Origin of the sequence: Stenotrophomonas lacuserhaii, from assembly GCF_039674585.1 — a bacterium.
Lineage (GTDB): Bacteria > Pseudomonadota > Gammaproteobacteria > Xanthomonadales > Xanthomonadaceae > Stenotrophomonas > Stenotrophomonas pennii_A.
Genome location: NZ_JBDJNU010000033.1, coordinates 1 through 41,566 on the forward strand (window position 1 = coordinate 1; position 41,566 = coordinate 41,566).

Annotated in this window: 32 protein-coding genes; 16 read left to right on the forward strand and 16 right to left on the reverse strand. The window is 67.4% G+C overall.

Features of this window, described 5'->3' with window-relative positions; genetic code table 11:
* Positions 1–151: 151 nt before the first annotated feature.
* The 5 genes from ABE522_RS12765 to ABE522_RS12785 form a co-directional block, all read right to left on the reverse strand.
* A complete protein-coding gene (locus ABE522_RS12765) occupies positions 152–343 on the reverse strand; it encodes a hypothetical protein (protein ID WP_346592016.1) in 192 nt (63 codons plus the stop codon).
* 67 nt (positions 344–410) lie between these two features.
* Complete coding sequence (locus ABE522_RS12770) at positions 411–2,174, reverse strand: ABC transporter transmembrane domain-containing protein (RefSeq protein WP_346592017.1); 1,764 nt, start codon at positions 2,172–2,174, stop codon at positions 411–413.
* Positions 2,167–2,772, reverse strand: a complete 606-nt coding sequence (locus ABE522_RS12775) for an IMPACT family protein (RefSeq protein ID WP_346592018.1) — start codon at positions 2,770–2,772, stop codon at positions 2,167–2,169. The genes ABE522_RS12770 and ABE522_RS12775 overlap by 8 nt, the downstream gene beginning before the upstream one ends.
* 52 nt (positions 2,773–2,824) lie before the next feature.
* Entirely contained in the window at positions 2,825–3,793 is a 969-nt protein-coding gene (locus tag ABE522_RS12780) for a hypothetical protein (RefSeq protein WP_346592019.1), read from the reverse strand.
* Positions 3,790–4,308 carry an RNA polymerase sigma factor gene (locus ABE522_RS12785; protein WP_406846354.1) on the reverse strand — a complete coding sequence of 173 codons (519 nt, stop codon included), beginning with the start codon at positions 4,306–4,308 and terminating at the stop codon, positions 3,790–3,792. Before ABE522_RS12785 ends, ABE522_RS12780 begins: the two co-directional genes overlap by 4 nt.
* Positions 4,309–4,553: 245 nt before the next feature.
* Here ABE522_RS12785 and ABE522_RS12790 point away from each other — a divergent pair, with 245 nt between their 5' ends.
* On the forward strand, positions 4,554–7,382 hold the full coding sequence (locus tag ABE522_RS12790) for a bifunctional diguanylate cyclase/phosphodiesterase (protein WP_346592021.1): 2,829 nt from the start codon (positions 4,554–4,556) through the stop codon (positions 7,380–7,382).
* Here the strand turns inward: ABE522_RS12790 and ABE522_RS12795 are convergent.
* Together ABE522_RS12795 and ABE522_RS12800 are read right to left on the reverse strand one after the other, a co-directional pair.
* Complete coding sequence (locus tag ABE522_RS12795) at positions 7,379–7,972, reverse strand: LOG family protein (RefSeq protein ID WP_346592022.1); 594 nt, start codon at positions 7,970–7,972, stop codon at positions 7,379–7,381. The genes ABE522_RS12790 and ABE522_RS12795 overlap by 4 nt on opposite strands.
* A gap of 112 nt (positions 7,973–8,084) precedes the next feature.
* Positions 8,085–9,581 (reverse strand): aminotransferase class III-fold pyridoxal phosphate-dependent enzyme, encoded by a 1,497-nt coding sequence (locus ABE522_RS12800; RefSeq protein ID WP_346592023.1) that lies wholly within the window; start codon positions 9,579–9,581, stop codon positions 8,085–8,087.
* Between the two features lie 213 nt (positions 9,582–9,794).
* Here ABE522_RS12800 and queA point away from each other — a divergent pair, with 213 nt between their 5' ends.
* From queA to fabV, 6 genes are all read left to right on the forward strand, one after another.
* Entirely contained in the window at positions 9,795–10,859 is a 1,065-nt protein-coding gene (gene queA / locus ABE522_RS12805; RefSeq protein ID WP_346592024.1) for a tRNA preQ1(34) S-adenosylmethionine ribosyltransferase-isomerase QueA, read from the forward strand.
* Between the two features lie 443 nt (positions 10,860–11,302).
* On the forward strand, positions 11,303–12,433 hold the full coding sequence (gene tgt / locus ABE522_RS12810; RefSeq protein WP_346592025.1) for a tRNA guanosine(34) transglycosylase Tgt: 1,131 nt from the start codon (positions 11,303–11,305) through the stop codon (positions 12,431–12,433).
* A gap of 131 nt (positions 12,434–12,564) precedes the next feature.
* Entirely contained in the window at positions 12,565–12,909 is a 345-nt protein-coding gene (gene yajC / locus ABE522_RS12815; RefSeq protein WP_042615071.1) for a preprotein translocase subunit YajC, read from the forward strand.
* 62 nt (positions 12,910–12,971) lie between these two features.
* Positions 12,972–14,825, forward strand: a complete 1,854-nt coding sequence (gene secD, locus ABE522_RS12820; protein ID WP_346592026.1) for a protein translocase subunit SecD — start codon at positions 12,972–12,974, stop codon at positions 14,823–14,825.
* A 19-nt stretch (positions 14,826–14,844) separates the two neighbouring features.
* Positions 14,845–15,819: a protein translocase subunit SecF gene (secF, locus tag ABE522_RS12825; RefSeq protein ID WP_346592027.1), complete on the forward strand. Its 975-nt coding sequence runs from the start codon at positions 14,845–14,847 to the stop codon at positions 15,817–15,819.
* Positions 15,820–16,142: 323 nt separating this feature from the next.
* Positions 16,143–17,402, forward strand: coding sequence for an enoyl-ACP reductase FabV (gene fabV, locus ABE522_RS12830; RefSeq protein WP_346592028.1), 1,260 nt, complete (start codon positions 16,143–16,145; stop codon positions 17,400–17,402).
* Positions 17,403–17,513: 111 nt separating this feature from the next.
* Here the strand turns inward: fabV and ABE522_RS12835 are convergent, their stop codons facing one another.
* The 3 genes from ABE522_RS12835 to ABE522_RS12845 all read right to left on the reverse strand — a co-directional run bounded on the left by ABE522_RS12835 (position 17,514) and on the right by ABE522_RS12845 (position 21,386).
* A complete protein-coding gene (locus ABE522_RS12835) occupies positions 17,514–19,583 on the reverse strand; it encodes an EAL domain-containing response regulator (RefSeq protein ID WP_346592029.1) in 2,070 nt (689 codons plus the stop codon).
* A 64-nt stretch (positions 19,584–19,647) separates the two neighbouring features.
* Positions 19,648–20,832: a BaiN/RdsA family NAD(P)/FAD-dependent oxidoreductase gene (locus ABE522_RS12840; RefSeq protein WP_346592030.1), complete on the reverse strand. Its 1,185-nt coding sequence runs from the start codon at positions 20,830–20,832 to the stop codon at positions 19,648–19,650.
* A gap of 5 nt (positions 20,833–20,837) precedes the next feature.
* Entirely contained in the window at positions 20,838–21,386 is a 549-nt protein-coding gene (locus ABE522_RS12845; RefSeq protein WP_346592031.1) for a YaeQ family protein, read from the reverse strand.
* A gap of 42 nt (positions 21,387–21,428) precedes the next feature.
* Here ABE522_RS12845 and ABE522_RS12850 point away from each other — a divergent pair, with 42 nt between their 5' ends.
* The 5 genes from ABE522_RS12850 to ABE522_RS12870 all read left to right on the forward strand — a co-directional run bounded on the left by ABE522_RS12850 (position 21,429) and on the right by ABE522_RS12870 (position 25,948).
* Positions 21,429–22,343 (forward strand): pseudouridine synthase, encoded by a 915-nt coding sequence (locus tag ABE522_RS12850; RefSeq protein ID WP_346592032.1) that lies wholly within the window; start codon positions 21,429–21,431, stop codon positions 22,341–22,343.
* 272 nt (positions 22,344–22,615) lie between these two features.
* A complete protein-coding gene (locus ABE522_RS12855) occupies positions 22,616–22,825 on the forward strand; it encodes a cold-shock protein (RefSeq protein WP_042615064.1) in 210 nt (69 codons plus the stop codon).
* Between the two features lie 205 nt (positions 22,826–23,030).
* On the forward strand, positions 23,031–23,720 hold the full coding sequence (locus ABE522_RS12860) for a glutathione S-transferase (RefSeq protein WP_191768962.1): 690 nt from the start codon (positions 23,031–23,033) through the stop codon (positions 23,718–23,720).
* A 42-nt stretch (positions 23,721–23,762) separates the two neighbouring features.
* Positions 23,763–25,331: a protein adenylyltransferase SelO gene (locus ABE522_RS12865; RefSeq protein ID WP_346592033.1), complete on the forward strand. Its 1,569-nt coding sequence runs from the start codon at positions 23,763–23,765 to the stop codon at positions 25,329–25,331.
* Positions 25,332–25,411: 80 nt separating this feature from the next.
* The gene (locus ABE522_RS12870) at positions 25,412–25,948 is read left to right on the forward strand and encodes an adenine phosphoribosyltransferase (RefSeq protein WP_191768958.1); all 537 of its coding nucleotides are present in this window, start codon (positions 25,412–25,414) and stop codon (positions 25,946–25,948) included.
* Between the two features lie 80 nt (positions 25,949–26,028).
* Here the strand turns inward: ABE522_RS12870 and dbpA are convergent, their stop codons facing one another.
* Positions 26,029–27,405 carry an ATP-dependent RNA helicase DbpA gene (gene dbpA, locus ABE522_RS12875; protein WP_057687400.1) on the reverse strand — a complete coding sequence of 459 codons (1,377 nt, stop codon included), beginning with the start codon at positions 27,403–27,405 and terminating at the stop codon, positions 26,029–26,031.
* A gap of 37 nt (positions 27,406–27,442) precedes the next feature.
* Between dbpA and ABE522_RS12880 the strand changes: the two genes are divergently transcribed.
* Positions 27,443–29,332, forward strand: a complete 1,890-nt coding sequence (locus ABE522_RS12880) for an ATP-binding cassette domain-containing protein (RefSeq protein ID WP_346592034.1) — start codon at positions 27,443–27,445, stop codon at positions 29,330–29,332.
* A 149-nt stretch (positions 29,333–29,481) separates the two neighbouring features.
* On the opposite strand, the gene ABE522_RS12885 is transcribed toward ABE522_RS12880, so the two are convergent.
* Together ABE522_RS12885 and ABE522_RS12890 are read right to left on the reverse strand one after the other, a co-directional pair.
* The gene (locus tag ABE522_RS12885) at positions 29,482–29,946 is read right to left on the reverse strand and encodes a c-type cytochrome (protein ID WP_101099753.1); all 465 of its coding nucleotides are present in this window, start codon (positions 29,944–29,946) and stop codon (positions 29,482–29,484) included.
* Between the two features lie 11 nt (positions 29,947–29,957).
* Positions 29,958–30,365: a c-type cytochrome gene (locus ABE522_RS12890; protein WP_346592035.1), complete on the reverse strand. Its 408-nt coding sequence runs from the start codon at positions 30,363–30,365 to the stop codon at positions 29,958–29,960.
* Positions 30,366–30,568: 203 nt separating this feature from the next.
* On the opposite strand from ABE522_RS12890, the gene ABE522_RS12895 reads away from it, so the two are divergent.
* From ABE522_RS12895 to ABE522_RS12905, 3 genes are read left to right on the forward strand one after another with little or no spacing between them, the layout of a single operon-like run.
* Positions 30,569–31,723, forward strand: a complete 1,155-nt coding sequence (locus tag ABE522_RS12895; RefSeq protein ID WP_346592036.1) for an efflux RND transporter periplasmic adaptor subunit — start codon at positions 30,569–30,571, stop codon at positions 31,721–31,723.
* Positions 31,720–35,253 (forward strand): efflux RND transporter permease subunit, encoded by a 3,534-nt coding sequence (locus ABE522_RS12900; protein ID WP_346592037.1) that lies wholly within the window; start codon positions 31,720–31,722, stop codon positions 35,251–35,253. The genes ABE522_RS12895 and ABE522_RS12900 overlap by 4 nt, the downstream gene beginning before the upstream one ends.
* Positions 35,250–38,330: an efflux RND transporter permease subunit gene (locus ABE522_RS12905; RefSeq protein WP_346592038.1), complete on the forward strand. Its 3,081-nt coding sequence runs from the start codon at positions 35,250–35,252 to the stop codon at positions 38,328–38,330. The genes ABE522_RS12900 and ABE522_RS12905 overlap by 4 nt, the downstream gene beginning before the upstream one ends.
* A 280-nt stretch (positions 38,331–38,610) precedes the next feature.
* On the opposite strand, the gene ABE522_RS12910 is transcribed toward ABE522_RS12905, so the two are convergent.
* Genes ABE522_RS12910 through ABE522_RS12920 form a run of 3 tightly spaced genes read right to left on the reverse strand, consistent with a single transcriptional unit; the run spans position 38,611 to position 41,306 of the window.
* Complete coding sequence (locus ABE522_RS12910; protein WP_346592039.1) at positions 38,611–39,861, reverse strand: TraB/GumN family protein; 1,251 nt, start codon at positions 39,859–39,861, stop codon at positions 38,611–38,613.
* Between the two features lie 4 nt (positions 39,862–39,865).
* Positions 39,866–40,396 (reverse strand): GNAT family N-acetyltransferase, encoded by a 531-nt coding sequence (locus tag ABE522_RS12915; protein ID WP_101099758.1) that lies wholly within the window; start codon positions 40,394–40,396, stop codon positions 39,866–39,868.
* Between the two features lie 22 nt (positions 40,397–40,418).
* Positions 40,419–41,306: a carbon-nitrogen hydrolase gene (locus tag ABE522_RS12920; protein WP_346592040.1), complete on the reverse strand. Its 888-nt coding sequence runs from the start codon at positions 41,304–41,306 to the stop codon at positions 40,419–40,421.
* Between the last annotated feature and the right edge of the window lie 260 nt (positions 41,307–41,566).

Consider the following 41,566-nt stretch of genomic DNA (forward strand, 5'->3'; position numbering starts at 1 on the left):
GGGCTGGGCGGGGGCGTTGAGCGCCATGGATGGCGCGAAACGAGGCCCGCATGGACGCAGTTTTTGCCGTCCCCCGCTCAGCCCCACCGCCCGGCCCAGACCGGTAGCTCGACAACAGCACACCGCGAGGGGGTCGCACCCGTTCGACCACTCAGATGCTCAACCGGACATCGCCGCCGGGCGTCACGAACTCCCGCCCACTGCGTACCAGCACACGCCCATCCTCCAGTTCGTACCGTGGCTCGGCGCGCGGGTCCTGCGCGGATGCATCTTCCGGCTTGAACTCGATGATGATGCGGCTTTCGCCATTGGAATCGGTCGCGGGAAACTGACGGAACGACATCGTCTACCTCCTTCACTCCACGGGTCTGCGGGGCAAGCGTGCGCCGTCCGTTGTTAGCCGCGCGTGGTCAGTCGATGAACTGCAGGCGAGCCAGTTCCGCGTACAGGCCGCCTTCGGCCAGCAGCTGTTCGTGCGTGCCCTGGGCGATGATGCGGCCGTGGTCCATCACCACGATGCGGTCGGCCTTGAGGATGGTCGCCAGGCGATGCGCGATCACCAGCGTGGTGCGTCCCGCCATCAGGCGTTCAAGCGCCTGCTGCACGGCGCGTTCGCTCTGCGCGTCCAGCGCGCTGGTCGCTTCGTCCAGCAACAGGATCGGGGCGTCCTTCAACAAGGCGCGGGCGATGGCGATGCGCTGCTGCTGGCCACCGGAAAGCCGTGCGCCACGCTCGCCCAGCTCGCTGTCATACCCTTCCGGCAGGGCACGCAGGAACTCATCGGCTTCGGCGGCGCGGGCAGCGGCTTCCACCTCGGCATCGCTGGCTTCCAGCCGCCCGTAGCGGATGTTGTCGCGCGCGCTGGCGGCGAACAGGGTGGGCTGCTGCGGCACCAGCGCCAGCTGGGCGCGCAGCGCCGCCGGATCCATCGCGCGCAGGTCGATGCCGTCCACGCTCAACGTACCCGAGCGCGGATCGTGGAAACGCAGCAGCAGCTGCAGCACCGTGCTTTTGCCGGCACCAGAGGGGCCGACCAGCGCCACCGTTTCGCCCGGCCGCACGTGCAGGCTGAAATGCTCCAGCGCGGCCGTATCCGGACGCTGCGGATAATGGAACACCACGTCGTCGAAACGGATCTCGCCCCGCAGCGGCACCGGCAACACCGCCGGCGAGGCCGGGGCGCGGATCTCGACGTCTTCCTGCAGCAGTTCGCTGATCCTGCCCATGCCGCCGGACGCGCGCTGCAGCTCGTTCCACACTTCCGCCAGCGCGCCCACCGAGCCGCCGCCGATCAGCGCATACAGCACGAACTGTCCCAGCGTACCGGCCGACAGGCGCCCCGCGATGACGTCGTGCGCGCCCAGCCAGAGCACCCCGACGATCGCGCCGAACACCAGCAGGATGGCACTGGCGGTGACCAGCGACTGTGCGCGGATGCGCCGCCGGGCAGCGCGGATCGAGTCTTTCAGCGCGTGGTCGAAACGGCCGCGTTCGTAGGGCTCGCGCGCGTGCGACTGCACCGTGCGCACTGCGCCCAGGGTTTCGGCGGCCAGGCTGTTGGCATCGGCGATGCGATCCTGGCTGTCGCGGGAGATGCCGCGCAGGCGACGCGCGCCGAGCACGATCGGCAGCACCGCCAGCGGAATGCCGAGCAGGGCCCAGGCGGCCAGCCGCGGGCTGGTCACGAACAGCATCACCAGGCTGCCGACCACGGTGACACTGCTGCGCAGGGCCACCGACATGGTGGAGCCGATCACGCTGCGCAGCAGTTCGCTGTCGGCGGTCAGTCGCGATACCAGTTCGCCACTGCGGTTGCGGTCATGGAAGCCGGCGCCGAGGGTGATCAGGTGCCCGTACAGCTGGGCGCGCAGGTCGGCGACCACCTTTTCACCAAGCAGCGAGACGAAGAAGAAACGTGCCGCCGTGGCCAGCGCCATCACCACCGCCACGACCATCAGCAAGGCAAACGCGCGGTTGATCTGGCCGCCGCCGGTGAAGCCGTGGTCGATCATCTGCTTGACCGCCGGCGGCAGGCTGAGCGTAGCCGCCGACGACACTGCCAGCGCCACCAGCCAGGCACTGAACAACCCTGCGTGGCGGCGCACGAAAGGCCACAACGTGCCCAGGCTGCCAAGGCGCTTGAGAGCGGGGCGGGACGCGTCGGGGTCAGTCATCAGTGCGGGACTCGGAAGGAAAGTACAGGCGTACCCGGTTACGGGTGGCGTCGCGCAGGCGCGTTTTCAATGCATCGCACTGGTCGGCAGGCAGTTCGACCTGCATGACGGCGCCATCGGCGGTGAAGGTTTCTTCCTGCTTTACCGCCAGGTGCGCGGCCAGTGCGGCATGCAGGGTGCCGAGGTCCTCGAACGGGGCGAGGATCTGCAGGTGTGCCAGCGCCACCAGCGGCTCACGTGGGGCGATCCGCAGGCATTCGGCGGCGGTACCACCGTACGCGCGCACCAGCCCGCCGGCGCCCAGCTTGATGCCGCCGTACCAGCGGGTGACCACCACCATGACCCGGTCGAACCCCTGGCCGTCGATGGCCGCCAGGATCGGCCGGCCGGCCGTGCCCGATGGTTCGCCGTCATCACTGGACCGGTATTCATTGCCATGCCGGTAAGCCCAGCAGTTGTGGGTGGCGTCGGCAACGGCGACCTGCTGAAGGAACTCCAGCGCGTGGCCGGCGTCGCGGATCGGCGCGGCGTGCGCCAGGAATCGGCTGTGCTTGATGTCCAGGCAGTGGTCGACAGCAGCGGCGAGGGTATCGAGCATCCCTGCGATCTTACCGCGCGCACGCCAGGCAGGTGCCGACGCCGGGACGGCGTCAGTCGGCGAGCAGGGGCTGCAGGTCACGCGGCAGGCGGGTTTCCGGATACTGCGCCAGATAGCGCTCCAGGCTGGCCCGCGCCAGGTCAACGTCACCGGCATCGCGACGCTGGCGGATCCTCTGCAGCCATTTCCGCCGCGTCAGTCGTGCATCGGCCTCCACTTCCCGCTGCACGCTTGCGGCACTCGGCGAGGGCGATGCCGTCGCGCTGGCCGGGTCCGTGCTGCGCTGCGCGCGGAAAGCCGGGTCGGCAGGGGCGAACTTGCCGAGCGCTTCCGTGGCAGGCGCTGGCGCGGGCATCACCGCAGGCGCAGGCGCAGCGGGTGGCGGCGTCGGCGAAGCGGCAGGCTGCGGCGGCATGCGCGCAGCGTCCGCCGTGCGAGCGCGGAAGGCCTGCGGGGCGGGCGCATCCATTGTTGCGGGGCTGGCGGATGGCACTGCCGGTGCCTGCGCGGGCGGGGGGGCAGGTGGCTGCACCGGCGCGACCGGCGCGGCCGGCTTCGGCGCGCTGATGACCGCGGGTGCGGGTGCCGCCTCGGCGGTCGGCGGGTGGCGGGCGGGCGCGGGGGATCGCGCGGCTTCATGTCCGGCCGCCGCGGCGGGGGACGGCGCAGCCGCGTCCACTGGCCCAGCCGATGCGCGGCTGTCCATCTCCTGCAACGCAGGCGCCTGCGGCGGTTCCGGACGCATCTGCCAGGCCAGCCCCACCGCGAAGATCACCGAGGCGGCAACACCGGCCGCAGCCTGCCAGCGCGGGCGACGCCGCTGCCGGCGCGGCGCCTGCAGGGGGGCGTCGGCCGCTGCATCGGATCCGGCATCGTGCGTCGGCTGCGCCTGCCCCAGCGACGCGCGTGCCGCGCCCAGCACGGCGGCATCCACGGCGGCCGGTGGGGCCTTGTCCAGCCGGCCGCCAAGCAGCCGGGCCAGTTCGCGTTCTTCGGGGGTCAAGGGATCGCGACCGTTCATGGGGTCAATCCTGCACGCAGTTTGTCCATCGCATAGCGCAGGCGCGACTTCACCGTTTCCCGGCCGACGCCGGTGACCTGGGCGATCTCTTCCAGGCTGAGTTCCTGCTCCAGCCGCAGCAGCACCACTTCGCGCTGGTCCGGGGGAAGGGCATCCAGGGCCTGCTGCACGCGGCGCCGCTGTTCAAAGCCGTTCAGTTCGGTTTCCGGGGTATGGCCGTCGACCACTGCTTCCACCCGCGCTTCGGCGTCTGCCGGCGCGGGCGGGCGGTGGCGTGCCGCGCGCCAGTGATCGTTCAGCCTGTTGTGCGCGATCCGGAACAGCCAGGTGCTGAAGGCGGCGTCGGGTTGCCAGCCGGCGCGGGCGGCGATCACCCGCTGCCACACGTCCTGGAACATCTCCTCGGCCAGGCCGGGGTCGCGCAGCTGGCGCAGCAGGAAACCGTGCAGGCGCCGGCGTTGGCGCTCGTACAGCGCCTGGAAGGCGGGCAGGTCGCCGCCGGCCCAGGCCAGCATCAAGGCTTCATCGGTTGGCAATGCGGCGGTATCCACGGCGGACAGGGTAAGGCTTGCCTGCGACGGCGCATAGCCGGTCACGAGAGGGGGAAGGGCAGCGGCCGGGGAAGCGGAAATGGACATGTCCCGAGCGTCAACGCACGGGGGGCTGGAACGGGGTTGCAGGGCGGCAAATTCAGGCGGCGGAAAGCGCTATGCTCCGCGCACAGGGGAGGTGTCGGGAGTTCCCGCACCATGGGGTCGTCATGTTGTCCAGTCAGATCGTTGCACCCACGATGGAAGCACCGCGCCAGGCGGTGGTGACCGCCGGATTGCTGGAGGCCCTGTGTGGCCTGTTGCCCGACCGTGCCTGCCTGTGGGTGGACTGGGACGATCCGTTGCTGGGGCAGGGCAGCCAGTGCCATCCGCCGCAGGCGATGCCGTCATTGCGCGCGGCCGGTCCGCAGCAGGCGCAGCACGCGCAATGGCAGCACGACGGCGCGCGCATCGGCCTGCGTGTCGAAGGCGCAGCGGTGCCCGCGGGCTGGTGGTCGGTCGCCCGCGAAGCGCTTCAACTGGGGCTGCAGCAGGCCCGCCAGGCCGGCCAGATCCATGCGCTGGAAGATGCCAAGCGGCTGCAGCAGGCGTTGTACGAGATCGCCGACCTGTCCGGTGCGGAGTTGGAAATGGCCGAGATGCTGCGGCACGTCCATCGCGTCCTGAACACCCTGATGTACGCGCACAACTGCTTCATCGTCGAGTACGACGATGTGCGGCAGATCGTCCGTTTCCTGTACTTCGCCGACCAGATCGATGATTTCATCGCCGATCCTTCGCGCGCCTATGCCGAAAGCGAGCTGCCCGGCAGCCTGACCTTCGCCCTGCTGCAGCACGGGCAACCGCTCAGTGGTCCCTCGCGCCAACTGCTGGCCAGCGTGGGCCAGGATGGGCAGCATTGGCGAGGGCCGGAAAGCCTGGACTGGCTGGGTGTGCCGATGCTGCGCGAGGGCCGGGTGTGCGGGGCGATCGTGGTGCAGAGCTACGACCAGCACGACCGCTACGGCGAGGCGGACCGCGCACTGCTCGGCTTCGTTGCCCAGCACGTGCGCACCGCGATGGACCGGCGCCAGGCCCAGGTGCAGCTGGAGCGGCAGGTGGAGCGACGCACCCTGGAACTGCAGCGTGCCAACCGCAGCCTGCAGGATGAAGTCTTCGAACGCCGCCGCGCCGAAAAGCTGCAGGCCGCGCTGTATGGCATCGCCGAACTGGCGATGCAGGCCGAAAGCCTGTCGCAGTTCCACGCGCAGGTGCACGGCATCGTCGGCACATTGCTGGACGCGCGGAACTTCTACATCGCCCTGGTCAACGAGACGGGCGACGGGCTGGAGTTCGTCTATTCGGTCGACGAGTACACCGTCGAGCGCGCACCGCGTCCCTTCAGCCAGGGGCTGACCGAGCACGTGGTGCGCGAGCGCCGGCCGCTGCTTGCCGCGCGTGCCGACATCGACGCGATGATCGAAGCCGGACACGTGCGCGAATCCGGGGTGCGCTCGCAGTGCTGGCTCGGCGTTCCGCTGCTGCGCGATGACGACGTGGTCGGGGTGATCGTGGTGCAGAGCTACAGCCCGGACGTGGCGTTCACCGCGCACGACCAGCGCCTGTTGACCTTCGTGGCGCAGAACATCGGCGCGGGACTGGCGCGGCAGCGCGACCAGGAGCGGTTGCGACGGGCACATGCAGGACTGGAACAGCGTGTCGAGGAACGCACCCGCGAGCTGGGCGAGGTGAACGAGAAGCTGCTGGGACAGATCGCCGAACGGCTGCGCGCCGAACAGCGGCTGACCCACCAGGCCATGCACGATGGCCTGACCGGCCTGCCCAACCGCATCCACCTGCTGGACCGGCTGGAGGACGCGCTGCTGCGCGCGCGCAAGGGAGAGGGCGGTGAGTTTGCCGTGCTGTTCCTGGACCTGGACCGCTTCAAACTGGTCAACGACAGCATCGGCCATGCGGCCGGTGACCAGATGCTGGTCGAGGTGGCCAAGCGCATCGTCTCGATGCTCGGCCCGGGCAACGTGGTGGCGCGGCTGGGCGGGGACGAGTTCGCCATCCTGCTGCAATGCCCGCAGGGCCTTGCGCAGGCGTTGGACTTCTCACAGCGCATGCTGCTGGCGCTGCAGGAGTCGATGTGGGTGGCGGGGCGCGAGCTGTTCCCTTCCGGCAGCCTGGGCATCGCGCTGTGGAATGCGCGCTACCAGCGCGGCGAAGAGCTGCTGCGGGATGCCGATGCGGCGATGTACCGCGCCAAGGCGCAGGGCCACGACCGCTGCGCGATCTTCGACGAGGACATGCGCGAACAGGCGATGCGCAGCCTGGACCTGGAATCCGACCTGCGCCGGGCGATCATCAACCACGACTTCCTGCCGTACTACCAGCCCATCGTGCGGCTGGCAGACGGGGTGGTGGTCGGCCACGAGGCCCTCCTTCGCTGGCAGCACGAGACCCGCGGAATGCTGTTGCCGGGCGCATTCCTGGACCTGGGCGAAGGCAGCGGGCTGATCGAACAGGTCGACTGGCTGATCTACGAGCAGGTGATCGCCGGGCTGTCACGCGGCGGCAGCGGCTATGTGTCGGTCAATGTGTCGCCGCGTCATTTCCGTTCCGCCGAGTTCAGCAAACGGCTGTTCGGGTTGATCGAAGCCTTCGACGCCGATCCGCACCGGCTGCGGCTGGAGATAACCGAAGTCGCCCTGCTCGACGAAGGCCCACGCACCCTGCGCGTGCTGCAGGCGTTGCGCGAGCGCGGCATCCTGGTGCAGCTGGATGATTTCGGCACGGGCTTCTCCGCGCTCTCCTACCTGCACCGGTTCCCGATTTCCACGCTGAAGATCGACCAGAGCTTCATCGCCGGACTCAACGGCCCGGACGCGCAGAGCACCCTGGCGTTGGTGGAAGGGGTGGTGTCGCTGGCGCGGACCATGGGTATCAACACCATCGCCGAAGGCATCGAGACCGAAAGCCAGCGCCAGATCCTGCTGGGCCTGGGCTGCGACTACGGCCAAGGCTACCTGCTGGGCCGCCCGGCCCCGCGTTAGACGAGCGCGTTGCGGCGCTTTTCGTCGATCCACTTGGAGGCTTGGGCGGGCTCATAGCTGCGCATCCAGTCCAGCATCGCGTCGATGTCCTGGCCGTACCAGAGGTCCGCGCGCTGCGCCGGGTGCAGGAAGCGCTCTTCGACCATGCGGTCGATCATCCCGATCAGCGGGGCGTAGAAGCCGTCCACGTCCAGGAAGGCGCATGGCTTGTTGCCGATGCCGAGCTGGCGCCAGGTCAGCATCTCGAAGATTTCTTCCATCGTGCCGAAGCCGCCGGGCAGGGCGACGAAAGCGTCGGACAGCTCGAACATGCGCAACTTGCGTTCGTGCATGGAGCCGACCACTTCCAGCGTGGTCAGGCCGCGATGGGCCACTTCCCAGTCCGCCAGCTGCTGCGGGATCACGCCGGTGACTTCGCCGCCGGCTTCCAGTGCGGCATTGGCCACCGTGCCCATCAGGCCGACGTTGCCGCCACCGTAGACCAGGCGCAGGCCGTCACGGGCGATGCGGTCACCCAGCGCGATCGCGCGTTCGGTATAGATCGGCTTGCTGCCTGCGTTGGAGCCGCAATAGACACAGAGGGACTTCATGGGGGATTCCTTGAAACGAAAGCGCCCCGCCGGGGGCGGGGTGCGGGTTGGGCGTTCAACCGCATTTTACCTGCTGGCACCGGACGCTGCCCGGTGCCAGTGGCGGCGGGGTTCAGGCGGCCTGGGCCTGCTCGCGCCGCGGGCCTTCGCGCAAGGCGCGGCCGACCATGCCGACCAGCAGTTCCAGCTCGCTGCTGTCCATGCCGAAGTGCGGGGTGAAGCGCAGCGAGCGTTCCCCGCCGTGGATGACATTGACGCCCTGGCGACGCAGCCATTCTTCGGTGGAACCGGCGCCATAGCATTTGAACTGCGGAGCCAGTTCGCAGGAGAACAGCAAGCCGGTGCCCTGCACCTTGGTGATCAGTCCGCCCAGTTCGTCCTTCAGCTTTTCCAGCCTGCGCAGGGCTTCGGCACCGCGCTCGGCGATGTTGCCGCGCACTTCCGGGGTGAGCTGGGCCAGCGTGGCGCAGGCCACGTCCAGCGCGCGCGGGTTGCTGGTCATGGTGTTGCCATAGATGCCCTTGCGGTACAGCTGCGCGGCACGTTCGTTCACTGCCAGCACCGACAGTGGGTACTGGGCGGCATTCAGCGCCTTTGAATAGGTTTCCATGTCCGGCGCATCCAGGCCTTCGAAGCCGGGGTAATCCACCACCGATAGCACGCCGTGGGCGCGCAGGCCGGCCTGGATGGAATCGATCAGCAGCAGGCTGCCGTGGGTGCGGGTCAGTTCGCGGGCCAGCGCATAGAACGCCGGCGGTACCGAGCGGCCCGGATCACCTTCGCCCATCACCGGCTCCAGGAACACCGCTTCGATGAACCAGTTGCTGCGCGCTGCCTCGTCGAACACCGCGCGCAGGGCGGCTTCGTCATACGGGGCGATGGCGATCACCGAGTCTTCGTCGCGGTAGCTGGCGAGGTACTGCTGGTAGGTGCGCCGGCTGGAATCGGAATACAGCGCAGGGCGATCGGTGCGGCCATGGAAGCTGCCCTTGATCACCACCCGCTTGACCGCGGCACCGGCATGCGGGGCGCCTGGATCGGTCTGCAGTTTGCTGTTCACATCGGCGATGCGCGCGGCCAGGCCGACCGCTTCCGAACCGGAATTGAGGCACATGAAACGGGTGAACGGACAACCGCCACGGCGATGGCCGATCTCCGCACGCAGCGCCTTGACGAAGCGCTGCTGGGACAGGCTCGGGGTCATGATGTTGGCCATCACCTGTGGCTGGGCCATCGCCTCCATCACCGCGTCCGGGGTGTGGCCGAAGCCGAGCATGCCGTAGCCGCCGGCGTCGTACAGCACCGCGCCCTTGAGGGTCACCACCCACGGTCCGCGTGCGGTCAAGGCGACATACGGCGTCACCGCATCGTCGGCGTAGAAGTTGATGAAGCCGTCCTGCATGGCGTCGATCTGGGCCTGTTCGTCCAGCGCAAGCACCTCGCCCAGCTCACCTCGCACACGGGAGAATTCGGCTGCGGCGGCATCCACGGCGGCCACCAGCGCGGGGTGGGACGCTGCAAGGCGCTCCAGCGTGGCGTCATCCAGGCCGGTGGTCAGGCGGGTGCCGGGCTGGGTACGAAGGGGGGCGAGGCGTTCGATGAAGCTCATTGCAGATCTCCTGAAACGATAGGTCGCACGGCCCCGTAAAAGCACAACGCGCGGCAAGCGCGCGCGTCGGGTCATGGCTCGTGCATTCGGACTTCCGTTTCGATGCTAGCACGCGGTTTTTTGCGCGATAACCCCGCGCGTTCGCTGCTGCATGGCAGCATTTTCGCGGGTGTTTGCCGCCAACTACGTTGTCCATCGGTGGCCGGTCGTACAATGCGCGCCATTGCCGACCTGTTGCTGCGTGTTCCCTTGAAGAAGTCCGATTTCCATTACGACCTTCCCGCTGGACTGATTGCCCAGTCGCCGCTGCCGGAGCGCTCGGCCAGCCGCCTGCTGCTGGTGCCGCCGGCGCCAGGCACGCTGCAGGATGCGCATGTGCGCGACCTGTCCGCGCTGCTGCGCGAAGGTGATCTGCTGGTGTTCAACGATACCCGGGTGATCCCGGCGCGGCTGTTCGGCCAGAAGGCGAGCGGCGGCCGGGTGGAGATCCTGATCGAACGTCTGCTCGGCGCGCAGCAGGCGAGGGCGCAGGTGGGGGCCAGCAAGACCCCCAAGCCGGGCAGCCGCATTGCCCTGGATGCCGGTGGCGAGGTGGAAGTGCTGGGTCGCGATGGCGAGTTCTACGTGCTGCAGTTCCATGTGCCCGAACCGCTGGAGCAGTGGCTGCTGCATGCCGGCCGGCTGCCGTTGCCGCCGTACATCCAGCGTGAGCCGGGCCTGGACGACCGCGAGCGCTACCAGACGGTGTTTGCCCGCGAGATCGGTGCGGTGGCCGCGCCGACGGCCGGCCTGCACTTCGATGAAGCGCTGCTGGCGGCGTTGCAGGCCAGGGGCGTGGGCTTCGGCCACGTCACCCTGCACGTCGGCGCGGGTACCTTCCAGCCGGTCCGCGCGGACGACCTGAAAGACCATGTGATGCACCGCGAATGGCTGAATGTCGGCGCGGAACTGGTGCAGCAGGTGCGGCGCACGCGTGAGGCTGGTGGCCGGGTGATCGGGGTGGGGACTACGGTGGTGCGGGCGCTGGAAAGCGCGATGCGCGATGGCGAGTTGCTGCCGTTTGCCGGGGAAACCCAGATCTTCATCACCCCGGGCTACCGGATCCGCAGCGTGGACGCGATGGTGACCAATTTCCATCTCCCGGAGAGCACGCTGTTGATGATGATTTCCGCGTTTGCCGGGAAGGAGCGGGTGTTCGAGGCTTACCGGCATGCGATCGAGCAGCGCTACCGCTTCTTCAGCTACGGCGATGCGATGTTGTTGTTCCCGCAGGGGTGATCGGTTTTCTGTTGGTCTGCGTGACTCCGTGTCCCCGTGTGCGAGCCGGGAACAGGCCCCACGGGACACGCCGTGAATCCATCCATGGAGTCTCGTTTCCGCCCGTCCGGGGCTCCAACGGTCCCGTGGGGCCTGTTCCCGGCTCGCCGGACAGGTTCATGCGTGCGGCAGGCGAAGAGCGCCCGTGCGGTGGGTGGGAGTGAAAAGCAGCCGGCCTGTGGCCAGCCACCGCGGCGGGCGCGGAATCCGGAAGGCGCGGGTGGGGCAGGTTGCACGGGACCCTGTGAGGCAGGAGCCGAACTGGAGCCCCCATGGACGGGTTCACGGCGTGTCCGGTGCAGCCTGCCCCGCCCGCGCCAGCTGGGAGCAAGCAGGCGCTGCCTTTCGCGGTAAACCGAAAAGTACGAGACAATACAAAACTATCTGTCCCGAACAACCGCACCATGTCCCGACTGCAGTTCCAGCTCCAGACCACTGATGGCCGTGCCCGCCGTGGCCGCCTGACCTTCCCGCGCGGAACCGTGGAAACCCCCGCGTTCATGCCGGTCGGCACCTATGGCTCGGTCAAGGGCATCTTTCCCGACCAGGTGCGTGCCCTGGGCGCGGAAATCATCCTCGGCAATACCTTCCACCTGTACCTGCGCCCGGGCCTGGACGTCATCGCCGACCACGGCGGCCTGCACGGCTTCGCGCGCTGGGATGGCCCGATCCTGACCGACTCCGGCGGCTTCCAGGTGTTCTCGCTGGCGCATCGCCGCAAGATCACCGAACAGGGCGTGACCTTCGCTTCGCCCACCGACGGCGCCCGGGTTTTCCTCGGTCCCGAGGAAAGCATGAAGATCCAGAAGGTGCTGGATTCGGACGTGGTGATGATCTTCGACGAGTGCACGCCGTACCCCGCCACCGAAGACGTCGCCCGGCGTTCCATGGAACTCAGCCTGCGCTGGGCCCAGCGTTCGCGCGACGCCCACGATGGCCTGGGCAATGATGCCGCGCTGTTCGGCATCGTCCAGGGCGGGGTGCACACCGACCTGCGCAGCCGCTCGGCCGAGGCCCTGCAGCAGATCGGGTTCGACGGCTACGCCATCGGCGGGCTGGCCGTGGGCGAACCCGAGCATGAACGCAACGCCATGCTGGACCACCTGCATCCGGCGCTGCCGTCGGACCATCCGCGCTACCTGATGGGCGTGGGCCGGCCGGAAGACCTGGTGGAAGGCGTGGCCCGCGGCGTGGACATGTTCGACTGCGTGATGCCGACCCGCAACGCGCGCAACGGCCACTATTTCACCTCCTTCGGCACGGTGCGCATCCGCAACGCGCGCTATGAGCGCGACATGGACCCGATCGAACCGGGCTGCGGCTGCTTCGCCTGCAGCGGGGGCTATACCCGCTCCTACCTGCGCCACCTGGACCGCTGCAATGAAATGCTGGCGCCGATGCTGGGCACGATCCACAACCTGTTCTATTACGAGAAACTGATGGCCGACATGCGCGCGGCCATCGGCGCGGGAACCTTCGAGGCGTTCCGCGGGTCTTTCTACGCAGCCCGGGGGGCTGCCGTCCCGCCGCTTTGAGCGGCCGCCCCCTGCCGAAGGGCCCAAGGACGAATCCCTGGGCCCGTGGCATACTTCACGGCTGACACCGATCTGCGGTCGCGCCCGGCCACTCGTGGCACCGGAGCGCCGCCCAACCAAAGGACTCCACGATGAACCTGCTTGCTTTCCTGATTCCCGCCGCCCACGCCCAGGCTGCCGGCGGCCAACCGCAGGGCTTCACCATGACCACCCTGCTGTTCCCGGTCATCCTGATCGCCATCATGTACTTCCTGATGATCCGCCCGCAGATGAAGCGGCAGAAGGAGCACAAGGCCATGCTGGAGAAGATCAAGCGCGGCGACGAAGTGCTGACCAACGGTGGCATCGCCGGCGTGGTCACCGACATCGGTGACAACTTCGTCACCCTGGAAGTGGCCGACAACGTGCGCATCCGCGTGCAGAAGGGCGCTGTCGGCAACGTGCTGCCGGCCGGCACCCTGAAGTCGGCCGTCTGATCCATTCCCTTTTCTGAAGCACAACCGCGGCGCCGGGGATGGCGCCGCGCGGGAACCTCGCAATGCTCGAATTTCCACGCTGGAAGTACGTCGTCATCCTGATCGTCCTTGCGATCAGCACGCTGTATGCGCTGCCCAACATCTACCAGAAGGATCCGGCCATCCAGATCACCGCCAACCGCGGCGGCCTGGTGGATTCAGCGCTGCGTGACCGCGTGCTGGCCGATCTGAAGCAGACCGGCGTCACGCCCATGGCGGCCGAAGTGGAAGGTGACAGCCTGATCGTCCGCCTGCCGGACCTGCAGGCGCAGACCGCCGCCAACGACGTGCTCAAGCAGAGCGTCGGCGAGGACTACGTGGTGGCGCTGAACCTGGCCTCCACCGTGCCGGACTGGCTGTCCAACCTGGGCGCGCGGCCGATGACGCTGGGCCTGGATCTGCAGGGCGGCGTGCATTTCGTGCTGCAGGTCGACCAGAAGGCCGCGCTGGACAAGCGCCTGGACAGCTACACCGAAGACGTGCGTACCACCCTGCGTGACGCGCGCATTCCGTACCAGTCGGTCGAACGCCGCGCGGACAACAGCATCGTCGCCAACCTGAGCCCCAGCGCGGGCGAGGGCGCTGGCCTGCGTGCCCGTGATGCGCTGTTCAAGTCGCAGCCGACGCTGGGCTTCGAAGTCACCGGCAACCGGGTGACCGTCAGCCTGCCGGATGCCGAGCTGGCCGCCATCGCCAACGGGGCCATCGAGCAGAACGTCAACACGCTGCGCAACCGCGTCAACCAGCTCGGCGTGGCCGAACCGATCATCCAGCGCCAGGGTGCCGACCGCGTGGTCGTGCAGCTGCCCGGCGTGCAGGACACCGCCGAAGCCAAGCGCATGATCGGCGCCACCGCCACCCTGGAATACCGCGCGGTGATCGAAGGCAATGCGCAGGACGCCGTCGCCACCGGTCGCATTCCGCCCGAAGCCAAGGTCTACCAGCTGCGCGACAACCGCGGCCCGGTGCTGCTGGCCAAGCGCGTGATCGTCACCGGTGACCAGATGGTCGCCGCCCAGGCCACCACCGACCAGAACGGTTCGGCGGCGGTCAGCGTGACGCTGAACAATGTCGGCGGACAGCGCATGTTCGACTTCACCAGCGCCAACGTGAACAAGCCGATGGCGGTGGTGTACACCGAGCGCATCCCCAGCGTTGAAACCGTGGATGGCAAGGAAGTGCGCAGCTTCCGGGTCAAGGAGGAGGTCATTTCGGTGGCCAACATCAACGGCGTGTTCGGCAAGAATTTCCAGACCACCGGTCTGGAGAAGCGAGAGTCCGAAGACCTGGCCAAGCTGCTGAAGTCCGGCTCGCTGGCCGCGCCGATGGACTTCGTGGAAGAGAAGATCGTCGGCCCCAGCCTGGGTGCGGAGAACGTGCAGCGCGGTGTTACCGCGGTGGGCTTCGCCTTCCTGTTCACGCTGGTGTTCTTCAGCGTGTACTACCGCATGTTCGGCGTCATCACCTCGGTGGCGATGCTGTTCAACCTGCTGATCGTGGTCGCGGTGATGTCCTTGTTCGGTGCCACCATGACCCTGCCGGGCTTTGCCGGCCTGGCGTTGTCGATCGGCCTGTCGGTGGATGCGAACGTGCTGATCAACGAGCGTATCCGCGAAGAGCTGCGTGCGGGCATGCCCGCCAAGGCGGCCATCGTGGCCGGTTACGAGAAGGCCTCCGGGACCATCCTCGACGCCAACCTGACCGGCATGCTGGCGGGTGTGGCGCTGTACGCCTTCGGTACCGGTCCGTTGAAGGGTTTCGCGGTGACCATGATCGTCGGCATCCTCGCCTCGATGTTCACCGCCATTACCGTTTCCCGCGCCCTTGCGGTGCTGTTGTACGGCAGCCGCAAGAAGCTCAAGACCCTGGCCATCTGACGGGAAAAGGATCGATACCATGAAATTGTTTCCGCTCCACCTGATCCCGAACGACACCAAGTTCGATTTCATGCGCACCCGGTGGATCGCCATCGGCATCGCCGCGCTGGTGTTCATCGCCGCGCTGGGCAGCATCATCGGCAAGGGCTTCAACTACGCGCTGGATTTCACCGGCGGCACCGTGGTGGAAGTGCGATTCGATCGTCCGGCTGACGTTGACGCCGTGCGCGGGCACCTGGAAAACGCCGGGTATGACGGCGCCCAGGTGCAGAGCTTCGGCAGCGGCAGCGACCTGCTGATCCGCCTGCAGCCGCAGGCCCAGGCCGAAGGCGAGAGCGCCGGCGATGCCAACAACCGCACGGCCGAAGCGGTGCGTTCGGCCGTGTCGCTGGAAGGCAATCCCGCGACCGTGCTGTCTTCGGAGTTCGTCGGTCCGCAGGTCGGCAAGGAGCTGGCACTGAACGGCCTGTACGCCGCGCTGTTCGTGCTGGTCGGCTTCCTGATCTACATCGGTTTCCGCTTCGAATGGAAGTTCGCGGTGGTGGCCATCATCACCACCCTGTTCGACGTGCTGGTGGTCGCCGGCTACTTCTCCTTCAGCGGCCGCGAGTTCGATCTGACCGTGCTGGCCGGCCTGCTGTCGGTGATGGGTTTCTCCATCAACGACACCATCGTGGTGTTCGACCGTGTCCGCGAGAACTTCCGCAGCCTGCGCGTGGAGCCGCTGGAAGTGATGAACCGCTCGATCAACCAGACCCTGTCGCGCACCATCATCACCTCGCTGGTGTTCTTCCTGTCGGTGCTGGCGCTGTATCTCTACGGCGGCGGTTCGCTGGAAGGGTTGGCCCTGAGCCAGATGATCGGCGCGGTGATCGGCACGCTGTCCTCGATCTTCATCGCCTGCCCGCTGCTGACAATGGGCGTGCTGGCGGTGACCAAGCAGGACCTGCTGCCCAAGGCCAAGGACGAAGAAGCCCTGGCCCGCCGCCCATAAGAAGGCAGCCGGCAAACAGGAAAAAGCCGCACGAAAGTGCGGCTTTTTTTTGCTTTTTTTCCTCCCCGCACGCGCCACGGGGCACGAGGGATCTGTCAGGAGAGGGAGCTGCCGGGGCGGGGCGGGACGCTGAGCCGCATGGATGCGGCGACGCAGCCTACAAGGACGTACTTGCGGCGTGTCCCACCCCGGCCCGGCAGCTCCCTCGGAACCCTGCGCTGCATACGCCCCCGTCGGTTGTGCATAATCCCCCCGCACACTACGATTCCAGCGTTTCGTGCACGCGCGCCAGCGCGCCGCACCTGTCCCACACCGAGGTATCCATGGTCATCAAACCGCGCGTCCGCGGCTTCATCTGCGTCACCACCCATCCCACCGGCTGCGATGCGGCGGTCAAGCAGCAGATCGACTACATCAGCGCCCGACCCAAGATCGTCAACGGTCCCAAGCGCGTGCTGGTGATCGGCGCCTCCACCGGCTACGGCCTCGCTGCGCGCATCACCGCCGCTTTCGGCAGCGACGCCGCCACGCTGGGCGTGTTCTTCGAAAAGCCCGGCAGCGAAACCAAGCCCGGCAGCGCCGGCTGGTACAACTCGGCCGCGTTCCACAAGTACGCCGGCCAGGCCGGACTGTATGCGAAGAGCGTGAACGGCGATGCGTTCTCCGATGAAGTGAAGGACCAGGTCATCGCGCTGATCAAGGCCGATCTTGGACAGGTCGACCAGGTGGTCTACAGCCTGGCCTCGCCGCGCCGCAAGCACCCCAAGACCGGCGAAGTGATCACCTCCACGCTCAAGCCGATCGGCGCGCCGATCACCCTGCGCGGCCTGGACACCGACAAGGTCAAGCTGACCGAAACCCACCTGGAACCGGCCACCGAGGAAGAAATCGCCGGCACCGTGGCGGTGATGGGCGGCGAAGACTGGCAGATGTGGATCGACGCGCTGGCGGCGGCCGGCGTGCTGGCCGAAGGCTGCACCACCACCGCCTTCACCTACGTCGGTGAAGAGATCACCCAGGCGATCTACTGGAACGGCAGCATCGGCGCGGCCAAGAAGGACCTGGACCAGAAGGTGCTGGGCCTGCGCGAGAAGCTGGCCGCGATCGGCGGCGATGCCCGCGTATCGGTGCTGAAGGCGGTGGTTACCCAGGCCAGTTCGGCGATCCCGACCATGCCGCTGTACCTGTCGCTGCTGTTCAAGGTGATGAAGGAAAAGGGCACCCATGAAGGCTGCATCGAGCAGCTCGACGTGCTCTACGACATCCTCTACGGCGGCAAGGCCGACGGCACCGCGGTGGAGCGCCTGCGCCACGACCTGACCGATGCCGAGGGCCGCCACGTCGAGCTGATCGACGACGCCGGCCGCCTGCGCGCGGACTACAAGGAAATGGCGCCGGGCGTGCAGGCCGAAGTGCTGGAATTGTGGCCGCAGGTGACCGATGAGAACCTGTACGAGATCAGCGACCTGGAAGGCTACAAGGCCGATTTCCTGCGCCTGTTCGGCTTCGGCGTGGAGGGCGTGGACTATGACGCCGACGTGGATCCGGACGTGAAGATCGACAACCTGGTCGACATGACCTGAGTCGGGCGGGGGACGACCGTGGGTCGTCGCCTGCAACGGTGTGACGACCAACGGTCGTCACCCACCCTAGGCCTACGGTCGTCACCGACCGTAGGCTGGAAGCCGGGTGCCTCAGCCGAAGTCGAAGTCCATCCGCGGCGTCGCCTCGCCGACGAACTCACCCTGCACGTAATCCACTCCTGCGCTGAACAGCAGGGTCATCGAATTGGCATCGGTGACGAACTCGGCGACGGTGGCGATGTTGGCTGCCTGTGCGCGTTCGGTGATTTCCTTGATCTTGTCGAAGTTCTCGCGCGTGCTGGCCACGTCGCGGGTGAAGCCACGATCCAGCTTCAGGAACTGCGGCTGGAAATGCGCGAGCAGCTGGAACGAATCCAGTCCCGAACCGAACTGCTCCAGCCCGATCCGGCAGCCCAGCGGGGCCACCGCCTGCAGGAACTGCTGGGCGTTGCGCAGGTGGGTGAAGACCTTGGATTCCGGGGCATGCAGCCACAGCCGGTCGCCGGGAACGCCATGCGCCTGCAGTTCCTGCTGCAGCGTGCTGATCAGCAGCGGATCGGCGAACGATTCCGGGGTGATCTTGACCAGCATGTGGGTGGCGTGGCCGGCGCGCTGGCGCTCGCCGAGGATGGCGATCGCTCGGCGCACCACCCAGCGGTTGATGTCGGCCAGCAGGCCGTGTTCCTCGGCGATCGCGAGGAAGGCGACCGGGCTCATCAGTTCGCCGTTGTTGTCCAGCCGCAGGTACGCTTCGTACAGTTCGCGCGATTCGCCCTGCAGGTTCAGCACCGGCTGGTAATGCAGCTGGAATCCATCGCCTTCCACGGCTTCGCGGATGCGCGCGACCCAGCGTGCGATCCGCTCTTCCTCCACCCGGTCGGTGGCGGCCGGATCGAAGATGCGCACGCTGTTGCCCAGCTCGGCCGCGGCCTGCAGGCACGTGGTGGCGCGCGCCAGCACCTGGCCGATGCTGGCGATCTTCTCGCCGACCTGCACGCCGCCGATGCTGACGGTGACGGTGGCCGAGCGCTCACCGATGCTGAACACATGCGCGGCGTAGGCGCTGCGGATGCGTTCGGCCAAGGCCGCGGTATCAGCGAAGGCACCGTCGAGCAGCACCGCGAAGCTGTGCTCGCCGAAGCGGGCCAGCTGCGCCTGGCTGCCGACCGTATCGTTGAGCAACGCGGCCATGGAGGCGATCAGCGCATCGGCTGAATCCAGCCCGATGTCCGGCAGCAGGCGGGCGTAATGGTCCGGCTCGACCAGCAGCAGGCCGGAACGGCCTTCGCCGCGGCTGGCCTGGGCCACTGCATTTTCGACCTGCACCATGAAGGTGGGACGGTTGAGCAGGCCGGTGACCTGGTCGCGCTGGCGCAGCTCCTCCACTTCGCGGGCCAGCTCCGGGTCCAGTTCCAGCCGGCGGCGGAACACCACCTGCAGGCACGATTCGCCTTCGTAGCTCGCACTGGTGAACTCCATCGTCGCCGCGAACGCATTGCCATCCTGGTGGCGGGCGTCGATCTGGTACTGCGGCGGCGGCGCCTCGCCCTTGCTCAGGCCCTTGAGCAGCTGCTTGAAGCCTTCCACGTGCTGGGCGGCCACCATGTCCAGCAGCGAAATGCCTTCCACGTCGTCGAAGCTTTCGAACCCGAACATCTCCAGGTAGGCATCGTTGGCGCGGATGTGCATGCCCTCGTGGATATAGGCGATGGGGTCGCGCGAGGAGGCGATGAGCGCATCGCAGCGGCGTTCGGTCTCGCGCATCTGCGCCTCGATCCGGCGCAGGCCGCGACGGGCCTGCAGGTCGATCCACTGGTCGCGCACCACCGCCAGCAGGTGTTCCGGCCGCGGCCGCAGTGCGAGTGCGCGCAGGCCGTGCGCGCTGGCTTCGACCAGCGCGTCCTCTTCGATGTGGTCCACCAGCAGGATCAGCGGCACGTCCTTGCCGCTGGCCGCGATCTGCTGCGAGACCTGGGCCAGGCTGATCGACTGCTGCGGCGCGGCCAGCACCAGGTCGATCGGCTGCGTAGCCAGCACCTGCCCCAGTTCGCCCACGTCCTGCGGCCGCGAAGGCCGCACCGCGATGCCACTGTTGCGCAGCGCGCTGACGATCGCTTCAGCGTTCTCGCCGCTGTCATCCACGATCACCAGGCGCAGCGTGATGTCATTCGAGTTCTGCATTCAAAGGCTCCCCAAGCTGCCCATTAGATACACGAAGCGCGCCCGCAGGTCCATGCGCAGGCCCCTACGCCACGCTGCCGGCGGCATGGCCGCTGGCCCATGCCCATTGGAAGTTGTAGCCGCCCAGCCAACCGCTGACGTCGAGTACCTCGCCGATGAAATACAGGCCGGCCACCTTGCGCGATTCGAAGCTGGAGGAGGACACCTGCGCGGTGTCCACCCCGCCCAGGGTGACTTCGGCGGTGCGGTAGCCCTCGGTGCCACTGGCCACCAGCGGGAAGCCGGCGAGCAGGGCGGCGGCCTGGCGCAGCTGCGGCTCATCGATCTGCTTGACCGGGCGGTCGGGCAGCCAGTGCTCGCACAGGCGCTGCGCCAGGCGCTTGGGCAGCACCTCGGCCAGCACGGTGCGCAGGGCCGCGTCCGGGCGCTCGCGTTTCATCGCGCGCAGCCACTGTTCGGCATCCTGGCCCGGCAGCAGGTCCAGTTCCAGCGCATCACCGGGTTGCCAGAAAGACGAAATCTGCAGGATCGCCGGGCCGCTGATGCCGCGGTGGGTGATCAGCAGCGAGTTGCGGAAGGCCATGCCGTTGCTGCGCGCTTCCACCGGCAGCGCCACCCCGGACAGGTCCGCCAGGCGTTGCTGGTGGGTGCCGCTGAGGGTCAGCGGCACCAGGCCGGCGCGGGTAGGCAGCACATCGTGGCCAAACTGCCTGGCGATTTCATAGCCGAAGCCGGTAGCGCCCAGGCTGGGGATGGACAGCCCGCCGGTGGCCACCACCAGCGAGGCGGCGAAGAACGCCCCGTGCGTGGTCTGCACATGGAAGCCGTCGCTGCCGCGTTCGATCCGCTGCACCGCGCAGTCGGTGCGGACCTGCACGCCGGCCTCCACGCATTCGTCCACCAGCATCTTGACGATCTGCTTGGACGACACATCGCAGAACAGCTGGCCGAGTTCCTTCTCGTGGTAGGCGATGCGGTGCCGTTCGACCATTTCGATGAAGTCCGCCGGCGTGTAGCGGGCCAGCGCGGATTTGCAGAAATGCGGGTTGGCCGACACGAAGTTGGCCGGGGTGGTACCGGTATTGGTGAAGTTGCAGCGGCCGCCGCCGGACATCAGGATCTTCTTGCCGACCTTGTTGGCATGGTCGATCACCTGCACCACGCGGCCGCGCTGGCCGGCGGTGAGCGCACACATCAGCCCGGCCGCGCCCGCGCCGATCACCAGCACATCGCACCGCGTTGCCGCCACGCCGCTCACTCCTTGGCGCGCTTGCGCCAGACCGGGATGACATCCAGCTGCATCTGGTCGTTGATCAGCTGTACTTCGGTATCCTGGATCAGCACGCTCCAGCGCATGGCACGCTGGATCTGCTGGCTCCACTGCTCCACGAAGGCGCCGGGCAGGTCGAGCACGGACAGGTTGCCGAAGCGCTCCAGCGCCTTGCCCTGCTTCTGCCACCACACGTCCGAGGCATGCCCGGCATAGGTCACCACCTGCACCTGGCGGCTGCGGTTGCAGGCTTTGCGCACGCGCGATTCATCCGGGTGGCCCAGGTCGATCCAGCGCAGGATGTCACCGGTGTAGTCCTGTTCCCAAAGATCCGGCTCGTCGTCGGTGCTCAGCCCGCGGCCGAACTCCAGCCGGTCCTCGGCATTGAGCGCGAAAGCCAGCAGACGCACCATCAAGCGCTCATCGGTCTCCGACGGGTGCTGGGCGAGGGTGAGGTTGTGGGTCGCGTAGTAGCCGCGATCCATGTCGCTGATCTGCAACTCGGCCTTGCGGATGGTGGCGGTGAGGGCCATGAGGCTTCCGTGGACAAAGAGCACCATGATAATGGGTGCGCCATGACCCCGTCCGATCCGATCCTTCCCGTCGTTGCCGCCAGTCGTCTCCAACTGCCCCCGGGCAACTGGAAGAGCCTGCTGGACGGGCTGTGCGCCCGCTTTCCGCGGATCAGTCGCGCCCAGTGGCAGGATCGTTTCGCGCGCGGGCGGGTGCGGGATGCGCAGGGCAGGGCACTGCTCCCGGGCCAACCGTGGCAGGTGGGGCTGGAAATCCGCTACTTCCGTGAAGTCGAAGATGAACCGGTCATCCCCTTCGCCGAGCGCATCGTGCACCACGACGCCCACCTGCTGGTGGCGGACAAGCCGCATTTCCTGCCGGTGGTGCCGGCCGGCGGCCACGTCCAGCACACTTTGTTGGCGCGGTTGATAGCCGCCACCGGCAATACGGACCTGGTGCCGTTGCACCGGCTGGACCGCCTGACCGCCGGGCTGGTGCTGTTCTCTACCCGTCCTGAAAGCCGGGATGCCTACCAGCGGCTGTTCCGGGAGCGGCGGATCGCCAAGGTCTACGAGGCGCTGGCCCCAGCGCTGCCCGGGCGGTGCTTCCCGCTGCAGCGCCGCAGCCGGCTGCAGAAGGGCGAGCCGTTCCATTGCATGCGCGAAGAGGAGGGCGAGTCCAACAGCGAGACCCTCATCGATGTTCTTGACCGCACGGGGCCGGCCTGGCGCTACCGGCTGCAGCCGGTGACCGGGCGCAAGCACCAGCTGCGCGTGCACATGGCGGCCCTGGGGGCGCCGATTCTTGGCGATGACCTGTATCCGACCTACGCGCCCCAGCCGCCGGGTGACCATGCCCACCCCCTGCAACTGCTGGCCTGCGGTCTGTCATTCAGCGATCCCATCGACGGGGAACCGCGCCGCTTCTCCAGCAGCTTTACGCTGCGTGGACCGGGTAGGGAGAAGGCGGAAAGCTGAATTGGGAGCTTCGCCGGACCCCGATCCGGCTTCGCGCCTTGGCACAGCTGCGCCGGGGTGGTAGACCATGAACGCACTGCCTATCGCTTTTTGGAGCAAACACGCGTATCGTCCGTCTCACTGTGTTTGCTAGGGTCACCGTAAATCGTGGCCTGGTGCAGTTGATCTCACGATCTGCTCCATCGATCCGCTTTGCCAACGCCTGCAACTCAGTCTCGGCCCCGATATCCGGTGGCTGCGATTTATTTCACATTGTTTCAGGAGTTTCAAAGATGTCTGATCGTCAGAGCGGTACCGTCAAGTGGTTCAACGATGCCAAGGGCTTCGGCTTCATCACCCCGGAAAGCGGCCCGGACCTGTTCGTGCACTTCCGTGCCATCCAGGGCAACGGCTTCAAGTCGCTGCAGGAAGGCCAGAAGGTGACCTTCGTCGCCGTGCAGGGCCAGAAGGGCATGCAGGCTGACCAGGTGCAGGCGGTCTGATCCGCTTGCTGCCGTAAGGTAGCCAAAGACGCCGGAAGCGAAAGCTTCCGGCGTTTTTTTTTGCCCGCGTTGCGGCGATGGGCGCCCCTGCTGGTCGTGGTGGGTGACGACCGTTGGTCGTGGTGGGTGACGACCGTTGGTCGTCACGCTTTCCCCAATCCCCCCTCTCTACCCTGTACCCATCTGACTACACGGATCCGCCCGCATGCTCACCGTCCACCACCTCGACAACTCCCGCTCGCTGCGCGTGCTGTGGATGCTGGAAGAACTCGGGCTGGCCTACGAACTGAAGCAGTACGCGCGTGATCCGAAGACCATGCTGGCGCCGCCGGAACTGCGCCAGGTGCACGGGCTGGGCAAGGCGCCGGTGCTGCAGGACGGCACGCGGGTGCTGGCCGAATCCGGTGCCATCCTGGATTACCTGGCCGACAGCTACGACAGTGAGCGCGTGTTGTCGCCTGCACCGCTGCCGGCCGGTTCGGACGAGCGCATGGCCTACCGTTACTGGCTGCATTACGCCGAAGGCTCGGCGATGCCGCCAATGCTGCTGACCCTGGTGATGTCGAGGATCCGCAACGCGCCGATGCCGTTCTTCGCAAAACCCATCGCGCGCGCCATCGCCGACAAGGCCGAGAAAGGCTTTGTCGGGCCGCAGCGCCGCCTGCACCTGGACTGGATGGAACAGCGCCTGGTGGAAACCCCGTGGTTTGCCGGCAAGCGCTTCACCGCCGCCGATATCCAGATGAGCTTCCCGATCCAGGCCGCCGCCAGCCGCGGCGATGGGTTGGCCGACAAGCCGGCGCTGCGCGGCTTCCTGCAGCGCATCGAACAGCGCCCGGGCTACCAGCGCGCGGTGGCCCGCGGTGGCAGCCTGGAGGCACTCAGCGGGCGCTGAGTGCGTCTTGCCGCTGCGTCCGGCCGCCCCCATGTCGGGGGCATGGATACTGCTGACACCCTTCGTTTCGACAACCGCCTGATCCAGCGCCTGCCCGGCGATCCGGAATCGTCCAACCAACGCCGTGAAGTGCGCGGTGCGGCCTGGTCGGCGGTCATGCCGACCCCGGTTGCGGCACCGTCCACCCTGGCGGTGTGGCCCGAAGTGGCCGACCTGCTGGGGCTGCCGGCCGGCTTCGTCGAAAGCGCGGACTTCGCCGAGGTTTTCGCCGGAAACGCGCTGCTCGAAGGCATGCAGCCGTGGGCCGCCAACTACGGCGGTCATCAGTTCGGCCGCTGGGCCGGACAGTTGGGGGACGGACGGGCAATCTCGCTGGGCGAACTGGTCGCTGCCGACGGGCGCCACTGGGAGCTGCAGCTGAAGGGCGCGGGGCCGACGCCGTATTCGCGTGGCGCCGATGGGCGCGCGGTGCTGCGCTCGTCGATCCGCGAATTCCTGTGCAGCGAGGCGATGCACCACCTGGGCGTGCCGACCACGCGCGCGCTGTCGCTGGTCGGCAGCGGCGAGGGCGTGCTGCGCGACATGTTCTACGACGGTCATCCCGAGATCGAACCGGGCGCCATCGTGTGCCGCGTGGCGCCGTCGTTCCTGCGCTTCGGCAGCTTCGAGCTGCCCGCATCGCGCGGCGAGCAGGCGCTGCTGCAGCAGATGGCGGAAACCTGCATCGCGCGCGATTTCCCCGAACTGCAGGGCAGCGGCGAATCGCTGCTGGGCGACTGGTTCGCCCAGATCGCCGTGCGCAGTGCGGAAATGGTGGCGCACTGGATGCGCGTGGGCTTCGTCCACGGCGTGATGAACACCGACAACATGTCCGTGCTCGGTCTCACCATCGACTACGGCCCGTACGGTTGGGTGGAAGACTACGATCCGGACTGGACGCCCAACACCACCGATGCGCAGGGACGCCGTTACCGTTTCGGTACCCAGCCGCAGGTGGTGTTCTGGAACCTCACCCGGCTGGCGCAGGCGCTGGCACCGCTGTTTGCCGACGTGCAGCCGCTGCAGGCCGGGCTGGATGCCTTCCAGGCCACGCTGGCCGCCTGCACGCGGCGCGACGTGGCGGCAAAGCTGGGCCTCTCCGCAGCCGATGAGGCCGACCTGCAGCTGCACCAGCGCTGGCAGCAGCTGATGCAGGACGGGGCGATGGACATGACCCTGGCCTACCGCGCGCTGATCCGGCTGGACGTGGCTGCGCCGGATGCGGCGGTGCTCGATGGCGTGTTCTACGACCCCGCACGCCAGGCGGCCGTGCGCGAGCCGCTGCTGCAATGGCTGCACGACTACGCCGCGCGCCTGCATGCCGATCCGCTCGAGGCATCCGAACGCATCGCGCGGATGACCCGCGCCAACCCGCTGTACGTGCTGCGCAACTGGCTGGCCCAGGAGGCGATCGAGCGCGCCAGCCAGGGCGACATGGGGGGCGTGCAGGCGCTGCAGGAGGTGTTGCGTGATCCGTATACCGAACGTGCCGGGCTGGAGCATTACGCCGGCAAACGTCCGGCGTGGGCCGATCACAAGGCAGGTTGTTCGATGCTGTCCTGCAGTTCCTGAGCGGCCGGCCATCGGGTCCACCGACAGCAGCCCGCCGACCGGCCTGTTACCCTATGCCGCCCTACAACGCTGGCCTTGCAATGACCGACGCACACGTCGAACCGCAGTGGGCATCGCGCCTGCGCGACATCGCTGATTTCCCCAAGCCGGGCATCCTGTTCAAGGACATCATGCCGCTGCTCGCCGATGGCGATGATTTCCGTGCGGCGATCCAGGCCATGAGCGCGCGCTGGCGAGACCTGCGGCTGGATGCCGTGGTCGGCATCGAGTCGCGTGGCTTCATCCTGGGCGCGGCGATGGCGCTGGAGCTCGGTGTGGGCTTCGTACCGGTGCGCAAGCCGGGCAAGCTGCCGGGCAAGGTGCTCCGCGAGGAATACACGCTGGAATACCGCAGCGACTGCATCGAAGTGCATGCCGACGCCCTGCCGGCCGGTGCCCGCGTGGCGATCATCGATGACGTGCTGGCGACCGGCGGCACGCTGGTGGCGGCGCTGTCGCTGGTGCGCCGACTGGGCGTGGACGTGGTCGGCGCCGGCGTGCTGGTGGAGCTGGACGGACTGGGCGGCCGTGGTCGCTGGGAAGCCGGGCTGCCGCTGCACACTGAACTGGTTTATTGAGGTCCATGGCCGCCGAGCATGGCTCGGCGCTACCGTCCCGGCTCCGGTAGTGACGACCGCTGGTCGTCACCGCTGCGGGCTTACATCACGCGGGTACGGAACCTGCGGCCCTTGATCTTGCCTTCTTCCAGCTTGGCCACGGCCCGGTTGGCGTGCTCGCGGGCGATGGCCACGTACGAACGCGTGGGGTAGATCGCGATCTTGCCGATGTGCTTGCCGGCCAGGCCGGCATCGCCGGTCAGCGCACCCAGGATGTCACCGGGGCGCAGCTTGTCGGTCTTGCCGCCGTCGATGCGCAGGGTGCGCATGGCGGCCTGCGGCAGTTCGGCCGGGCGCGAGGTCGCCAGCGGCGTCTTCTGCCAGTCCAGCGGCGTGCCACGCTGCGCTTCCAGCGCCTCGGCGCGGGACTTCTCACGGCCGGCCACCAGGCTGATCGCCATGCCGCTGGCACCGGCGCGGCCGGTACGCCCGACGCGGTGCTGGTAGGTTTCGATATCGGTCGGCAGTTCGTAGTTGATCACCATCGCCAGGTCTTCCACATCCAGCCCGCGCGCGGCCACGTCGCTGGCCACCAGCACGTTGCAGCTGCGGTTGGCGAAACGCACCAGCACTTCTTCGCGGTCGCGCTGTTCCATGTCGCCGTGCAGGGCAAGCGAGGAGAAGCCGAACTGCTGCAGCGAATTGGCGACTTCGTCCACATCCTTGCGGGTGTTGCAGAACACCACCGCCGATTCCGGCGTGTACTTCAGCAGCAGGCCGGCCAGTGCCTTCTGCCGGTGCGCCGGCTCCACTTCGCAGAACAGGTGGCGGATGGAGGGGGCATCGTCGGCGCCGTCCACGGTCACTTCCACCGGATCGCGCAGCACGTCGCGGCCGATCGCGCGGATCGCATCGGGGAAGGTGGCCGAGAACAGCAGCGTCTGCCGGTCCTTGTGGGTGCGCCCGGCGATCTCGCGGATAGGCTCTTCAAAGCCCATGTCCAGCATGCGGTCGCCTTCGTCCAGCACCAGCGTGCGCACCGCGCCGAGGTTCAGCGCGCGCTTGCGCGCCAGTTCCTGCACGCGGCCGGGGGTGCCGACCACCACGTGCGGGTGGTGGGCTTCCAGCGAGGCCAGCTGCGGCGCCAGCGGCGAACCGCCGGTCAGCACCAGCAGCTTCATGTTCGGGATGCCGGTGGCCAGCTTGCGGATCTGCTTGCCGACCTGGTCGGCCAGTTCGCGGGTGGGGCACAGCACCAGCGCCTGCACCCGCTGGGTGGCCGGATCCAGCGCCTGCAGCAGGCCCAGCCCGAAGGCGGCGGTCTTGCCGCTGCCGGTGGGGGCCTGGGCGATGACATCGCGGCGGTCGAGGATGGCCGGCAGGCTGCGCGCCTGGATGGCGGTGAGGGTGGTGTAGCCGAGCGCTTCCAGGCCAGGCTGAAGGGCAGGGCTCAGCGGCAGGGTCGAGAATTCATTCATGGCGCATTGTACGGGGTTAACCCCTTACAATACCCGCATGCCCCTGATTACCTTGCAGAACGTCGACTTCAGCGTCGGCGGCCCGTTGTTGCTGGAAAAAGCCGAACTGTCGATCGAGCCGGGCGAGCGTATCGCCCTGATCGGCCGCAACGGCGCCGGCAAATCCACTTTGCTCAAGCTGCTGTCCGGCGACCACAAGCCCGATGACGGCGAAGTCCGCGTCCAGCAGGGCGTCCGCGTGACCCGGCTGGAACAGGAGGTGCCGCATGGCGCCGCCGGCAGCGTGTTCGACGTTGTCGCCGAAGGCCTGGGCGAACTGGGCCAGTGGCTGGCCGAATTCCACCACCTGAGCGTGGCCGAAGAGTTCGACGGCGATGCACTGGGCGCGGTGCAGGCCAAGATCGACGCCGCCAACGGCTGGGGCCTGGACCAGCGCGTCAGCGAAACCCTGACCAAGCTCGACCTGGATGGCGATGCCGAATTCGCGCGCCTGTCCGGCGGCATGAAGCGCCGCGTGCTGCTGGGCCGCGCGCTGGTGTCCAGCCCGGACCTGCTGCTGCTGGACGAACCGACCAACCACTTGGACATCGAAGCCATCGACTGGCTGGAAATGTTCCTGAAGAACTGGAACGGCAGCGTGGTGTTCGTCACCCATGACCGTCGCTTCCTGCGCGCGCTGGCCACCCGCATCGTGGAAATCGATCGCGGGCAGGTCACCAGCTGGCCGGGCGACTGGGCCAACTACGAGCGCCGCCGCGAAGAACGGCTGAACGCGCAGGCACAGGAAAACGCCCGTTTCGACAAGATGCTGGCGCAGGAAGAAGTGTGGATCCGGCAGGGCATCAAGGCCCGCCGGACCCGCGACGAAGGCCGCGTGCGCCGCCTGGAAGCGATGCGCAACGAGCGCTCGTCGCGCCGCGAAATCAGCGGCAACGTCAGGATGGAAGCGGCCCAGGCCGCCAATTCCGGCAAGAAGGTCATCGACATCAAGGACGTGTCGTTCTCCTTCGGCGACCGTTGCATGGTGCGCGATTTCTCCGCCACCATCCTGCGTGGCGACCGCATCGGCCTGATCGGCCCCAACGGCAGCGGCAAGACCACGCTGCTGAAGCTGCTGCTGGGCGACCTGGCCCCGGACCGCGGTGAAGTGCGCGCCGGCACCAACCTGGAAATCGCCTATTTCGACCAGTACCGCTCGGTGCTGCGCGAAGACTGGACCGCGATCGAGAACGTGGCCGAAGGCCGCGATTTCATCGAGTTCAACGGCAAGCGCAAGCATGTGCACGCCTATCTGCAGGACTTCCTGTTCACCCCGGAACGTGCGCGCGCGCCGATCACCCGGCTTTCCGGTGGCGAACGCAATCGCCTGTTGTTGGCCAAGCTGTTCGCGCAGCCGTCCAACCTGCTGGTGATGGACGAACCGACCAACGACCTGGACGTGGAAACGCTCGAGCTGCTGGAAGAGCTGCTCGGCGATTACACCGGCACGCTGCTGCTGGTCAGCCACGACCGTGATTTCCTCGACAACGTGGTGACCTCCACGCTGGTGATGGAAGGCGAGGGCGTGGTCGGTGACTACGTAGGCGGCTACAGTGACTGGCAGCGCCATGCGGCCTTCGTGGCCGCGCAGCAGGCCAATGCGCCGGTGGTGGCGAGCCGTCCGGCCGCCGCAGCCGCCCCTGCCGCTGCAGCGGTACCGGCGCCGGCCAAGCGCAAGCTCAGCTACAAGGACGCGCGCGAACTGGAACAGCTGCCGCTGAAGATCGAAACGCTGGAAAAGGACGTCGAAGGGCTGACTGCCGCGATGAACGATCCGGCGTTCTACCAGCGCAGCGCGCCGGACATGGCCGCGCACAACCAGAAACTGGCGAAGGTGCAGGCCGAGCTGGATGCCGCCTACGCGCGTTGGCAGGAACTGGACGCCTGAACCGGCGCCACGCGCGCGCGTTGCCTCGGTGGGTGACGACCGGTGGTCGTCACGGCCCTGCCGCTGCGCTCGCCGACCATGGGTCGGCGCTACCCGGGTCGCTCGGCGGTAGTGACGGCCGCTGGCCGTCACGCGTCACCGGCGGTGCTTCATTTCACCCCGTGCAGGTCGCGCAGCTGGGTCGGGCGTGATGCGAAATAGGCGGCCAGGTCGGCGATTTCCTGGTCGCTGATGCCGGTCGCCTGCGGGGTCATCAACGCGTGCTGCCGATCGCCGGAACGATACGCCTGCAGCGCATGCGCCAGGTAATCACTGTATTGCCCCCCGAGCTTGGGGTAGGTCGGGTCGATCGGCGCATTGCCGTCGGCGCCGTGGCAATCGATGCAGCTCTGCCCGGTGGCCTTGCCCTTGACCTGCGCGCGCGCCTCACCGGCGGCGGGGCGACCGGCCGGCAGTCCGGCAGACGATGAAGGAGCGGGGAGATCGCCACTGGCCTGGCCCGGCTGGTCGGGCGACTGCGTGCTGCTGTCTTCGTGCGACGGCGAGCAGGCGGCCATCAGGACGGCGACGGACAAGGCGATGGCATGACGCGTGAACTGCGCGGCTTTCGACATGTAGGCGTGCCTTACTTGACGGTGGACAGGTAAACAGCGAGATCGGCGATCTCCTGTTCGCTGAAGCTCATCGACTGCGCCTGCATGGTCGGATGACGACGCTTGCCATGGCGGTATTCGGTGAGGGCCTGCAGCAGGTACTGCTCGCTCTGCCCGCCGATCTTCGGCACGCGGTAGCTGGGGTAGGCGTTCTTGTAACCGGTGATGCCGTGACAGCCCTGGCAGGTGTATGCCAGGACCCGGCCGTTGTCGAAATTGCCGGTGAGGGCGGCCGCCGGCGCCGGGGCCTGCGGGGCCGGAAGCGGCGCTGGAACGGCAGGGGCGGACGGCGGTGAAGCAGGAGCAGGAGCGGCCACGGCGGCCCCGAAGGGCAGGAGGACGGCCAGAGCAAGACAAGCGGCGAGCGGCTGCGGGCGCATGATGTCGTTTCCGGGCTACGGGTCTGGTCGTTCCGGCGTGGGGTACGGAACGGCTCGAGTATAGCGGCTCGTTTCATGTTGCTGAAATGGGGTCGGCCCGACCGGCGGCGTGAAGTCACCGTGACCTTTGGGATATGGTGTTGCCGTGAGGTGGTGCATTACTTTGCTACCACACCTGTTCACGCATCCCCAGGGACCCGACGATGTCACGCCATGCCTTCCTGCCCGCCGGCCGCAGCGGAATCTGCGCCGCCGCGCTGCTCATCTCCACCACGCTGCTGATGTCCGGCTGCGCGGGTGGCCCCAACAACGAAGCCAAGGCTGCGGACGGCAAGGATGGCAAGTCCGAAGAAAAGAAGGTCGAGGCGGTACCGGTGGAAGTGGCGGTGGCCAGCCATCGCGGCGTGGCTGCCAGCTACACCGGCACCGCCGCACTGGAGCCGCGCGCCGAATCGCAGGTGGTGGCCAAGACCTCCGGCGTGGCGCTGGCGGTACTGGTGGAAGAAGGCCAGCCGGTGCGTGCCGGACAGCCGCTGGTACGGCTGGACCCCGACCGCGCACGGCTGGCGGTGGCGCAGAGTGAAGCGGTGATGCGCAAGCTGGAAAACAACTACCAGCGCGCCAACCGCCTGGTGGGCCAGCAGATGGTCAGCGCCGCGGACGTCGACCAGTTGCGTTACGACGTTGAAAACGCCCGCGCGCAGTACCGGCTGGCCACGCTGGAACTGTCCTACACCACGGTCACCGCACCGATCTCCGGGGTGATCGCTTCGCGTTCGATCAAGACCGGCAACTTCGTGCAGATCAACACCCCGATCTTCCGCATCGTCGACAACTCGCGGCTGGAAGCCACGCTCAACGTGCCCGAACGCGAGCTGGCCACGCTGCGCGCCGGCCAGCCGGTGACCCTGCTGGCCGACGCGCTGCCGGGCAAGAGCTTCACCGGCCAAGTGGACCGCATCTCGCCGGTCGTCGATTCCGGCAGCGGCACGTTCCGCGTGGTGAGCACCTTCGACGGCGGCGCGCAGTCGCTGCAGCCGGGCATGTTCGGTCGCATCCGCATCGATTACGACCAGCGCGCCGATGCGCTGGTGGTGCCGCGCCTGGCGCTGCTGGACGACGGTGACCCGGCCGTGTTCCGCGTGCGCGCCGGCAAGGTCGCGCGTGTACCGGTGACGCTGGGCTACGCCGAGGGCGCCTGGGTGGAGGTGCGCGAGGGCCTTGCGGCAGGCGACCAGGTGGTCACCGCCGGCAAGGTCGCGCTGCGCGATGGCACCGCGGTGCAGGTGATCGTCCCGGCCGATCCCACGCAGGTGGCCAAGGCCACGCCGGCTGCCAAGGCAGGGAGCGCCCCATGACATCGGCCGGCAACGACCACGGTCGCGACCCGCACCCGGGTCACGGCCCCGCCAGCATGGGCGGAGGCCTGGTGGAGTTCGCCACGCGCCGCCGCGTGACCATCGCCATGTGCACGGTCACCCTGATCCTGTTCGGGCTGATCGCGCTGAACAGCCTGAAGGTCAACCTGCTGCCGGACCTGAGCTATCCCACCCTGACCGTGCGCACCGAGTACACCGGCGCGGCACCGTCTGAAATCGAAACCCTGATCTCCGAGCCGGTGGAGGAGGCGGTCGGGGTGGTCAAGAACCTGCGCAAGCTGAAGTCGATCTCGCGCACCGGCCAGAGCGATGTGGTGCTGGAGTTCGCCTGGGGCACCAACATGGACCAGGCCAGCCTGGAGGTGCGCGACAAGATGGAAGCGCTGAACCTGCCGCTGGAGGCCAAGGCCCCGGTGCTGCTGCGCTTCAATCCGTCCACCGAACCGATCATGCGCCTGGTGATTTCCAGCAAGGACGCAGCGGCTACCGACGCCGAGGCGATCCGTGAACTCACCGGCCTGCGCCGCTATGCCGACGAAGACCTGAAGAAGAAGCTGGAGCCGGTCACCGGCGTGGCCGCAGTGAAGGTCGGCGGTGGCCTGGAAGATGAGATCCAGGTGGACATCGACCAGCAGAAGCTGGCGCAGCTGAACCTGCCGATCGACACCGTCATCCAGCGCCTGAAGGAGGAGAACATCAACATCTCCGGCGGCCGCCTGGAAGAAGGTTCGCAGCGTTTCCTGGTGCGTACCGTCAACCAGTTCGTCGACCTGGAAGAGATCCGCAACCTGCTGATCACCACCCAGTCGTCCAACGGCAGCGCAGCCGATTCGGCGATGGCGCAGATGTTCGCCATTGCCGCGGCAACCGGCTCGGACGCGGCGATGTCGGCCGCATCGGCGGCGCAGAGTGCATCGGGCGGAAACTCCAGCGTGGTGGCCAATGGCGTGCCGGTGCGGCTGAAGGACGTCGCCAGCGTGCGCCAGGGCTACAAGGAACGCGAGGCGATCATCCGGTTGGGCGGCAAGGAGGCGGTCGAGCTGGCGATCTACAAGGAGGGCGACGCCAACACCGTAGCCACCGCCGAGGCCCTGCGCGCGCGGCTGGAGCAGATCAAGACCACCTTCCCGTCCGATGCCGAGCTCACCACCGTCGAAGACCAGTCGCGCTTCATCGAGCACGCGATCAGCGACGTCAAGAAGGATGCGGTGATCGGCGGCCTGCTGGCCATCCTGATCATCTTCCTGTTCCTGCGCGATGGCTGGAGCACCTTCGTCATCAGCCTGTCGCTGCCGGTGTCGATCATCGCCACGTTCTTCTTCATGGGCCAGCTGGGCCTGAGCTTGAACGTGATGTCGCTGGGCGGCCTGGCACTGGCCACCGGCCTGGTGGTGGATGATTCCATCGTGGTGCTGGAAAGCATCGCCAAGGCGCGCGAACGCGGGCTGGGCGTGCTGCAGGCGGCCATCGCGGGCACGCGGGAAGTGAGCATGGCAGTGGTGGCGTCCACCCTGACCACCATCGCGGTGTTCCTGCCGCTGGTGTTCGTCGATGGCATCGCCGGCCAGTTGTTCCGCGACCAGGCACTGACCGTGGCGATCGCCATCGCGATCTCGCTGCTGGTGTCGATGACCCTGATCCCGATGCTGAGTTCGCTGAAGGGCCGTCCGCCGCTCGCGTTCCCGGAAGAACAGGCTGGCGAGCCCTGGCGTCCGCAGAACCGCTGGTTGAAGCCGGTGGCCGGTGGCCGTCGCGGCTTCGTGGCGGGCATCCGCTGGAGCTTCTTCGGCGTGGCCTGGCTGGTGGTGCGGGTGTGGCGTGGCATCGTGGCGGTAGTCGGCCCGGTGATGCGCAAGGCCAGCGACGTGGCGATGAAGCCCTACAGCGGTGCCGAACGGGGCTACCTGCGCCTGCTGCCCGGCGCACTGGCTCATCCGGGCAAGGTGCTGGGGCTGGCGGCACTGGCCTTCGTGGCGACCATGGCCCTGGTGCCGATGCTTGGCGCGGACCTGATCCCGCAACTGGCGCAGGATCGCTTCGAGATGACCGTGAAGCTGCCGGCCGGCACGCCGCTGAAGCAGACCGATGCGCTGGTGCGCGAACTGCAGCTGGCGCATGGCGACGGCAAGCAGGCGGCCGGTGAAGGCATCGCCTCGCTGTACGGTGTCAGTGGCGCGGGCACCCGGCTAGATGCCAGCCCGACCGAAAGCGGCGAGAACATCGGCAAGCTCACCGTGGTGATGGAAGGCGGTGGTGATGCACGCAGCGAAGCGGCCATCACCGAGCGCCTGCGCGGCACCATGGCCTCGCATCCGGGCGTGCAGGTGGACTTCGCACGACCGGCATTGTTCAGCTTCTCCACGCCGCTGGAAATCGAGCTGCGCGGGCAGGACATGGCCTCGCTGGAGCAGGCCGGGCAGCGGCTGGCGGCGATGCTGCGCAACAACGCGCACTACGCCGACGTCAAATCCACGGTGGAAGAAGGTTTCCCGGAAATCCAGATCCGCTTCGACCAGGAACGCGCCGGTGCGTTGGGCCTGACCACCCGCCAGATCGCCGATGTGGTGGTCAAGAAAGTGCGCGGCGACGTGGCCACCCGCTACAGCTTCCGTGATCGCAAGATCGACGTGCTGGTGCGTGCCCAGCAGGGGGACCGGGCCAGCGTGGACAGCATCCGCCGGCTGATCGTCAATCCGGGCAGCACCCGCCCGGTGACCCTGGATGCGGTGGCCGAAGTGGTCGCCACCACCGGCCCCAGCGAGATCCATCGCGCCGACCAGACGCGGGTGGCGGTGGTATCGGCCAACCTGCGCGACATCGACCTGGGCGGTGCCATGCGCGAAGTGCAGGCGATGGTGGCAGAACAACCATTGGGCGCTGCGGTGGGCATGCACATCGGCGGACAGGGCGAAGAACTCGCCGAGTCGGCGCGATCGCTGATCTTCGCCTTCGGGCTGGCAATCTTCCTGGTCTACCTGGTGATGGCCTCGCAGTTCGAATCGCTGCTGCATCCGTTCGTGATCCTGTTCACCATCCCGCTGGCCCTGGTCGGGGCGGTGCTGGCCCTGCTGCTGAGCGGCAAGCCGATTTCGGTGGTGGTGTTCATCGGCCTGATCCTGCTGGTCGGACTGGTGACCAAGAACGCGATCATCCTGATCGACAAGGTCAACCAGTTGCGCGAAGCCGGCGTGGCCAAGCACGAGGCGCTGGTGGAAGGTGCACGTTCGCGCCTGCGTCCGATCATCATGACCACGCTGTGCACGCTGTTCGGCTTCCTGCCGCTGGCGGTGGCGATGGGCGAGGGCGCCGAAGTGCGCGCGCCGATGGCGATCACCGTGATCGGTGGCCTGCTGGTGTCCACCCTGCTGACGCTGCTGGTGATTCCGGTGGTGTATGACCTGATGGACCGCAAGGGCGATGCCTACTACCGCGAGCGCGGGCGCAAGCTGGCCCACGATTCGGGCTTCGATGCGCCCACGGCCGGGCAGGGCCAGGAGGAGCCGGCATGAGCATCGCCGAGTTCTCCATCCGTCGCCCGGTCACCACCATCATGTGTTTCGTGTCACTGGTGGTGGTGGGCCTGATCGCCTCGTTCCGGCTGCCGCTGGAGGCGCTGCCTGACATCACCGCGCCGTTCCTGTTCGTGCAGATTCCGTATACCGGCTCCACCCCGGAAGAGGTGGAACGCACCTTGATCCGCCCGGTGGAAGAAAGCCTGGCGACGATGACCGGGATCAAGCGGATGCGCTCGTCGGCCACCTCCGAAGGGGCCAACATCTTCATCGAGTTCAGTGACTGGGACCGCGACATCGCCATCGCCGCATCCGATGCACGCGAGCGCATCGATGCCATCCGCACCGACCTGCCCGACGACCTGCAGCGCTACAACGTGTTCAAGTGGTCCAGCAGTGACGAGCCGGTGCTGAAAGTACGCCTGGCCAGCGATACCGACCTGACCGGCGCGTATGACATGCTGGACCGCGAGTTCAAGCGGCGCATCGAACGCATCCCCGGGGTGGCGCGGGTCAACATCTCCGGCGCGCCGCCGAACGAGGTCGAGATCGCGATCGATCCGAACCGGCTCAATGCGCACGGCCTGAGCATCAACGAACTCAGTGACCGCCTGCGTACGCTGAATTTCTCGCTGTCGGCCGGCCAGATCGATGACAACGGCCAGCGCGTGCGCGTGCAGCCGGTGGGCGAGATCACCGACCTGCAGGAAATGCGCGACCTGGTGATCAACGCCAAGGGACTGCGGCTGGGCGACATCGCCGAGGTGCGGCTGAAGCCGACCCGGATGAGCTATGGGCGTCGCCTGGATGGCAATCCGGCGATCGGCCTGGACATCTTCAAGGAGCGCAGCGCCAACCTGGTGGAAGTCTCGCGCGCTGCCTTGGCCGAAGTGGAAGCAATCCGCGCGCAGCCGAGCATGCGCGACGTGCAGATCAAGGTCATCGACAACCAGGGCAAGACGGTGACGTCCTCGCTGCTGGAACTGGCCGAGGCCGGTGCGGTCGGCCTGATCCTGTCGGTGACGGTGCTGTTTTTCTTCCTGCGCCACTGGCCGTCCACGCTGATGGTCACCCTGGCCATCCCGATCTGCTTCATCATCACCCTGGGCTTCATGTACTTCGTCGGGGTGACGCTGAACATCCTGACCATGATGGGCCTGCTGCTGGCGGTGGGCATGCTGGTGGACAACGCCGTGGTGGTGGTGGAAAGCATCTACCAGGAGCGCGAGCGGATGCCCGACCAGCCGCGGCTGGCCTCGATCATCGGCACCCGCAACGTGGCCATCGCGCTCAGCGCCGGCACCCTGTGCCACTGCATCGTGTTCATTCCGAACCTGTTCGGTGAAACCAACAACATCAGCATCTTCATGTCGCAGATCGCGATCACCATCTCGGTGTCCCTGCTGGCGTCCTGGCTGGTGGCGGTAAGCCTGATCCCGATGCTGTCCGCGCGCATGGACACGCCCAAGCTGCTGCATTCGAAGACCGGCGTTATCGCGCGCCTGCAGGGCCGCTATGCCGTGCTGCTGGACTGGACCCTGCGCCACCGTGGCTGGAGCCTGCTCGGCATCCTGCTGGTGGTGCTGGTCAGCCTGGTGCCGATGAAACTGACCAAGGTGGACATGTTCGGCGGCGAAGGCGGCAAGGACGTGTTCATCGGCTACATGTGGAAAAGCGCCTACACCTACCGGCAGATGTCCGATGAGGTGAAACGCGTGGAAGACTGGCTCGACGCCAACCGCGAGCGCCTGCACATCGCCCAGGTGTATTCCTGGTACAGCGAAGACGAGGGCAGTTCCACCATCGTGACCCTGGACGAGGCGCACGCCGGCGGCCTCAAGGCGATCCAGGAAGAACTGCGCAAGGGCCTGCCGAAATCCGCGCGTGCCGATTACTTCGTCGGCAACCAGGGCGGCGATTCCGGTGGCAGCAACAGCGGCGTGCAGGTGCAGCTGGTCGGCGATTCCAGTTCGATGCTGCAGGAGATCGGCGAGGAAGTGCTGCCGCTGCTGGCGCAGCGCAAGGAACTGCGCGATGTGCGCATCGACAACGGCGAGAAGGGCAGCGAACTGGCGATCAAGGTCGACCGTGAGCGTGCCGCCGCGTTCGGCTTCAATGCCGAACAGGTAGCCAGTTTCGTTGGCCTGGCGCTGCGGGGCGCGCCGATGCGCGAGTTCCGCCGCGGCGACAACGAAGTGCCGGTGTGGGTGCGTTTCGCCGGCGCCGAACAGAGTACGCCGGAGGACCTGGATGGCTTCAGCGTGCGCACCGGCGATGGTCGTACCGTGCCACTGCTGAGCCTGGTTTCGGTGGAGATCCTGTCCTCGGCCACGCAGATCGGCCGCACCAACCGGCAGACCACGCTGACCATCAAGGCCAACCTGGCCGACAAGGTCACCGCCCCGGATGGGCGCAAGGCGATCGAGGCGGTGCTCAAGCCGATGAACTTCCCGGCCGGCTACAGCTTCAGCTTCGACGGTGGCGACTTCGGCAATGATGACGAAGCGATGCAGCAGATGCTGTTCAACCTGGTGATCGCGCTGCTGATGATCTACGTGGTGATGGCCGCGGTGTTCGAATCGCTGCTGTTCCCGGCGGCGATCATGAGCGGGGTGCTGTTCTCGATCTTCGGTGTGTTCTGGCTGTTCTGGCTGACCGGCACCTCGTTCGGCATCATGTCCTTCATCGGCATCCTGGTGCTGATGGGCGTGGTGGTGAACAACGGCATCGTGATGATCGAGCACATCAACAACCTGCGCCGGCGCGGCATGGCCCGCACCCAGGCGCTGGTGGAAGGCTCACGCGAACGCCTGCGCCCGATCATGATGACGATGGGCACGGCGATCCTGGCGATGGTGCCGATTTCGTTGACCGACACGCAGATGTTCGGCGACGGCCCGCCGTACTACCCGATGGCGCGCGCGATCGCGGGTGGGCTGGCGTTCTCCACGGTGGTCAGCCTGCTGTTCCTGCCGACCATCTACGCGGTGCTGGATGATGCACGCAGTGCGGCGACGCGGCTGATCCGCAAGGCCCGCGGTCGGGGTGTGGACGCCCCGGTGGTGGGGGCCTGAACCGCTGAATCGGTAGCGCCGAGCCATGCTCGGCGGGATGTCCGGGCGGGACGCCCGCTGCGCTCGCCGACCATGGGTCGGCGCTACCACCACGGTGGTCAGCGTGCTGTTCCTGCCGACCGTCTACGCGGTGCTGTCCGCAAGGCCCGCGGCCGGGGTGTGGACGCCCGGGTGGTGGGGGCCTGAACCGCGGAATCGGTAGCGCCGAGCCATGCTCGGCGGGATGTCTGGGCGAGTAGCCCGCTGCGCTCGCCGACCATGGGTCGGCGCTACCACTTCTTTATCCGGCGACCTTGCCCCACACCTGGAAGCCGGTCAGCCACAGGCCCAGCATGCTGCCGAGGTTGGTCAGCATGAAGGTCAGCACCACGCGGGTGACGCGGTTGCGGTACCAGCCCTTCAGGCTCTGCGCATCGTCGCGCAACTTGAGGAAATCCTCGTAGGCCGGCTTGCGCAGGCGCGCTTCCACCAGCGCGGCGAAGGCGCCGGTGGGAATGCTCAGGCGGAACGGCTTTAACGGGGCCACCACGATCGCGGTGAGGATGCTCAACGGGTGGCTGCCGGCCAACAGGCAGCCCAGGCCCGCCAGGCCGCCGGTGTACATCGCCCAGGTGAGCAGCAGTTCGCCACCCACCCCCAGCCCGCCACGGTAGAAGCCCACGCCGATGCCGGTCGCCACGATCGCCAGGATGGCCAGCGTGAACCACGGAATGTTGCGCTTCTTCGCCACTTCTTCCAGCTGCGCGCGCAGCGGCACCGGCGCTTCGTGGTCGGTTTCCAGGTACGTGGCCAGGCCGGCCAGATGGCCGGCGCCGACCACCGCCAGCACCTCGCGCTGGGCGGGCTCGGTGCCCTGCAGCGCACGTTCCTCGCGCAGGCGGGTGGCCATGTAGCGGTCGCGCTCGCCGATGATGGCGTCATACAGCGCGGGGCTTTCCTTGGCGAACTCGCCGAAGCTGGACTCCAGCATGTCGCCCTGCTTGAGCTTTTCGATCTCGTCCGTACCGACCTCGTCGGACGAGAACAGGCCGGCGGCCAGGCCGGTCATCAGCTTGATCTTGCCGAAGAAGCCCAGCTGCGCCGAAGCGCGCTTGAAGGTCAGCCCGACCTCGCGGTCGATCAGGTGCACCGGCAGGCCCTGTTCCCGGGCCAGCAGCACTGCGCGCTTCAGCTCGGCGCCCGGTTCGATGCCCAGCTGTTCGGCCAGGCGCCGTTGGTAGGCCGACAGCGCAAGGTTGGCGGCGAACAGCGCCACGCGACCCTTGCGGATCACCTCCACCAGGTCCAGCTTGGCCAATGTGTCCGGCTCGGTCAGCGCCTGCAGGCGCTGCGGATCCAGTTCCACCGCGACTGCATCGAAGCGGCCGCTGTGGATGGCCTTTTCCACCGCTTCCACGCTGGCGTGCGACACGTGCGCAGTGCCCAGCAGGGTATAGCGCACGCCATCGCGTTCGACGATGCGCACCGGTTGGCCGGCGAACAGTGCATCGTCTGCAATCCCGTCGATGGACAGGGGGAGGGTGTCAGTCATGCATTTACTCGTTTGTTGGGGCGCTGTCGGCGCCGTCGCCCAGCGCACGCTGCATCTGCACGGTGTCCAGCCAGCGGCCGTGCTTGCGGCCCAGGCCCTGAAACACGCCGACCAGGTGGAAACCGAAGCGCTCGTGCAGCTTGATGGAGGCGGTGTTGGTGGGTTCGCCGATGACCGCGACCATCTGCCGGTAACCGCGCGCGGTACAGGCATCGATCAGCGCCTGCAGCAGCGTGGTCCCGACGCGCTGGCCCTGGAAGCGCGCATCGACGTAAACCGAATTTTCCACCGTCCACTGGTAGGCCACGCGGGTGCGGTACGTATTGGCGTAGGCATAGCCGGCGACCTCGCCGTCGACTTCGGCGACGAGGTACGGGAAGCCGCGGGCGACGATGTCCTGCATCCGTCGCAGCATCTCCGCCGCGTCCGGGATGTCGTACTCGTAGGTGTTGACGAAGTCGGTCACTTCCACCGCGTAGATCGCGGTGATCGCGGTGATGTCAGCCTCGCTGGCATCACGGATAAGCACGGCCATGGGCGCAGGTTCCGGCAGGGAATCAGTCGATGTAGCGCTTCAGCAGGTCGCCGTAGGCGTCGATGCGGCGGTCACGCAGGAACGGCCAGATGCGCCGCACGTGTTCGCTGCGCTGCAGGTCGACCTCGCAGACCAGGACCGTTTCTTCGCCACCGGCCTCGGCGATGAACTCGCCCTGCGGCCCCAGCACGTGGCTGTTGCCCCAGAACTGGATGCCCGATGCGCCCATCGGCGAGGGTTCGTGGCCGACGCGGTTGCAGCTCAGCACCGGCACGCCGTTGGCCACGGCATGGCCGCGGTGGCTGAGTATCCAGGCATCGCGCTGGCGGTTCTTTTCATCCTGCTGGTCGTCCGGATCCCAGCCGATGGCAGTGGGGTAGAGCAGCAGTTCGGCGCCGGCCAGTGCCATCAGGCGCGCCGCTTCCGGATACCACTGGTCCCAGCACACCAGCACGCCGAGGCGGCCGACCGAGGTGTCGATCGGGGTGAAACCGAGGTCGCCGGGGGTGAAATAGAATTTTTCGTAGAAGCCCGGGTCATCCGGGATATGCATCTTGCGGTACTTGCCCAGCAGGCTGCCGTCCTTTTCGAACACTACGGCGGTGTTGTGATACAGGCCGGCGGCACGGCGTTCGAACAGCGAGGCGACGATGACCACGCCATGCTGTCTGGCCAGTTTGCCGATGCGTTCGGTGCTGGGGCCGGGGATCGGCTCGGCCAGGTCGAATTCGTCGACGTTTTCGTGCTGGCAGAAGTACGCGCCGTTATGTAGTTCCTGCAGCAGGATCAGCTTGGCACCCTGTGCGGCCGCTTCAGCGACGCGCGATTCGATCACGGCGAGGTTGGCGGCGGCATCACCGTGGTTGCGCTCCTGGATCAGGGCGACGGTAAGGGGCTGGCGGGGGCTCATCCGGAAGCGTTCCTGCGGGGGAAAACACGCATGTTAACGCGGATGGCGGAGGGTGGCGTGGCGGTGGCTGAATGATCGGTATGAGGGTGTTCTGGCCTGCGGCCGGCAGAAGCGTAAGCAACGGCAAGAGCAACCGCGCTGCTGCGTTGGCGTGGGCGGGGCGGGGGGGGGGGGGGGGGAGAGCCGGGAAAAACAACCAGTATGCGCGGCCACCCCCACCAATGCGGTTGGGGGGGCCCACAACCCCACCCCCCCCCCCC

Coding starts and splice junctions, on each gene's coding strand:
- ABE522_RS12765 (WP_346592016.1), bottom strand. CDS start 343: ATGTCGTTCCGTCAGTTTCCCGCGACCGATTCCAATGGCGAAAGCCGC.
- ABE522_RS12770 (WP_346592017.1), bottom strand. CDS start 2,174: ATGACTGACCCCGACGCGTCCCGCCCCGCTCTCAAGCGCCTTGGCAGC.
- ABE522_RS12775 (WP_346592018.1), bottom strand. CDS start 2,772: ATGCTCGATACCCTCGCCGCTGCTGTCGACCACTGCCTGGACATCAAG.
- ABE522_RS12780 (WP_346592019.1), bottom strand. CDS start 3,793: ATGAACGGTCGCGATCCCTTGACCCCCGAAGAACGCGAACTGGCCCGG.
- ABE522_RS12785 (WP_406846354.1), bottom strand. CDS start 4,308: ATGCTGGCCTGGGCCGGCGGCGACCTGCCCGCCTTCCAGGCGCTGTAC.
- ABE522_RS12790 (WP_346592021.1), top strand. CDS start 4,554: ATGTTGTCCAGTCAGATCGTTGCACCCACGATGGAAGCACCGCGCCAG.
- ABE522_RS12795 (WP_346592022.1), bottom strand. CDS start 7,972: ATGAAGTCCCTCTGTGTCTATTGCGGCTCCAACGCAGGCAGCAAGCCG.
- ABE522_RS12800 (WP_346592023.1), bottom strand. CDS start 9,581: ATGAGCTTCATCGAACGCCTCGCCCCCCTTCGTACCCAGCCCGGCACC.
- queA (WP_346592024.1), top strand. CDS start 9,795: ATGCGCGCCATTGCCGACCTGTTGCTGCGTGTTCCCTTGAAGAAGTCC.
- tgt (WP_346592025.1), top strand. CDS start 11,303: ATGTCCCGACTGCAGTTCCAGCTCCAGACCACTGATGGCCGTGCCCGC.
- yajC (WP_042615071.1), top strand. CDS start 12,565: ATGAACCTGCTTGCTTTCCTGATTCCCGCCGCCCACGCCCAGGCTGCC.
- secD (WP_346592026.1), top strand. CDS start 12,972: ATGCTCGAATTTCCACGCTGGAAGTACGTCGTCATCCTGATCGTCCTT.
- secF (WP_346592027.1), top strand. CDS start 14,845: ATGAAATTGTTTCCGCTCCACCTGATCCCGAACGACACCAAGTTCGAT.
- fabV (WP_346592028.1), top strand. CDS start 16,143: ATGGTCATCAAACCGCGCGTCCGCGGCTTCATCTGCGTCACCACCCAT.
- ABE522_RS12835 (WP_346592029.1), bottom strand. CDS start 19,583: ATGCAGAACTCGAATGACATCACGCTGCGCCTGGTGATCGTGGATGAC.
- ABE522_RS12845 (WP_346592031.1), bottom strand. CDS start 21,386: ATGGCCCTCACCGCCACCATCCGCAAGGCCGAGTTGCAGATCAGCGAC.
- ABE522_RS12850 (WP_346592032.1), top strand. CDS start 21,429: ATGACCCCGTCCGATCCGATCCTTCCCGTCGTTGCCGCCAGTCGTCTC.
- ABE522_RS12855 (WP_042615064.1), top strand. CDS start 22,616: ATGTCTGATCGTCAGAGCGGTACCGTCAAGTGGTTCAACGATGCCAAG.
- ABE522_RS12860 (WP_191768962.1), top strand. CDS start 23,031: ATGCTCACCGTCCACCACCTCGACAACTCCCGCTCGCTGCGCGTGCTG.
- ABE522_RS12865 (WP_346592033.1), top strand. CDS start 23,763: ATGGATACTGCTGACACCCTTCGTTTCGACAACCGCCTGATCCAGCGC.
- ABE522_RS12870 (WP_191768958.1), top strand. CDS start 25,412: ATGACCGACGCACACGTCGAACCGCAGTGGGCATCGCGCCTGCGCGAC.
- dbpA (WP_057687400.1), bottom strand. CDS start 27,405: ATGAATGAATTCTCGACCCTGCCGCTGAGCCCTGCCCTTCAGCCTGGC.
- ABE522_RS12880 (WP_346592034.1), top strand. CDS start 27,443: ATGCCCCTGATTACCTTGCAGAACGTCGACTTCAGCGTCGGCGGCCCG.
- ABE522_RS12885 (WP_101099753.1), bottom strand. CDS start 29,946: ATGTCGAAAGCCGCGCAGTTCACGCGTCATGCCATCGCCTTGTCCGTC.
- ABE522_RS12890 (WP_346592035.1), bottom strand. CDS start 30,365: ATGCGCCCGCAGCCGCTCGCCGCTTGTCTTGCTCTGGCCGTCCTCCTG.
- ABE522_RS12895 (WP_346592036.1), top strand. CDS start 30,569: ATGTCACGCCATGCCTTCCTGCCCGCCGGCCGCAGCGGAATCTGCGCC.
- ABE522_RS12900 (WP_346592037.1), top strand. CDS start 31,720: ATGACATCGGCCGGCAACGACCACGGTCGCGACCCGCACCCGGGTCAC.
- ABE522_RS12905 (WP_346592038.1), top strand. CDS start 35,250: ATGAGCATCGCCGAGTTCTCCATCCGTCGCCCGGTCACCACCATCATG.
- ABE522_RS12910 (WP_346592039.1), bottom strand. CDS start 39,861: ATGACTGACACCCTCCCCCTGTCCATCGACGGGATTGCAGACGATGCA.
- ABE522_RS12915 (WP_101099758.1), bottom strand. CDS start 40,396: ATGGCCGTGCTTATCCGTGATGCCAGCGAGGCTGACATCACCGCGATC.
- ABE522_RS12920 (WP_346592040.1), bottom strand. CDS start 41,306: ATGAGCCCCCGCCAGCCCCTTACCGTCGCCCTGATCCAGGAGCGCAAC.